50 protein-coding genes and 2 tRNA genes (2 of these 52 only partly in view) are annotated in these 56140 nt (G+C 69.2%); 34 read left to right on the top strand and 18 right to left on the bottom strand.

Going from position 1 to position 56140, the window contains the following annotated elements; translation table 11 throughout:
• The 3 genes in view from AC07VX_RS09660 to AC07VX_RS09650 are tightly spaced (each overlapping or abutting the next) and all read left to right on the top strand, a layout consistent with a single transcriptional unit that may run on beyond the window.
• Nucleotides 1-1573: the 3' end of a S41 family peptidase gene (locus AC07VX_RS09660; RefSeq protein ID WP_493164485.1), read on the top strand. The gene continues 1781 nt to the left of window position 1, outside the view; 1573 of the gene's 3354 nt are visible here — the last part of the coding sequence; its start codon lies beyond the left edge, outside the window; it ends in the stop codon at nt 1571-1573.
• Entirely contained in the window at nt 1573-2940 is a 1368-nt protein-coding gene (locus tag AC07VX_RS09655; RefSeq protein ID WP_493164484.1) for a cache domain-containing protein, read from the top strand. Before AC07VX_RS09660 ends, AC07VX_RS09655 begins: the two co-directional genes overlap by 1 nt.
• Complete coding sequence (locus AC07VX_RS09650; protein WP_493164483.1) at nt 2937-3560, top strand: response regulator transcription factor; 624 nt, start codon at nt 2937-2939, stop codon at nt 3558-3560. Before AC07VX_RS09655 ends, AC07VX_RS09650 begins: the two co-directional genes overlap by 4 nt.
• Before the next feature lie 16 nt (nt 3561-3576).
• On the opposite strand, the gene AC07VX_RS09645 is transcribed toward AC07VX_RS09650, so the two are convergent.
• The 3 genes from AC07VX_RS09645 to AC07VX_RS09635 form a co-directional block, all read right to left on the bottom strand.
• The gene (locus AC07VX_RS09645; protein WP_493164482.1) at nt 3577-3951 is read right to left on the bottom strand and encodes a hypothetical protein; all 375 of its coding nucleotides are present in this window, start codon (nt 3949-3951) and stop codon (nt 3577-3579) included.
• A gap of 160 nt (nt 3952-4111) precedes the next feature.
• Nucleotides 4112-5893 carry a S8 family serine peptidase gene (locus AC07VX_RS09640; RefSeq protein ID WP_493164481.1) on the bottom strand — a complete coding sequence of 594 codons (1782 nt, stop codon included), beginning with the start codon at nt 5891-5893 and terminating at the stop codon, nt 4112-4114.
• 109 nt (nt 5894-6002) lie between these two features.
• A complete protein-coding gene (locus AC07VX_RS09635) occupies nt 6003-6431 on the bottom strand; it encodes an Hsp20/alpha crystallin family protein (RefSeq protein WP_493164480.1) in 429 nt (142 codons plus the stop codon).
• 258 nt (nt 6432-6689) lie between these two features.
• Here AC07VX_RS09635 and AC07VX_RS09630 point away from each other — a divergent pair, with 258 nt between their 5' ends.
• Nucleotides 6690-8756, top strand: coding sequence for a carbon starvation CstA family protein (locus tag AC07VX_RS09630; protein WP_493164479.1), 2067 nt, complete (start codon nt 6690-6692; stop codon nt 8754-8756).
• Nucleotides 8749-8952 carry a YbdD/YjiX family protein gene (locus AC07VX_RS09625; protein WP_493164478.1) on the top strand — a complete coding sequence of 68 codons (204 nt, stop codon included), beginning with the start codon at nt 8749-8751 and terminating at the stop codon, nt 8950-8952. The genes AC07VX_RS09630 and AC07VX_RS09625 overlap by 8 nt, the downstream gene beginning before the upstream one ends.
• A 49-nt stretch (nt 8953-9001) precedes the next feature.
• On the opposite strand, the gene AC07VX_RS09620 is transcribed toward AC07VX_RS09625, so the two are convergent.
• The gene (locus tag AC07VX_RS09620; protein WP_493164477.1) at nt 9002-10402 is read right to left on the bottom strand and encodes an N-acetylmuramoyl-L-alanine amidase; all 1401 of its coding nucleotides are present in this window, start codon (nt 10400-10402) and stop codon (nt 9002-9004) included.
• Nucleotides 10399-10872 (bottom strand): tRNA (adenosine(37)-N6)-threonylcarbamoyltransferase complex ATPase subunit type 1 TsaE, encoded by a 474-nt coding sequence (gene tsaE, locus AC07VX_RS09615; protein WP_495119438.1) that lies wholly within the window; start codon nt 10870-10872, stop codon nt 10399-10401. The genes AC07VX_RS09620 and tsaE overlap by 4 nt, the downstream gene beginning before the upstream one ends.
• Here tsaE and queG point away from each other — a divergent pair.
• The 6 genes from queG to AC07VX_RS09585 all read left to right on the top strand — a co-directional run bounded on the left by queG (nt 10867) and on the right by AC07VX_RS09585 (nt 17662).
• Nucleotides 10867-12000: a tRNA epoxyqueuosine(34) reductase QueG gene (queG, locus tag AC07VX_RS09610; RefSeq protein ID WP_493164475.1), complete on the top strand. Its 1134-nt coding sequence runs from the start codon at nt 10867-10869 to the stop codon at nt 11998-12000. The two genes, tsaE and queG, sit on opposite strands and share 6 nt — an antisense overlap.
• Nucleotides 12001-12606, top strand: a complete 606-nt coding sequence (locus AC07VX_RS09605) for a chalcone isomerase family protein (RefSeq protein ID WP_493164474.1) — start codon at nt 12001-12003, stop codon at nt 12604-12606. It begins immediately after the preceding gene.
• A 31-nt stretch (nt 12607-12637) separates the two neighbouring features.
• Nucleotides 12638-13612 carry a tripartite tricarboxylate transporter substrate binding protein BugE gene (locus AC07VX_RS09600; protein ID WP_493164473.1) on the top strand — a complete coding sequence of 325 codons (975 nt, stop codon included), beginning with the start codon at nt 12638-12640 and terminating at the stop codon, nt 13610-13612.
• Entirely contained in the window at nt 13605-14480 is an 876-nt protein-coding gene (xerD, locus tag AC07VX_RS09595; RefSeq protein ID WP_493164472.1) for a site-specific tyrosine recombinase XerD, read from the top strand. The genes AC07VX_RS09600 and xerD overlap by 8 nt, the downstream gene beginning before the upstream one ends.
• A gap of 144 nt (nt 14481-14624) precedes the next feature.
• Nucleotides 14625-16982 (top strand): TonB-dependent receptor plug domain-containing protein, encoded by a 2358-nt coding sequence (locus AC07VX_RS09590; protein ID WP_493164471.1) that lies wholly within the window; start codon nt 14625-14627, stop codon nt 16980-16982.
• A 77-nt stretch (nt 16983-17059) separates the two neighbouring features.
• Entirely contained in the window at nt 17060-17662 is a 603-nt protein-coding gene (locus AC07VX_RS09585) for a MarC family protein (protein WP_493164470.1), read from the top strand.
• Nucleotides 17663-17686: 24 nt separating this feature from the next.
• Here AC07VX_RS09585 and AC07VX_RS09580 read toward each other — a convergent pair whose 3' ends face one another.
• The gene (locus AC07VX_RS09580; protein ID WP_492695190.1) at nt 17687-17836 is read right to left on the bottom strand and encodes a hypothetical protein; all 150 of its coding nucleotides are present in this window, start codon (nt 17834-17836) and stop codon (nt 17687-17689) included.
• Nucleotides 17837-17871: 35 nt separating this feature from the next.
• Nucleotides 17872-18423, bottom strand: coding sequence for a GNAT family N-acetyltransferase (locus AC07VX_RS09575; protein ID WP_493164469.1), 552 nt, complete (start codon nt 18421-18423; stop codon nt 17872-17874).
• A 272-nt stretch (nt 18424-18695) separates the two neighbouring features.
• Here AC07VX_RS09575 and aceA point away from each other — a divergent pair, with 272 nt between their 5' ends.
• Nucleotides 18696-19994, top strand: coding sequence for an isocitrate lyase (aceA, locus tag AC07VX_RS09570; RefSeq protein ID WP_493164468.1), 1299 nt, complete (start codon nt 18696-18698; stop codon nt 19992-19994).
• Nucleotides 19995-20106: 112 nt separating this feature from the next.
• Nucleotides 20107-20931: a UCP032817 domain-containing protein gene (locus AC07VX_RS09565; protein WP_493164467.1), complete on the top strand. Its 825-nt coding sequence runs from the start codon at nt 20107-20109 to the stop codon at nt 20929-20931.
• On the opposite strand, the gene AC07VX_RS09560 is transcribed toward AC07VX_RS09565, so the two are convergent.
• Both AC07VX_RS09560 and gbd read right to left on the bottom strand, forming a co-directional pair.
• Nucleotides 20928-22478 (bottom strand): methyl-accepting chemotaxis protein, encoded by a 1551-nt coding sequence (locus AC07VX_RS09560; RefSeq protein WP_493164466.1) that lies wholly within the window; start codon nt 22476-22478, stop codon nt 20928-20930. The genes AC07VX_RS09565 and AC07VX_RS09560 overlap by 4 nt on opposite strands.
• Nucleotides 22479-22622: 144 nt before the next feature.
• On the bottom strand, nt 22623-23762 hold the full coding sequence (gene gbd, locus AC07VX_RS09555; RefSeq protein ID WP_493164465.1) for a 4-hydroxybutyrate dehydrogenase: 1140 nt from the start codon (nt 23760-23762) through the stop codon (nt 22623-22625).
• A gap of 59 nt (nt 23763-23821) precedes the next feature.
• Here gbd and AC07VX_RS09550 point away from each other — a divergent pair, with 59 nt between their 5' ends.
• Genes AC07VX_RS09550 through AC07VX_RS09540 form a run of 3 tightly spaced genes read left to right on the top strand, consistent with a single transcriptional unit; the run spans nt 23822 to nt 27308 of the window.
• On the top strand, nt 23822-25528 hold the full coding sequence (locus AC07VX_RS09550; protein WP_493164464.1) for a S10 family peptidase: 1707 nt from the start codon (nt 23822-23824) through the stop codon (nt 25526-25528).
• A 29-nt stretch (nt 25529-25557) separates the two neighbouring features.
• Nucleotides 25558-26454, top strand: a complete 897-nt coding sequence (locus tag AC07VX_RS09545; protein ID WP_493164514.1) for an alpha/beta hydrolase — start codon at nt 25558-25560, stop codon at nt 26452-26454.
• A complete protein-coding gene (locus tag AC07VX_RS09540; protein WP_493164463.1) occupies nt 26451-27308 on the top strand; it encodes a YbgC/FadM family acyl-CoA thioesterase in 858 nt (285 codons plus the stop codon). Before AC07VX_RS09545 ends, AC07VX_RS09540 begins: the two co-directional genes overlap by 4 nt.
• Here AC07VX_RS09540 and AC07VX_RS09535 read toward each other — a convergent pair.
• Entirely contained in the window at nt 27305-27553 is a 249-nt protein-coding gene (locus AC07VX_RS09535; RefSeq protein ID WP_493164462.1) for a DUF4936 family protein, read from the bottom strand. The two genes, AC07VX_RS09540 and AC07VX_RS09535, sit on opposite strands and share 4 nt — an antisense overlap.
• Nucleotides 27553-28431, bottom strand: a complete 879-nt coding sequence (ygfZ, locus tag AC07VX_RS09530; protein WP_493164461.1) for a CAF17-like 4Fe-4S cluster assembly/insertion protein YgfZ — start codon at nt 28429-28431, stop codon at nt 27553-27555. The genes AC07VX_RS09535 and ygfZ overlap by 1 nt, the downstream gene beginning before the upstream one ends.
• A 57-nt stretch (nt 28432-28488) precedes the next feature.
• Between ygfZ and mltG the strand changes: the two genes are divergently transcribed.
• From mltG to AC07VX_RS09495, 7 genes are all read left to right on the top strand, one after another.
• A complete protein-coding gene (gene mltG, locus AC07VX_RS09525) occupies nt 28489-29484 on the top strand; it encodes an endolytic transglycosylase MltG (RefSeq protein WP_493164460.1) in 996 nt (331 codons plus the stop codon).
• On the top strand, nt 29481-30095 hold the full coding sequence (gene tmk, locus AC07VX_RS09520; RefSeq protein ID WP_493164459.1) for a dTMP kinase: 615 nt from the start codon (nt 29481-29483) through the stop codon (nt 30093-30095). The genes mltG and tmk overlap by 4 nt, the downstream gene beginning before the upstream one ends.
• Nucleotides 30092-31096: a DNA polymerase III delta subunit-related protein gene (locus AC07VX_RS09515; RefSeq protein WP_493164458.1), complete on the top strand. Its 1005-nt coding sequence runs from the start codon at nt 30092-30094 to the stop codon at nt 31094-31096. The genes tmk and AC07VX_RS09515 overlap by 4 nt, the downstream gene beginning before the upstream one ends.
• A gap of 67 nt (nt 31097-31163) precedes the next feature.
• Entirely contained in the window at nt 31164-31556 is a 393-nt protein-coding gene (locus tag AC07VX_RS09510) for a PilZ domain-containing protein (RefSeq protein ID WP_493164513.1), read from the top strand.
• A complete protein-coding gene (locus AC07VX_RS09505) occupies nt 31556-32344 on the top strand; it encodes a TatD family hydrolase (protein ID WP_493164457.1) in 789 nt (262 codons plus the stop codon). The genes AC07VX_RS09510 and AC07VX_RS09505 overlap by 1 nt, the downstream gene beginning before the upstream one ends.
• Nucleotides 32341-32994 carry an ankyrin repeat domain-containing protein gene (locus AC07VX_RS09500; RefSeq protein WP_493164456.1) on the top strand — a complete coding sequence of 218 codons (654 nt, stop codon included), beginning with the start codon at nt 32341-32343 and terminating at the stop codon, nt 32992-32994. The genes AC07VX_RS09505 and AC07VX_RS09500 overlap by 4 nt, the downstream gene beginning before the upstream one ends.
• 117 nt (nt 32995-33111) lie before the next feature.
• Nucleotides 33112-33333 carry a hypothetical protein gene (locus AC07VX_RS09495; RefSeq protein WP_493164455.1) on the top strand — a complete coding sequence of 74 codons (222 nt, stop codon included), beginning with the start codon at nt 33112-33114 and terminating at the stop codon, nt 33331-33333.
• Nucleotides 33334-33386: 53 nt separating this feature from the next.
• Here the strand turns inward: AC07VX_RS09495 and efp are convergent, their stop codons facing one another.
• Nucleotides 33387-33941 (bottom strand): elongation factor P, encoded by a 555-nt coding sequence (efp, locus tag AC07VX_RS09490; RefSeq protein ID WP_293501648.1) that lies wholly within the window; start codon nt 33939-33941, stop codon nt 33387-33389.
• 104 nt (nt 33942-34045) lie between these two features.
• Nucleotides 34046-35065, bottom strand: a complete 1020-nt coding sequence (earP, locus tag AC07VX_RS09485) for an elongation factor P maturation arginine rhamnosyltransferase EarP (protein ID WP_493164454.1) — start codon at nt 35063-35065, stop codon at nt 34046-34048.
• Between the two features lie 141 nt (nt 35066-35206).
• Between earP and uvrC the strand changes: the two genes are divergently transcribed.
• The 8 genes from uvrC to AC07VX_RS09445 all read left to right on the top strand — a co-directional run bounded on the left by uvrC (nt 35207) and on the right by AC07VX_RS09445 (nt 41544).
• Entirely contained in the window at nt 35207-37099 is a 1893-nt protein-coding gene (gene uvrC, locus AC07VX_RS09480) for an excinuclease ABC subunit UvrC (RefSeq protein WP_493164512.1), read from the top strand.
• A gap of 23 nt (nt 37100-37122) precedes the next feature.
• On the top strand, nt 37123-37629 hold the full coding sequence (locus AC07VX_RS09475) for a hypothetical protein (protein WP_493164453.1): 507 nt from the start codon (nt 37123-37125) through the stop codon (nt 37627-37629).
• Between the two features lie 66 nt (nt 37630-37695).
• Nucleotides 37696-38262 (top strand): CDP-diacylglycerol--glycerol-3-phosphate 3-phosphatidyltransferase, encoded by a 567-nt coding sequence (gene pgsA / locus AC07VX_RS09470; RefSeq protein ID WP_493164452.1) that lies wholly within the window; start codon nt 37696-37698, stop codon nt 38260-38262.
• A gap of 226 nt (nt 38263-38488) precedes the next feature.
• Nucleotides 38489-38761 (top strand): HU family DNA-binding protein, encoded by a 273-nt coding sequence (locus tag AC07VX_RS09465; protein WP_056201680.1) that lies wholly within the window; start codon nt 38489-38491, stop codon nt 38759-38761.
• 23 nt (nt 38762-38784) lie between these two features.
• Nucleotides 38785-38860: transfer RNA gene (locus tag AC07VX_RS09460), tRNA-Val, on the top strand.
• A 104-nt stretch (nt 38861-38964) separates the two neighbouring features.
• Complete coding sequence (locus tag AC07VX_RS09455) at nt 38965-40878, top strand: SurA N-terminal domain-containing protein (RefSeq protein WP_493164451.1); 1914 nt, start codon at nt 38965-38967, stop codon at nt 40876-40878.
• Nucleotides 40879-40906: 28 nt separating this feature from the next.
• Nucleotides 40907-40982: transfer RNA gene (locus AC07VX_RS09450), tRNA-His, on the top strand.
• 289 nt (nt 40983-41271) lie between these two features.
• Nucleotides 41272-41544 (top strand): hypothetical protein, encoded by a 273-nt coding sequence (locus AC07VX_RS09445; protein ID WP_493164450.1) that lies wholly within the window; start codon nt 41272-41274, stop codon nt 41542-41544.
• 342 nt (nt 41545-41886) lie between these two features.
• Here AC07VX_RS09445 and AC07VX_RS09440 read toward each other — a convergent pair whose 3' ends face one another.
• The 4 genes from AC07VX_RS09440 to AC07VX_RS09425 all read right to left on the bottom strand — a co-directional run bounded on the left by AC07VX_RS09440 (nt 41887) and on the right by AC07VX_RS09425 (nt 44188).
• Entirely contained in the window at nt 41887-42093 is a 207-nt protein-coding gene (locus AC07VX_RS09440) for a hypothetical protein (RefSeq protein WP_493164449.1), read from the bottom strand.
• Between the two features lie 134 nt (nt 42094-42227).
• Nucleotides 42228-43292, bottom strand: a complete 1065-nt coding sequence (locus AC07VX_RS09435) for a DUF5694 domain-containing protein (protein WP_493164448.1) — start codon at nt 43290-43292, stop codon at nt 42228-42230.
• Nucleotides 43293-43334: 42 nt separating this feature from the next.
• Complete coding sequence (locus AC07VX_RS09430; protein ID WP_493164447.1) at nt 43335-43586, bottom strand: hypothetical protein; 252 nt, start codon at nt 43584-43586, stop codon at nt 43335-43337.
• A gap of 140 nt (nt 43587-43726) precedes the next feature.
• Complete coding sequence (locus AC07VX_RS09425) at nt 43727-44188, bottom strand: Lrp/AsnC family transcriptional regulator (protein ID WP_493164511.1); 462 nt, start codon at nt 44186-44188, stop codon at nt 43727-43729.
• Nucleotides 44189-44319: 131 nt separating this feature from the next.
• Between AC07VX_RS09425 and AC07VX_RS09420 the strand changes: the two genes are divergently transcribed.
• Nucleotides 44320-46563 (top strand): aminotransferase class V-fold PLP-dependent enzyme, encoded by a 2244-nt coding sequence (locus AC07VX_RS09420; RefSeq protein ID WP_493164446.1) that lies wholly within the window; start codon nt 44320-44322, stop codon nt 46561-46563.
• Nucleotides 46564-46729: 166 nt separating this feature from the next.
• Entirely contained in the window at nt 46730-47434 is a 705-nt protein-coding gene (gene xopAW / locus AC07VX_RS09415) for a XopAW family type III secretion system calcium-binding effector (protein WP_493164445.1), read from the top strand.
• Between the two features lie 8 nt (nt 47435-47442).
• Here the strand turns inward: xopAW and AC07VX_RS09410 are convergent, their stop codons facing one another.
• Nucleotides 47443-48525, bottom strand: a complete 1083-nt coding sequence (locus AC07VX_RS09410) for an NAD(P)/FAD-dependent oxidoreductase (protein WP_493164444.1) — start codon at nt 48523-48525, stop codon at nt 47443-47445.
• Nucleotides 48526-48795: 270 nt separating this feature from the next.
• Between AC07VX_RS09410 and AC07VX_RS09405 the strand changes: the two genes are divergently transcribed.
• A protein-coding gene (locus AC07VX_RS09405) for an Ig-like domain-containing protein (protein ID WP_493164443.1) crosses the window boundary here: on the top strand, nt 48796-56140 show its 5' portion. Its footprint extends 33542 nt past the window's final position; 7345 of the gene's 40887 nt are visible here — the first part of the coding sequence; its start codon is at nt 48796-48798; its stop codon lies beyond the right edge, outside the window.

Raw genomic sequence — 56140 nt, 5'->3', positions numbered from 1 at the left:
GGTCAAGCCGGTCAAGATCGACTTCGACGGCCTGGCCGAGCGCCTCGTGGCGCTGCCAGTGGGCGAGCGCAACTACGACATGCTGGCCGTCGGCGCCGACGGCGGCCTCTTCTATCTGCAGCGGCCCCAGCCGGGCGCCAGCCACGACGGTCCGCAGGCCGAGCAGACCGCCACGGCCGAGCTCTGGCGCTTCGACTTCGAGGAGCGCAAGCCCAAGATGCTGAAGGCCGGCTTGGCCGACTACTCGCTCAGCGAGGACCGCAAGAAGCTGCTCGTCACGGTGGCCGGCGGCAAGCTGGAGCAGGGCGACGCCACCGACAAGTTCGAGGGCAAGCCGGTCGACCTCTCCGGCCTGCGCACCCGCGTGGACCTGCGGGCCGAGTGGAAGCAGATCTTCGACGAGGCCTGGTGGATGGAGAAGGAGTTCTTCTACGACCCCGCCCTGCATGGCCTGAACTGGCAGGCCGTCTACGACCGCTACCTGCCGCTGCTGGGCCATGTGCAGCGCCGCGAGGACCTGAACGACCTGTTGGTGCAGATGATCGGAGAGCTGCAGGTGGGTCACAACCGCACCGGCGCCGGCGATGTGCACCAGGAAGCCCGCGTGGCCGTTGGCCTGCTGGGGGCGGATTTCGCCATCGAGCAGGGCCGCTACCGCATCGCGCGGCTCTACGCGGGCGACCGCCTCAATCCCAACCTCGCCGCGCCCCTCGCCGCGGCCGGCCTGGGCGTGAAGGCCGGCGATTTCCTGCTCGCCATCGACGGCAAGGAACTGGACGCGAAGACCAACGTCTACGCGCTGCTGGAGAACACGGTGGGCAAGCAGGTGACGCTGGCCGTGGCCCAGGACGCCGCCGGCAAGGGGCGCCGCGAGATCACCGTGGAGCCCGTCGCCAGCGAGGCGCTGCTGCGCCGCTGGGCGTGGATCGAGGGCAACCGCCAAAAGGTGCAGGCCAGCAGCGGCGGCAAGATCGCCTACGTCTACATGCCCGACACGGCCGACCAGGGCTTCGAGCACTTCAACCGCATGTTCTTCGCCCAGGTGGACAAGCCGGGCCTGATCGTCGACGACCGCAAGAACGGCGGAGGCCAGGCGGCCAACTACGTGACCGAGCTGCTGGCCCGGCCCTACCTGGCCAGCTGGAAGGACCGCGACGGCCTCGTCTTCGACACCCCGGGCGGCGCCATCTACGGCCCCAAGGCCATGCTGATCGACCAGGACGCCGGCTCGGGCGGCGACTTCATGCCCTATGCCTTCAAGCGCGTGGGCCTGGGGCCGCTGATCGGCAAGCGCACCTGGGGCGGCCTGATCGGCATCTCCATCAACCCGCCGCTGATCGACGGCGGCTTCCTGACCGTGCCTTTCTTCCGCTTCTACACGCCCGAGGGTGAGTGGCGCGTGGAGAACGAGGGCGTGGCGCCGGACATCGACGTCGAACTCGACCCGGCCGCCGTCAACCGCGGCGAGGATACGCAGCTCGACGCGGCGATTGCGGATGTGCTCAAGCGGCTGGATACGTGGAAGCCGATCCAGCGCAAGACGCCGCCTGCACCGGCAGCCTTGGGCCGCTGATGAAGCCCTGGGCGTCCCTGTCCCTGCGGGGGCGCCTTTTCCTGCTGGCGCTGCTGCCGCTGCTGGCCTCGCTCGCCCTGATTGCGCTGGCCGTGCGCCAGCAGGAGAGCGAGCTGGCCGCGCGGGAGCATGCGCTGGTGCGCGCCAGCTACATGGACGCGCGGCGCACCGAGCTCAAGCACTACGTTGACCTGGCCGTCAGCACCGTCAAGCCACTGCTGGGCCAGCCCGGCGGGCAGGAGCGGGCGCTGGCCATCCTGTCGTCGCTGGACTACGGCCGCGACGGCTACTTCTTCGTCTACTCGCTGGACGGCCGCGTGCTGATGCACTCGCGCCAGCCCGAGCTGCTGGGCCAGAACCTGTGGGGCCTGCGTGATCCCCTGGGGCGGCCCACCATCCAGCAGCTCATCAATCAGGCCAAGGCGGGCGGCGGCTATGTGGAATACCTGTGGCGCAAGCCGTCCAGCAGCCAGCTGGCGCCCAAGCTGGGCTATGTCGTCGCGGTGCCGGAGTGGGGCTGGATGCTGGGCACGGGGCTGTACCTGGACGGCATCGAGGCGACCATGGCCGAGCTGGAGCGCGGCGCGCGACAGAACATCACGGCGACGATGCTGTGGGTGGGGGCCGTGGCCGTCTTCGGCGTGGCCCTGATCAGTGCCGGCGCGCTGGCGCTCAACCTCAGTGAGCACCGCAGCGCCGAGGCCAAGCTGCGCGCGCTGGCCCGGGAGGTGGTGCAGAGCCAGGAGGACGAGCGCGCGCGCCTGGCGCGGGAGCTGCATGACGGCGTCAGCCAGGCGTTGGTGGCCACCAAGCTGCTGATCGAGTCGGCCCAGTCCGAGCCGGCCTCGGCCGGGCGGCTGCAAGCCCTGGCGCTGACGCGGCTGAACAGCACGCTGTCCGAGGTGCGCCACCTGTCCCACGCGCTGCGCCCGGCGCTGCTGGACAACCTCGGCCTGCCGGCGGCGCTGCAGCATCTGGCCGGCGAATTCGACGCGGCCGGCGGTACGCATTTCCAGGCGACGGTGGAGGGCGAGGAAGTCGACTTGCCCGAGGCCGTCAAGACGGCGCTGTTCCGCATCGCCCAGGAGGCACTGAGCAACGCCGCCCGCCATGCCCAGGCGACGGCGGTGGAGGTGCTGTTGCGCTTCGAGCGCGACGGCGGCCTGACGCTCGACATCCACGACGATGGCCAGGGCTTCGACGCCGAGGAGGCCCAGGCCGTGGCCGACCAGGGCCTGGGCCTGCGCAGCATGCGGGAGCGTGCGGCCGCGCTGGGCGCACGGCTGAACCTGTTCACCGCGCCCGGCGAGGGCAGCCGGCTTGCGGTCAAATTGTCGGTTGCCGACTTGGCCCGCGCCGCTTCATGAACTCGCCCATCCGCATCCTGCTCGTCGACGACCACCCCATGGTGCGCGAGGGTCTGGCCGTGCGCCTGGCCTCGGTGCCTCGCTTCGAGGTCGTCGGCGAGGCTGGTGGGCGTGTCGAGGCGCTGGAGCAGCTGGCGCGTGTGGCGCCGGATGTCGTGCTGATGGACGTGGGGCTGAAGGACGGCAACGGCATCGCCCTCGCCGCCGAGATGCTGGCCGTGCGGCCGGCCATCAAGCTGCTGATGTTCAGCATGTACGACAACCCCGAGTACGTGCAGCGCGCGCTGACGGCCGGTGCGCGCGGCTATGTGCTGAAGGATGCGCCGGCGACGGAGATCGTGTCAGCCATCGACGCGGTGGCGGCGGGCGGCACCTTCCTGAGCGCGGCGGTGTCGGGCCGGCTGTTCCGCGGCCAGAGCCCGAAGCCCATGCTGACGCCTCGCGAGAGCGAGATCCTCGCCAAGCTGGGGCAAGGCGCATCCAGCAAGCAGATCGCGCGGGAGCTGGACCTGTCGGTGCGCACGGTCGAGGCGCACCGGCAGAGCATCAAGCGCAAGCTGGAGCTGGACGGCCAGGCGGAGCTGATCCGCTACGCCGTGGAGCACGCGCGCAGCCAGTGAGCGCGGCGCGGCAGGATCAGCGGCCGCGCCGCGGACCGTAACCGTCCTGGTCACGGTCCCAGTACTCGCGCCGGTCGTGCTCGCGGCGCCAGCGCCAGTCGTCGTGGCGCTCATCCCAGCGGCGCTCGCGGTAGGCCGTTTCGTAGACCACCCGCGGCGGCGGCGCGTAGTAGACCTCACGCTCCACATAGCGAGGTGCAGGCGCGTACACGACCGGCGGGGGCGCGTAGTAGACGGGCGCCGGCTCCACGTAGTAGCGCGGCGAATCGGCCACGACGACGGCGGGCAAAGGCAGGTTGATGCCGATGGACCAGTGCGTGCCGGCCTGGGCGGCTGCGGTACCCAACAGGGCGGCAGTGGCAACGGTGGCGGCAAGGATGGAACGAAGCATGGGGACCTCCAGCAAGACCGGGACGATGGGTCTGCGGTGTCTGGACAACGCTTCGCTGCGCAGGCCGTTGACGACCCGCGGCGTTCATTCGTAAGGGGGTGTGAATGCCGCCCGGCGCTGGGACGGCCCGGGGCCGCGGCGAGCACGGCCCCGGTGATGACTACGGCGCGACGGCCGTCGCCGCGTTGACCATGCCCGCGCCGTAGGCGTGCGGGAACGAGATCGGTGCATTGCGGTTGATGTGGCACCAGCCGGTGGTGCAGGGCACACCGGCGGCGGTCGGCGCCGTGTTGGCGGGGTCGTTCGGGCCCATGTAGTTCACCATGTCGGTCCGCGCGGTCGCCTTCAGCCGCGCCAGCAGGCCGTCTGGGTTGCCCTTAAGGGTGCTGCGTGCGGCCAGTGTCAGCGCGGCCACGCCGGTGGCATTGGGCGACGACATGGAGGTGCCCTGCAGCCAGCCGAAGCCGGCGCCCTGGACCTTGAAGCAGGCGAAGGTCAGCAGGGAGGCGGAGGCCGGGCTGGTGCAGATCTCTCCGGAGGCGTCAAGGGCGCCGAGCGTGCCCCAGCCGCCGTACAGGATGTCGGCGGCGCCCACGTCGTAGCGCGGAATGTTGAACTTGCGCGCCCCGCCGGGGGCCGTGATGTCGATGCGCGAGCCGTAGTTCGAGTAGTAGGTGAGCTGGTCGCGCTGGCCGAGCAGGGCGTCGGGCCAGACCAGGGCCTTGGCATAGGCATTGATCGCCGGGCTGCTCTGCGAGCCGCCGATGGCATTGCCGGTGGCCGACACCATGATGACGCCGGGCACGCCGGCCGGCGTCTCCAGCAGGCCGCCCAGGTAGTTGTTGGCCACGCTGTCGGGCGGGATGATGGACTGGATGCCATCGCTGCCCATGTCGACCTGGCCGACCCCGACCAGCGCCTGGCCGCCGACCGTCATGTCGACGCGGTTGATGCGCACGTGCTCGTTGCCGGCGGACGCAAGGATGGCCGTGCCCTTAGCGCGGCAGTAGTTCACCGCCTCGACCCACATCAGGTAGTCCTCGTCGTCGATGCCCGGGGCGTCGTAGCCGCCCAGAGACATGTTGATGAGGTCCACGTTGGCGTCGCAGGCGCGGATCATGCCGTCGACGATCCAGCTCGTCAGCCCGCCGCCGAGCGTGGTCGACAGCACCTTCATGCCGACGATCTGCACGTTGGGGGCGACGCCGTTGGAAGCAAAGCCGTTGGCCGCGCCAGCGATGCGGCTTGCGACCCAGGTGCCGTGGCCTTCGGTGTCCTCGCTGGAGCAGTCGCGCTGGCCCAGGCCGGGGCCGAACTGGCGCGTCAGCAGATTGCAGGGGATGGTGTTGGCCGAGGTCTGGTTGTCGTAGTTGGCCCGCAGTTCTTTGTGCGAGCCCTGCACGCCGGTGTCGAGGACGGCCACGCGCACGGCGCGGCTGCCGGTCGTGACGGCCCATGCCGCCGGCACGCCCATGCGCCGGTCGTCCCATTGCAGCACGCCCTCGGGGTTGGTCTCGCCGAGGAAGGAGGCGGCGTCATGCCAGGGGTCGGGCGGACCGTTCGGGCCCGGGTTGCCGAGCTGCGGGTCGGCGCCGACGGCGACGCCGGCGTCCTCGGCCGCCATGTCGGTCGACGGGCGGGAATAGACCTTGTCGGCCCAGGCCGCGGCGACCATGGGCTGGTTCCTGATCCGCGCGGCGAAGTCACCGGCCACGGGCACGGCCGTCATGCGGTTGAGGCGGCTCAGGTCGGAGACGACCTCGCCGCCGGACTGCGTGATCGCGGCCTTCATCTGCTCGCTGCCCAGGCCTTTCTGGAAGCGCACGACGATGACGCCCAGCGAGTTGCCGGCCTTGCCGGGCGCGGCAGCCGCTGGCGATGCAGTGCCGGCGATGCCGATCGCCAGGGCGGCCGACAGATAGGCCTTGAAGTTTGTTGGCATGGTCCTCTCCTATGGGTGGGTCAAAGAACCATAGGAAGAGGACGCAGTACCGCCTCAAGGGAAAACCCGCCTGGCCGGCTTCATCCCCTCGAATACGGGGCGGTCGGGCTCAATCGATACGCAGCTTGCGCGAGCCCTCCGGCGCTGCCCGGCGCGGCAGCGCCAACGTCAGCACGCCGTTATCGAACTTCGCGCTGGCGCGGGCCTCGTCGATGTCGGCCGGCAGGCGGACGCTGCGCGACACGGCGCCGTAATAGCGCTCGCTGTGCAGCACGCGTTCGTTGTCGCTCTTCTGGTCGTGCTGCCGGATTTCGGCGCTGAGCGAGACGACGGGGCCGTCGATGCTGACGTGGATGTCGTCCTTGGCGACGCCGGGGAGTTCCGCATGCAACTGGAAGCCGTCGGGGTTCTCCTTGACGTCGATCTTGATCTGCTGCGGCAGCGGGTCGCCGTGCAGCGGGCGCACGAGGTAGCCGGGCGCGAGATCGCGGAAGAAGTCGTCGAACAGGCTGCTGCGGATGGAGGGCAGTTGGCTCATCGGGATGCTCCTTTCAAGGCATGGATCGCGGTGGTCGAGGCCGGCGCGAGGGCGCTGCGGCCATCGCGGGCAGAGTCCATGTTGGGGCGACGCGGGCGCGACCGTTTTGCGCTCGGTCAAGAAATCTAGGGTTGACCCCTAAGTGGTCCCGCGAGCCTGACCCGCGTGGCTTGGACGATGCGCCTTGGTGCATGTTTTCCGAGACTTGCACCACGGTCGCGCCCCACGTCGAGGTGTGCACCGCAACGGAGACAAACCATGTCGAATCTGCGCCGCCACCTTGCCTGGGCAGGTGTCGCGATCCTGGGTGCCGCATCCCTCGCCACCGTGGCCTTAAGCCGCGGCGAGACGATCAGCGCGCTGTGGGTCGTGGCCGCCGCCCTGTGCACCTACCTCATCGCCTACCGTTACTACAGCCTGTTCATCGCCGACAAGGTGCTGGGGCTGGACGCCAAGCGCCAGACGCCGGCCTGGAAGTACAACGACGGCCTGGACTACGTGCCCACCAACAAGCACGTGCTGTACGGCCACCACTTCGCGGCGATCGCCGGCGCCGGCCCGCTGGTGGGTCCCGTGCTCGCGGCCCAGATGGGCTATCTGCCCGGCCTGCTGTGGATCCTGGCCGGCGTCGTCTTCGCCGGTGCGGTGCAGGACTTCATCGTGCTGTTCATCTCCACGCGCCGCGACGGCCGGTCCCTCGGTGACCTCGTCAAGCAGGAGATGGGCACGGTGCCCGGCCTGATCGCGCTGTTCGGCGCCTTCATGATCATGATCATCATCCTGGCGGTGCTGGCGCTGATCGTCGTGAAGGCGCTGGCGGATTCGCCCTGGGGCCTGTTCACGGTGGCCGCCACCATCCCGGTCGCCCTCTTCATGGGCGTCTACCTGCGCTTCATCCGCCCGGGCCGCATCGGCGAGGTGTCGGTGATCGGCTTCGTGTTGCTGATGGCGGCCATCTTCGGCGGCCAGGCGGTCAGCGAGAGCCCGACGCTGGCGCCGCTGTTCACGCTGGCGCCGACGACGCTCGTCGGCCTGCTGATCGGCTACGGCTTCATCGCCGCCTGCATCCCGGTGTGGCTGCTGCTGGCGCCGCGCGACTACCTCAGCACCTTCCTGAAGATCGGCACCATCGTCGCGCTGGCCATCGGCATCGTCATCGTCGCGCCGCCGCTGAAGATGCCCGCGCTGACGCAGTTCGCCGCCGGTGGCGGCCCGGTCTGGGCCGGCAACCTCTTCCCCTTCCTCTTCATCACCATCGCCTGCGGCGCGGTGTCGGGCTTCCATGCACTGATCTCATCGGGCACGTCCCCGAAGCTGCTGGAGAACGAGACTCACGCCCGCTACATCGGCTACGGCGGCATGCTGGCCGAGAGCTTCGTCGCCGTGATGGCGCTGGTCGCGGCCTCGTGCATCGAGCCGGGCGTCTACTTTGCGATGAACAGCCCGGCCGCCGTCGTCGGCAAGGATGCCGCAACGGTCGCGCAGACGCTATCGACCTGGGGCTTTGTCGTCACGCCCGAGATGCTGACCCAGGCCGCGGCCGACGTCGGCGAGAAGACCATCCTGGCCCGTGCCGGCGGCGCGCCGACGCTGGCCGTGGGCATGGCCGAGATCCTGCACCAGGTGGTGGGCGGGAAGGCGCTGATGGCCTTTTGGTACCACTTCGCCATCCTGTTCGAGGCGCTCTTCATCCTGACCGCCGTGGACGCGGGCACCCGCGCCGGCCGCTTCATGCTGCAGGACCTGCTGGGCAGCTTCGTGCCATCGCTCAAGCGCACCGAGAGCTGGGTGGCCAACCTCGTTGCTACGGGTCTGTGCGTGGCGGCCTGGGGCTACTTCCTCTACCAAGGCGTCGTCGATCCGCTGGGCGGCATCAACACGCTGTGGCCGCTGTTCGGCATCGCCAACCAGATGCTGGCCGCCGTGGCGCTGCTGCTGGGCACCGTCGTCATCTTCAAGATGAAGAAGGACCGCTACGCCTGGGTCACGGCCCTGCCGGCCGGCTGGCTGCTGATCTGCACCATGTCAGCCGGCTGGCTGAAGATCTTCTCGGCCGACCCCAAGCTGGGCTTCCTGGCCCATGCCGACAAATACGCCGCGGCCATTGCCGAGGGCAAGGTGCTGGCGCCGGCCAAGACGCTGGCGGCGATGGAGCGGGTCGTCTTCAACGACCGGCTGGACGCCGCGCTGTGCGCTCTCTTCATGGGCGTCGTCATCAGCGTGCTGATCTACAGCGTCAAGGCCATCCTGGCCGCCCGTGGCACGGCCAGGGCGACGGTGCAGGAAACGGCGTTCGTGCCGCTGCCGGCCGGCCAGCATGCTTGAGCTGCGCCGCGACCTCGCCCAGGCCGGTCGCTACCTCACGCAGAGCCTGCGCCTGATGGTGGGCGTGCCGGACTACGGCAGCTACCTGGCCCACCACCAGGCCACGCACCCGGATCGCGAGCCGATGAGCTACGAGGAGTTCTTCAGGGAGAGGCAGGCGGCGCGCTACAGCGCGCGTGTCGGCAAGTGCTGCTGATCCGGCAGCACCCGGCCGGCCCTGCCTGCCTTGAACGGCGTGCCGGCGCCTACAGCGTCGTGCTGCGCTTCCTCGCCATCGGCGGGTTCTTCGCGAAATAGCGCGCGATGCCGGACGCCACGGCGTCCACCAGCTGGTCCTGGTAGTCTGGGTCGCGCAGCTTCTTCTCCTCTTCGGGATTGGAGATGAAGGCCGTCTCGACCAGGATGCTGGGGATGTCCGGCGCCTTCAGGACCGCGAAGCCCGCCTGCTCGACCCGCGGCTTGTGCAGCTTGCCGACCTTGCCGATTTGCCCGAGTACCTCGCCACCGAGCTTGAGGCTGTCCTTGATCTGCGCCGTCGTGCTCATGTCCAGCAGCGCGCGCAGCACGTTGGCGTCCTGGGTGGCCGCACCGACGTTGACGCCGCCCACCATGTCCGCCGCGTTCTCCTTGTTGGCCATCCAGCGCGCGGCGGCGCTGGTGGCGGCGCCATCGCTGAGCACGAACACCGAGGCGCCACGCGCCTGCGGCGTGACGAAGGCGTCGGCGTGGATGGAGACGAACAGGTCGGCCTGCACGCGCCGCGCCTTGCGCACGCGCTCGTGCAGCGGCACGAAGAAGTCGGCGTCGCGCGTCATCAGCACGCGGATGTTGGGATTGGCCGTCAGGCGCTCGCGCAGCTTGTGGGCCACGGCCAGCACGACGTCTTTTTCTCGCAGGCCTGAGGGGCCGACGGCACCGGGGTCCTCCCCCCCATGGCCGGGGTCCAGCGCAATGATGATGAGGCGATCGATCCTGGGCTCGGCCGCTTGGGCAGGTGCGGGCGCCTGGGGCGGCGTTGGCCTGGAGGCCGCCGCAACCGGCGGGACTGGAGCGGGTGCCGAGGCGGGCGGGGCGGGCGGTCGCTCGATCTTCTGGATCAGCTCCCCCAGTGCATCGTTGACCGCGCTGGCCGCGGCCTCGGCGCGCTGAGCTGGAGAGGGCGTCGGCGTGGGCTGCGGCTTCCTGCCGGCTTCCTGCGCGAGCGCCACCAGCGGGTCGGCCTCCACCCGTGGGTGCAGGTCAAAGACAAGGCGGTGTCTGTAGGCCGCGACCGGGGCCAGCGTGAAGATCTGCGGCGCGACGGGCTGGCGCAGGTCCAGCACGATGCGCACGACGGTCGGCGTGTTCTGGCCGACGCGCACGCCGCTGATGTATGGGTCGTCGGCCTTGACCTTGCCGATGAGTTCCCGCAGTCCGGGGCTCAGCTCCAGCCCGTCGATGTCGATGACGAGGCGGTGGGGGGAGTCGACGAGGAAATGCCTGACCGCCAGCGGCTTGTCGGACTCGATGGTGACGCGGGTGTATTCCTGCGCCGGCCAGACGCGCACGGCGACGATGCTGGCCTGGCCGGGCGAGGTGGGGGCGGCCAACGAGTCGGGTGCCTTCAGCAGCAGGGCCAGCAGCCCCAGGGACACCCGGCGCTTCATGCCAGGGCCTCGACGAGCTTGGGCGTACCGACGGCTCGCACGCGGCGGCTGTCGTCCGGCATCAGTTCGATGAAGAGCTGCAGGTCCGGCGGCGGCAACTGGCCGGCGGCCTTTTCGGGCCATTCGCAGAGCTTCAGCCCCGGGGCGGCGAAGACGTCGCGAAAGCCGGCGTCCTCCCACTCGCGCGGGTCGCCGAAGCGGTAGAAGTCGAAGTGGCTGGCCGTGCCGGCCCCGGGCAGCTCATAGCTCTCCATCACGGCATAGCTGGGGCTCTTGATGCGGCCTTCGACGCCCAGCGCTCGCAGCAGCAGGCGCACGAAAGTCGTCTTGCCGGCGCCGAGCGGGCCGTGCAGTTCGATGAGGGCGTCGGGAGAGGGGAGCAGTGCCGCCGCGAGACGTTCGGCGGTGGCTTGGGCCGCAGCCTCGTCGGGCCACAGCGCTTCAGTTTCTAAAATCGCAGCCAAATGCAAGAGGTCCCGTCCACTGTCGATGCCGCCGCGCTGTTGAACCGTTTGCGCGGCTGGGCGCATGGGCTGGGATTCTCACAGATCGCGGTGGCCGATGTGGACCTCGGCAGCGCGGAGCCGGGCCTGCAGGCCTGGCTGGACGCCGGCCACCACGGCCGCATGCACTACATGGCCGCTCACGGCCTGAAGCGGGCCCGCCCGGCGGAGCTGGTGCCGGGCACGCTGCGCGTCGTCACGGCGCGCATGAACTATCTGCCCCAGGGCACCGAGGCGGGCTGGCAGGCCGTCGAGTGGGCCGGGCTGGCTCGGCCCGAGCAGGCGCAGATCTCCATCTACGCGCGCGGCCGGGACTATCACAAGGTGCTGCGCCAGCGCCTGCAGAAGCTGGCCGAGATGCTGGAGGCCGAGGTCGGCCCGCTGGGCTATCGCGTGTTCACGGACTCGGCGCCGGTGCTGGAGGTGGAACTGGCCGCGCGCTCGGGCCTGGGCTGGCGCGGCAAGCACACCTTGACGCTGCACCGCGACGCCGGCTCGATGTTCTTCCTCGGCGAGATCTTCATCGACCTGGCCCTGCCGCTGACCGACCCGGTCACGGCGCATTGCGGCGAGTGCCGGGCCTGCATCGACGTCTGCCCGACGGCGGCCATCACGGCGCCCTACCGCATCGACGCGCGGCGTTGCATCTCCTACCTGACCATCGAGCACGACGGCGCCATCCCCGAAGAGCTGCGCCCGCTGCTGGGCAACCGCGTCTACGGCTGCGACGACTGCCAGCTGGCCTGCCCGTGGAACAAGTTCGCCCAGCCGGCCATGCTGGCCGATTTCGACGTGCGGCCGGGCATGGCGGCAACGCCGATCGCCGCCCTGCTGGCCTGGGACGAGGCGGAGTTCCTGCGCCGCACCGAGGGCTCGGCCATCCGGCGCATCGGCTTTGTGCGCTGGCAGCGCAATCTGGCGGTGGCCGCCGGCAATGCGCTGCGCCAGCGCGACGACCCCGGACTGCGCGCGGCGCTGGAGCGGGCGGAGCAGGGCGCCGAGGCCATGGTGGCCGAGCACATCGCCTGGGCCTTGTCCGCGCCGCGGCCTGCCGGCGCGTTATCGTCCGGCCCGCCCGCCGCTGGAGCCTTCTGAATGATGCCGTCCCTTCGCCGCCGTACCGCCGTCCTCGCACTCGCAGCGGCCGCCTCCCTGCCTGCGCACGCCATGCGCTACGAGGGGCAGGACTTTCCCGACACCCTGCAGCTCGGCGGCGCCGCGCTGCAGCTCAACGGCGTCGGCGCCAAGGTGTTCGTCATGCGCTATTCGGCCTACCTGGCCGCGCTCTACCTGCCGCACAAGGCCGGCACGCCGGAGGCAATTTATGCGCAAGCCGGCCCCAAACGCATCGAGCTGCGCATCACCATCCCGCTCGTGAAGGATGTCTCGACGCAGGAGTTCGTCAAGGCCATCAACAAGGGTGTGAGCCGCAATTCCACCGAGGCCGAGAAGGCTGCCGTGGCCGAGCGAGTGAAGCAGTTCAACACGGCCATCGGCGAGGTCGGGCGCGTGAAGAAGGGCGACCTGCTGCGCATCGATTACCTGCCCGACCAGGGCGGCACCATCCTTTCGGTCAACGGCAAGGTCTGGGGCCAGCCCATCGAGGGGCAGGACTTCTACACGGCCTTCCTGAAGGTTTTCATCGGCGACCACAACAGCGACAACCGCCTGCGTGCAGGCCTGCTCGGCCAGCCGGGCTAGCATCGCCCCACCAACCAAGGAGACCGACCTCATGCAACGCCGTTCCGTCCTCCAAGCCGCCGCGCTCGCCGGCCTCAGCCCTCTCGGCCAACTGGCCTGGGCCGACACCTATCCCAGCAAGCCGGTGCGCCTCATCGTGCCGTTTGCGCCGGGCGGCACGACGGACATCATTGCCCGCATCGTCTCCGAGCGCATGAATGCCATCCTGGGCCAGACCATGGTGGTGGACAACAAGGCCGGTGGCGGCGGCACGGTGGGCGCCACCGAGATCTCGCGTCAGGCGCCGGACGGCTACAACCTGGGCGTGGCGACCGTCTCGACGACGGCGGCCAACCCGGCCATCAACCCCAAGATCGCCTACAACCCGCTGACGGACTTCACGCCCATCATCAACATGGCCGCGACGCCCAACGTCATCGCCGTGCACCCCAGCTTCCCGGCGCGCGACTACAAGAGCTTCGTGGCCGAGCTCAAGAAGAATCCCGCCAAGCACAGCTATGCCACCTCGGGCACGGGCGGCATCGGCCATCTGCAGATGGAGCTCTACAAGACCCTGGCGGGCGTCTTCGTGCTGCACATCCCCTACCGCGGCGCCGGCCCGGCGCTGAACGACACGGTGGCCGGCCAGGTGCCCATGATCTTCGACAACCTGCCCTCGGCATTGCCCTTCATCAGGGACGGCCGCCTGATCCCCATCGTCGTCGCGGCACCGCAGCGCGTGGCGGCCCTGCCGAACGTGCCGACCTTCAAGGAGATCGGCCTGGAGCCGGTCAACCGCATGGCCTACTACGGCATCCACGGCCCCAAGGGCCTGCCGCGCGACATCGTCGACAAGGTCAACGCGGCCGTACGCAAGGCGCTGGAGATCCCCGAGGTGAAGAAGCGCATCGAGGACACCGGCTCGCTGATCGTGGCCAACACGCCCGAGCAGTTCGCGGCCCAGATCGCGGCCGAGTTCGAGGTCTACAAGAAGGTCGTCGCCCAGCAGAAGCTGAAACTTGATTGATCCGGGCATCGAGTCCTTCATCGAGGCGCTCTGGCTGGAAGACGGCCTGAGCGCCAACACGCAGGCGGCCTATCGGCGTGACCTGGCCGCGCTGGCGGCCTGGCTGGCGCCCGCGGCGCTGGATGCCTGCAGCGAGCTCCAGCTGTTCGAGTACGCCGCCGCCAGGCCGGCCGGCAAGGCGACCAGCGCCAACCGGCGGCTGTCGGTCTTCAAGCGCTATTTCCGCTGGGCGCTGCGCGAGGGCCGCATCCAGGCCGACCCGACGCTGAAGCTGACGGCCGCCAGGCAGCCATTGCGAGTGCCCAAGCTGCTCAGCGAGGCCCAGGTATCGGCTTTGCTGGCGGCGCCCGACGTGAACACGCCGCTGGGTCTGCGCGACCGCGCCATGCTGGAGCTGATGTATGCCAGCGGCCTGCGGGTCAGCGAGCTGGTCACGCTGAAGAGCGCCCATGTCGCCTTCAAGGACGCGGTGCTGCACGTCACCGGCAAAGGGGCAAAGGCCCGTCTCGTGCCCTTCGGCGAGCATGCGCGCGACTGGATGGCGCGCTATCTGCGCGAAGCCCGCGCCGAGATCCTCGCCGGCCAGAGCAGCGACGACCTCTTCGTCACTGCCCGTGGCGCCGGCATGACGCGGCAGATGTTCTGGACCTTGATCAAGCGACACGCGCTGGTGGCCGGCATCACGGCGCCGCTGTCGCCGCACACGCTGCGCCATGCCTTCGCGACGCATCTGCTCAATCATGGTGCAGACCTGCGCGCTGTGCAGCTGCTTCTGGGGCATGCCGACCTGTCGACGACGCAGATCTACACCCATGTGGCGCGTGAACGCCTCAAGGCGTTGCACGCTCAGCACCATCCGCGCGGCTAGCGTTTTCCCGAGCTGGGGGTTGCAGCAGGGCTTCGTTCGTTTCGTTGGTTTCAAACCTGTCGGCAGGCCACAACACCGGCCCTCGCGAGGGCTGCGGCCAGGGGCAAACTCCGCCGCCATCACATATCCCACCCGGAGTCATCCATGCACGCCACCCGCCTGCTGCCGACCGCGCTCGCCGCGATCAGCCTCTTCTCCACCGCCGCGGCGCTCGCCCAGGAGGCCAGCAGCCTCGAACGCGTCACCGTCGTCGGCTCGCGCAAGAGCCTGCCCGCCGCGTCCAGCACCGACACGCTGGTGCCCGTGGACATCTACTCGATGAGCAAGGTGACCGAGGGTGGCGGCCAGTTCGATCTGGCCCAGTCGCTGCAATACCTGTCGCCGTCGTTCAACTCGACGCGCCAGACCGGCGCCGACGGCGCCGACCTGATCGATTCCGCCGCACTGCGCGGCCTGGGCTCCGACCAGACCCTGGTGCTGGTCAACGGCAAGCGCCGCCACACGGTGGCCCTGGTCAACCTGTTCGGCGCCCGCAACCGCGGCACGACGGGCACGGACATGAACTCCCTGCCGCTGCTGGCCATCGACAACGTGCAGGTGCTGCGCGATGGCGCCGCGGCGCAGTACGGCTCCGACGCCATCGCCGGCGTCATCAACGTGCAGCTGAAGAAGAAGGCCGGCTGCGAGGCAGTGGCCGGCTACGGCCAGTACTCGGCCGGCGACGGCAAGAACTACCTGGCCTCGGCCTACTGCGGCGTCAAGCTTGCCGGCGGCACGCTGGGCGTCACCGGCGAATGGCAGGACCGCGGCCGCTCCAACCGCGCCGACCCGGGCAACCCCCGCACCATCGGCGACACCAAGGTCGAGAACAAGACCGTCTACCTGAACGGCGAGTTTCCCGCCGGCGGCGACAACAAGCTCTACGTGACGGCCGGTGCGCAGAACCGCGACGCCTCCTCGGCGGCCTGGGCGCGCAATGGCGACGACGACATTCCCAGCCGCAACTCGGCCGCGATGTACCCCAACGGCTTCGTGCCCTACATCAACGGCAAGATCGAGGACCGCTACCTCATCGTCGGCTGGAAGTCGGCCTTCGCCGGCTGGGACACCGACCTGTCCCAGACCTACGGCAGCAACAAGCTGCGCTACAACATCAGCAACACGCTGAACGCTTCCATCGCCAACAAGGACCTGCTGGCGGGCGGCAAGGGCGTCAGCGCCAGCAGCTTCGACGCCGGCGGCTTCAGCTTCAGCCAGGCGACGACCAACTTCGACGTCAGCCGCTTCTTCCCCGATCTGCTGGGTGGCAGCAACATCGCTTTCGGTGCCGAGTACCGCAAGGAGAAGTACGACATCGTGGCTGGCGAGCCCGGCTCCTACATCGATGCCGACGGCGTGGGCTTCGGCGGCAATGCCGGCAGCCAGGGCTTCCCGGGCTTCCAGCCTTCGGACGCCACCAACAAGAGCCGCAACAGCCAGGCGCTCTACCTCGACTGGGAAGCCAGCCTGACGCCGTCGCTGACCCTGGACGCCGCCGTGCGTGCCGAGCACTACAGCGACTTCGGCTCGACGACGACGGCCAAGCTGTCCGGCAGCTACAAGCTCAGCAAGGATTTCCTGCTGCGCGGCGCGGCCAGCACGGGCTTCCGGGCACCCAGCCTGCAACAGCTCTACTTCTCGTCCACTTTCACCGACTTCATCAGCGGCAAGCCGCTGGACGTGGTGCTGGCCCCCAACGGCAGCAAGATCACCAACGCGGCCGGCGTGCCGGCGCTGAAGCAGGAAAAGTCCAAGAACTTCACCCTCGGCTTCACCGTCAAGCCCAGCACCGACACGGCTCTCACCGTCGACTTCTATCAGATCAACATCCGGGACCGCATCGTGCTGTCGGGGCGCTTCGACGAGGACAACTATCCGGCCCTGGGTGCCATCCTGCAGGGCTTGGGTGTCGGCCAGGCGCAGTTCTTCGTCAACTCGATCAACACGCGCACGCGCGGCCTGGACCTGACGGCGTCCAACCGCATGAAGCTCGGCGCCGGCCAGCTCAACACCTTCCTGGCGTTGAACGTCAGCAGCACGACGGTGACGGCCATCAACGCGCCAGCCGCGTTGAAGGGCTTCGAGGACGTGCTGCTGTCCGAGCGCGAACGCCTCTTCATCGAGCAGGGCGGACCGCGCTCAAAGGCGACGCTGGGCTTCGAGTACAGCCAGGGCGCCTGGACCAGCGAGGCCAAGCTCATCCACTTCGGCAGCCAGACGCAAGGCACCTTCTCCGGCCCGCCGGTGCCCAACCTTCACTATGCGCCCAAGACCTCGATGGACCTGGGCTTCAGCTGGCAGGCCACGCCGGCGCTGAAGCTCAGCGTGGGTGGCAACAACGTCTTCAACGTGAAGCCCTCTCGCCAGAACCCGGACGAAACCGACAACGGCTTCTACTACGACAGCGTGCAGTTCGGCCTGAACGGCGCGTCCTACTTCGCGCGCCTGCACTACAAGTTCTGATGAGCGTGCATGGTGCCCGCCGCGTCGCGCGCGGGCACGTCTGACGATCAGGGGGGCAGGACGGGGACAATGGCCCGATGGACCACAGCTTCCTCTCCGCCCTGATCCTGCTGCTGCTGGTGCTAGACCCGCTCGGCAGCCTGCCCATCTTCATTCCCATCATGCGTGCGGTGCCCAAGGAGCGCCGCACGCGCGTGGCCATGCGCGAGGTGGGCATCGCCTTCTGCGTGCTGTTCGCCTTCATGTTCCTGGGCGAAGGTTTTCTGCGGGTGATGCACCTGTCGGAGCGCTCGCTGGAGGTGGCCGGCGGCGTCATCCTGGTGATCATCGCCATCCGCATGATCTTCGGCAGCTCGGGCGAGTCGGCCTACGGGCTGGAGCCGGGCAAGGAGCCGCTGATCTTCCCGCTGGCCGTGCCGCTGCTGGCCGGGCCGTCGGCCATGGCGACGGTGCTGCTGCTGGCCTCGCGCCAGCCGGACCGCATCTACGAGTGGATCGGCGCGCTGAGCGCCGCGATGCTGGTGTCGGGCCTCGTGCTCGTGCTGGCCGACCGCATCCGCAAGCTGCTGGGCGATTCGGTCGTCTCGGCGATCGAGAAGCTGATGGGTCTGGTGCTGACGGCGATCGCCGTCGAGATGGTGCTGGCCGGCCTGAAGCGCTACTTCGTCGGCGGTTTGTGACCCGCCGGCCGGCCAGCGAAGGGCTTACTTGCCCTTCAGCTTGGCTTCCTTGCCCTTGGGCATGACGGCCGTCATCGGCGCCACCGGGCGATCCGAGCCCGCCGCCTTGCCGGGGCCGGCGTCCTTCTTCGGTTTCTTCGTCATCTTGTTGCCGCGTTGTTCGGTGTTGGCCATAGGTCCTCCGTGCAGAGTGATTGCGAGAAACCGAACTATGCCTCAGCGTCGTACTTCGCTTTTGCAGGGCTTTCGAGCCATTGCGCGGCCGTGACGTCGTAGCGCTTGCAATCCATGTCATACCAGCGGCCGGTGCCGGTGAACGTCATGCCCAGGCGCTCCATGACCGTGGAGGAGGGCGTGTTCTCCGGCCGGCAGACGGCGCAGATCAATTCGGGCTTGATCGTCCGGAAGGCCCAGCCCACCATATGTCGGGCCGCCTCGCTGGCATAGCCCTGGCCCCAGGCGTCCTGGCGTAGCCGCCAGCCGGTCTCCAGCGGCCCGGCCGGGTCGCGATTCAGGTGCTGGATGCAGCCGCTGCCGATCAGCAGGCCGTCCTCCTGGCGGATGAAGCCCCACCAGGAGTAGCCGAACTCGGCCCAGCGCGCCTTCACGCGGTCGATCATGGATTGGGTGTCGGCCGGCGTGTCCGGACGGCCGGTGATGTAGCGCATGACGACCGGGTCGCTGTTGAGCCGGTGCAGGCCGTCGAAATGGTGGTCGGCAAGGGGTTCGAGACGCAGTCGGGGTGTGATCAGCACGGTCATGGCTGGGGTGCGGGCAGGTAATGCAGCGATTCTGGCGGGGGCATTCTCACGATTCGAAAGTCACTTTTCAGATCGTGAAATGTCTTCATGTTGCACTGCCACATGATTTCTCATTATGAAGAATGTGGTTTTGTGATTTGAAATGAACTTTATAAGCTATTGATTTGTAATGACAAAGTTTTTTGTCTTGTATAAGACTTTTGCTTGCGTCGCCATTCAAGAGGCCCTAGTCTTGAGCCATCGGTTTTCGATGTTCAGCAAGGAGTTTTCACATGACCCGCCTCACCCGTGACCAGCAGATCGCCGCCCTCGAAAAAGACTGGGCCGAGAACCCCCGTTGGAAGGGCATCACCCGCGGCTACACCGCCGCCGACGTCGTGCGCCTGCGCGGCAGCATCGCCATCGAGCACACGCTGGCCAAGCGCGGCGCCGAGAAGCTCTGGGGCCTGGTGAACACCGAGCCCTTCGTCAACGCGCTGGGCGCGCTGACGGGCAACCAGGCCATGCAGCAGGTCAAGGCCGGCCTGAAGGCCATCTACCTGTCGGGATGGCAAGTGGCGGGTGACGCCAACAGCAACGGCGAGATGTATCCCGACCAGTCGCTGTACTCGGTGGACTCGGTGCCCAAGGTCGTCAAGAAGATCAACGCCACCTTCGCCCGCGCCGACCAGATCCAGTGGAGCGAAGGCAAGGACGACATCGACTTCTTCGCCCCCATCGTGGCCGACGCCGAAGCCGGCTTCGGCGGCGTGCTGAACGCCTTCGAGCTGATGAAGGCCATGATCGAAGCGGGCGCCGCCGGCGTGCACTTCGAAGATCAGCTGGCCAGCGCCAAGAAGTGCGGCCACATGGGCGGCAAGGTGCTGGTGCCCACCCGTGAAGCCGTCGCCAAGCTCGTCGCCGCCCGCCTGGCCGCCGACGTGATGGGCACGCCCACGCTGCTGGTCGCCCGCACCGACGCCGAAGCCGGCGACCTCGTCACCAGCGACATCGACGACAACGACAAGCCCTTCTGCACCGGCGAGCGCACCGTCGAGGGCTTCTACCGCACGAAGAACGGCCTCGACCAGGCCATCAGCCGCGGCCTGGCCTACGCGCCCTACGCTGACCTGATCTGGTGCGAGACCGGCAAGCCCGACCTGGCCTTCGCCAAGGCCTTCGCCGACGCCATCCACGCCAAGTTCCCGGGCAAGCTGCTGGCCTACAACTGCTCGCCGTCCTTCAACTGGAAGAAGAACCTGGACGACGCCACCATCGCCAAGTTCCAGCGCGAGCTGGGCGCCATGGGCTACAAGTTCCAGTTCATCACGCTGGCCGGCTTCCACAGCCTGAACTACTCGATGTTCAACCTGGCCTACGGCTATGCCCGCAACCAGATGAGCGCCTTTGTCGAGCTGCAGGAAGCCGAATTCGCCGCCGCCGAGAAGGGCTTCACCGCCGTCAAGCACCAGCGCGAGGTGGGCACCGGCTACTTCGACGCCGTCACGACGACCATCGAGGCTAATGCCTCCACGGCCGCGCTGAAGGGCTCGACGGAAGACGAGCAGTTCTTCGACGCCAAGCACGGCTGATCGCTGCTCGCACGGTTAATCACAGTCAGCGTCAACTCCTGACTTTCATGGCCCGCTTCGGCGGGCCTTTTTTCGTCATGCGCGCGCCATACTGGGGTCACAGACTGGCGCCATGAACAACACAACAACAACAAAGTTCAGCCTGGCCTGCCGGTTCGGTGCCTGGTGGGCCCGGCAGCGAGAGATCAACCAACGTGTCTCGCTGCGCAGGCGCTGCCCGCCAGCCACAGTGGCGGCCGAGCAGATTCCGGCCGCCGTGCGAGCCGCGTGGGCGCACCATGCTCCCGAGGAATTCCCCGGCCTGGCCGTCGACGACGGCGCCTGGCTGCGTTGTTCGCTCGGTCTCGCACAGTTCTTCGAGGCCTGCCGGTTGCAGCGCGAGCAAGGGCCTTGCGCGCTGCCGAGCAGGGCGGCGGATTCGGTCTGGCATGCCTGGCTCAAGCTCGACCCGGTCGGCCTCTCCAGCTGGCAGCAGCGCTATTTCGGCCGCGAGGTCGAGCACCGCGAGGCCGCGGCCCTCGGAGCACCGTTGGACGTGTGCCTGGCCCGCACCTGGACAAATGCCTGCCGCAGCGAGGGCCTGAGCCCGCTCGGGCCGCGGCTGCCGCTGTTGTTCGCGCTGGATGGCCTGCTGCGCTTGCCCACGGGTTGGGCCTACCGCCACCAGCGAGGCACGTTGGTGCACCGTCAGATCGACGGCTTTGGCAAGCCGAGCGGGGAGGTCGTCGCGCACGCCGCCATCGGTGGCGCCGGTCTGGTGGCCCTCGGCCTTGTCGGCGAGGCGGAGCTGACGGCGATGCGCCGGCGCCAGAGCACTGACGGCGGCGGCAGCTGCGGCGGCGACTGGAGTTCGGACGCAGGCAGTTGCGACGGCGGCTCGGATGGCGGCGGCAGCAGCTGTGGGTCCGGCTGCGGCGGGGGCGGGGGCGGCGACTAGCGGCGCGCGACCTGGAACGTGCCGACCGCGCCGTTCAGCGTCGTCGCCTGCTCGCGCAGGCTCTCGGCGGCTGCGGTCGACTCTTCCACCAGCGCGGCATTCTGCTGCGTGACCTGGTCGAGCTGGGCAATGGCGATGTTGACCTGGGCAATGCCGTCGGACTGCTCGGCCGTCGCCGTCGTGATCTCGCTCATGATGTCTTTGACGCGCTGCACGGCGCCGACAAGCTCTTCCATCGTCTTGCCTGCCTCGGCGACAAGCCGCGACCCGACTTCCACGCGCTCGACGCTGCTGCCGATCAGGCTCTTGATCTCCTTGGCCGCGTCCGCCGAGCGGCCGGCCAGCGAGCGCACCTCGCCCGCCACGACCGCGAAGCCGCGGCCCTGCTCGCCGGCGCGAGCAGCTTCCACGGCTGCGTTCAGCGCCAGGATGTTGGTCTGGAAGGCAATGCCGTCGATGACACCGATGATGTCGGCGATCTTGCGCGAGCTGATGTTGATCTCGTCCATGGTGTGCACGACCTGGGCGACCACCTCGCCGCCGCGCTGAGCCACGCTGGCGGCCGACACGGCGAGTGAATTCGCCTGGCCGGCCGATGCCGCCGAGTGCTGCACGGTGCCCGTCAGCTGCTCCATCGCGCTGGCCGTCTGCTCCAGGCTGGAGGCCGCCTTCTCGGTGCGGGCGCTCAGGTCCTGGTTGCCGCTGGCGATCTCGTTCGAGGCCGTGGCGATGGACTCGGCCGAGTCGCGGATGCCGCCGATCGTCTGGGCCAGCGTCTCGCGCATGCGGCGCAGTGTCGTCTGCAGCTGGCCGATCTCGTCGGCGCGCGCGGCCAGCCCTGAGCCGGAGCGCATGAGGTTGCCGTCGGCCACGCGCTCGGCCAGCTCGTTGGCTGCGGCCAGCGGCACGGTGATGCTGCGCGTGATCTGCCACGCCGCGGCCACGCCCAGGGCCAGCATGGCCACGCCGAAGCCCAGCAGCAGCAGTCGGCCGCTGCCGTTGGCTGCGTCGATGGCGGCGGCGGTCTGGTCCATCTCCGTGCGCTGGTGGTCCAGGAACTCCTGCATCCGCGCGAGATAGACCTTGGAACCCGGCACGAAGACCTCGGTCAGCAGCTTGTCGGCGGCCTCGGCCTGCCCCTCCTTCTTCAGCTTGACGATTTCGTCGCGGGAGGCGATGTAGACCTGCCTGGCCTTGCCCACCGCGTCGAACAGCGCCTGTTCCTCGGGCGAGCGGACCAGGCCTTTGAGCTTCTCCTGCATTTCGCCGGAGGACTTGGTGGACTGAGCCTGATCTTCGGCAAACAGCGCCACCAGCGAGGTGTCCGAGCTCTTGGCGATGGCGATCGTGCGTCGCACGCCGGCGTTGATGTTGCGGCTCCAGTCGGAGATCAGCCTTTCCTTGGCCAGGGGTTCGGCCATCATCTGCCGCGTGGCTGCGGCCGTGGCCGCCAGCCGCCACGAGGCCAGCGCGATCACGCAGCCTGCCAGCGCCAGTACCAACGCAAAGCCTGCTGCCAGTCGTTTGCCGATGGATAGCTTGATCATGATGTCTCCGGTCTACGCGTCAGTGCGCGGCGCAGGCGCGCCGGGCAACCGACGATGCTAGTGCCGTGCCAGCCCGCCTGTCGCGGGCAAACTGGGACTTCGATCACGCTGTCCGCGATGCAAACGATGGGCAGCCCTGGTGTTTCAACGCGACGCCGCCAGCAGCGCGCGGTACTCGTCCGGCGTGGCGATGCGCGGGTTGGTCTTGTGGCAATGATCCACCAGCGCGCGCTCGATGATGCGCTCATCCAGCTCCGGCCCCACCCCCATCGCCGCGAGGCCTGGCGGCAGGCCCAGCTGCGCGTTCATGGCGGTGATCGCGTCCGCCACCGCGTCGGCGTCGCTGCCGGCCAGATTCATGGCCTGCGCCAGTCGCTCGATGCGATGGTCGCGTCTCACGCTGTCGGCCTCGGCGTTGAAGCGGATGACGGCCGGAAGAAAGACCGCGTTCAGCGTGCCGTGGTGCAGGCGCGGGTTCAGCCCGCCCAGCGCGTGGCTGAGCGAGTGGACAGCGCCCAGGCCTTTCTGGAAGGCCATGGCCCCATGCACGCTGGCGCACATCATGTCCATCCGCGCGTCGCGGTCCTGGCCGTCGCGGGTGGCGCGCTCGATGCTCTGCCAGCCGCGGCGCAGTCCCTCCAGCGCGATGCCGTCGGCCGGCGGGTTGAAGGCCGGAGCGAGGAAGGTCTCGATGCAGTGGGCGATGGCGTCCATGCCGGTGGCGGCCGTCAGCGCCGGCGGCAGCTTCAGCGTCAGCGCCGGGTCGCAGATGGCGGCCTTGGGCAGCAGCTCCCAGTTGTGGAAGCCCAGCTTGCGACCGTCGTCCACGATGATGATGGCGCCGCGGGCGACCTCACTGCCGGTGCCCGCCGTCGTCGGCACGGCGATCAGCGGCAGCACGCGCGAGCTGATGTTGACGGCGCCGCCCTCGATGGTGGCCCAGCGCTTCAGAGGCCCTTCGTGCGTGGCGGCAATGGCAACGCCCTTGGCCAGGTCCATGCTGGAGCCGCCGCCGATGGCGATCAACCCGTCGCAGCCCTCGGCCTGGCACATCGCCACGGCCAGGCGCACGGCGGCCTCGGTGGGGTTGGCGGGCGTCTGATCGAAGACGGGCGGCTTGCGCGTGAAGGCGGCCAGCGCCTCGTTCAGCACGCCGGCTGCGCGCACGCCGGCATCGGTCACGACGAGCGGGCGGCGGATGCCGATGCGCTCGCACTCGGCCGGCAGCAGGCGGCTGGCGCCGAACTCGAGTTCGATCCGGGTCAGGTAGAGGATCTGGGCCATGGGCAAAGTCTCCGCGATGTCTTTGGGCATGGTAGTGCCGGGTGTCTAGACTCACCGTCATGCGTGCGACTCGCCCGGCCCTGCTGCTCAGCTTCGTGCTCGCTGCCTGTGGTGGCGGGGGAGGGGGCTCGTCGCCTGCCCCAACTGCGCCCGCCGACAGCCAGCCTGGGCTCACCGACACCACCGTCTACTCCTCGGCCGCCGACGCTGCGCTGCCCGGCGCCGTCGAGGCGGCCGCCGTCAGCACCCAGACGCTGACGGTCAACGGCCAGACGCTGGGCTACACCGCCACCGCCGGCCACCTGATCGCCCGCGATGCCACCGGCGCGGCCGAGGCCTCGGTCTTCTACGTCGCCTACACCCTGCCCGGCGCCGACGTGGCGACGCGGCCGGTCACCTTCTTCTACAACGGCGGCCCGGGCTCGGCCTCGGTCTGGCTGCAGCTGGGCAGCTTCGGGCCGAAACGCCTGGTGACCAACGCGCCCGATACGACGGCCGCGCGCCCCTTCCCCATGATCGACAACGCCGAGCATCTGCTGGGCCAGACCGACCTCGTCTTCATCAACGCCGTCGGCAGCGGCTACTCCCAGGCCATCGCCCCCTTCACCAACCGCAGCTTCTGGGGCGTGGACGTCGATGCGTCCCTGTTCCGGGACTTCATCCAGCGCTGGCTCGCCGTCAACAACCGCGGCGCCTCGCCCAAATACCTCTATGGCGAAAGCTATGGCGGCCCGCGCTCGGCGGTGCTCGCGCGCCGGCTGCAGGAGGCCGGCGTCATGCTCGACGGCCTGGTGCTGCAGTCCCCGGCCATGGACTACAACAGCAACTGCGGCATCACCTCGGCGCAAGGCTGCGGCGGCTACCTGCCCAGCTTCGCCACGGTCGGCGCATTCCACCGGCTGACCCAGCCCGTGCCCACCGACCTCGCCGCCTGGGCCACCCAGGCGCGCAACTATGCCGACCAGGTCTACGCGCCCGCCCTGCAGGCCTGGCTCGCCAGCCGCCAGCCCGCGCCGGCCATCTGGCAGCCGCTGGCCGACCTGACCGGTCTGTCGGCGGCGCAGTGGCAGGCCAGCCTCAACGTGCCGGCCGACAGCTTCCGCATCGGCCTGGTCCCGGGTCAGCAGCTGGGGCGCTACGACGGCCGCATGAAGGCCCCCGTCGGCAGCCCGCTCGCGGCCGAGGGCGACGTTTCCAGCACCTGGATCAGCGACAGCTTCGCCACCGGCATCGCCAGCCATCTGCGCGACCAGCTCGGCTACCGCAACAACTCCACCTACGTCGTGCTCAGCAACGCCGTCAACTTCTGGGACTTCCGCCACGACGGCCGTGCGCTGCCCGATACGCTGCCGGACCTGTCTGCCGCGCTTGCTCAGAACGCCCGCCTGCGGGTGCTGGCGGTCAGCGGCTACCACGACCTCGCCACACCCTTCCATCTGACAGAGGCCGACCTGGCCCGCGTCGATGTCAGCCGCGTGAAGATCCGCAACTACGCCGGTGGCCATATGAGCTATCTGGACGACGCGACGCGATCGGCCCAGCTGGCCGACCTCAAGGCCTTCTACGCCAGCACGCTCGCGCTGCGCGCCGCGGCCGACCTCGGGCCGGAGCGCCGCGCCCTGCAGGCCGGGCCCGTCATCGCCGTCGACCGTGCCGGCACGCCTCAGGCGCCAGGCAGCGTCCCACAAACGCAGGAACTCGCCCTGCAGGCGCCGCTGCGCGATCCGTGGGTGCCCCCGCCGTCCCAGAAAATGCGCGCCCCATGACCCCGCCCACCCGACTCCTGACCCCGCGCATGGCGGGCGTGCTGGAACGCATCCACCGCGCCAACCGCCCGCCCTTCCACAGCCTCACACCGCGGGAGGCCCGCATCGCCTACCGCATGGGCGCCGAGATCCTCGACCTGCCGCGCGCCCCGCTGCCGCGTGTTGAAGACCTCGAAGCCGCCGGCCGCCCGGCCCGCCTCTACGCCTCCAGCGACGGCCGCCTGCCCGTGCTGCTCTATCTGCACGGCGGCGGCTTCACCATCGGCGACCTCGAAACCCACGACAGCCTGTGCCGCCAGCTCAGCGCTCGCAGCGGCGCGGCCGTGCTGGCGTTGGACTACCGCCTCGCGCCCGAGCACCGCTTCCCCGCGGCCGTGGACGACGCCTGGGCCGGCCTCGAATGGCTGCACCGGCAGGCCGACAGCCTCGGCCTGGACGGCAGCCGCCTGGCCGTGGGCGGCGACAGTGCCGGCGGCACGCTGGCCGCCACCACCGCGTTCTTCGCCCGCGACCGCGGCCTGCCGCTGGCGCTGCAACTGCTCATCACGCCGGGCACCGCCAGCCAGCCCCACAGCGCCTCGCACCGCTTCTTCGCCAACGGCTTCCTGCTCGACGCGGCCAGCATCGCCTGGTTCTTCGATCACTACCTCGATGTCGGCCAGCGCCATGACTGGCGCTTCGCGCCGCTGGAAGCGGACGACCATGCCGGCCTTGCGCCCGCGTGCGTCGTGCTGGCCGAGTGCGACCCGCTGGTGGATGAGGGAATCGCCTACGCCGACACGCTGCGCGCCGCGGGCGTCAATGTGCAGCTGGAGCTCTACCGTGGCGTAACGCACGACTTCATCAAGATGGGCCGTCAGATTCCCGAGGCGTTGACGGCGCTCAACGCCTGCGCCGAGGCCCTCAGGGAGCATCTCAAACCATGAAACGCACCGACTTCCGCCACCTCGAACCCCTGCGCGTGCGCTGGGCTGAAATTGACGCCCAGGGCATCGTCTTCAACGGACATTACCTGACCTACCTGGACACCGCCATCAGCGGCTACTGGCGGGCGCTGGCCATTCCGTATGCTGACACCATGAAGAGCCTGGGCGGCGATCTCTTCGTGCGCCGCGCGACGCTGGACTACCGCGCCTCGGCCCGCTACGACGATCGCCTGGACATCGGCATCCGCTGCCGCGAGTTCGGCAACAGCTCGATGATGGTGGACGGCGCCATCTTCCACGGCGAGCAGATGCTGGTGCAGGCCGAGATGATCTACGTCTTCGCCGACCCCGGCACGCAGACGCCGGCACGCCTGCCCGACGCGCTGCGCCGCGTCATCCTCGACTTCGAGGCCGGCCAGCCCGTCGTCGACGTGGCGTTGGGCAAATGGCGCGAACTCGGCGAGGCGGCCACGGCCATCCGCCGCCAGGTCTTCATCGAGGAACAGCACATCCCGGCCGACATGGAATGGGACAGCGCCGACAGCAGCTGCCTGCACGCGCTGGCGCGCAACCGCTTCGGCGTGCCGCTGGCCACGGGCCGATTGCTGGAGCATGTGCCCGGCGTGGCCAAGATCGGCCGCATGGCCGTGCTGCGCCCGATGCGCGGCACGCAGATCGGCCGCCAGGTGCTGGACGCGCTGATGGGTGAAGCCAGGCAGCAGGGCTACCGCGAGGTGCTGCTGCATGCCCAGCTGTCGGCGGAGAACTTCTACCTGCGCGCCGGGTTCCAGCGGCGTGGCCAGCCTTTCGAGGAGGCCGGCATCGGGCATGTGGAGATGGTGCGGGGCCTCTAGCCGAGCATCTCGAAGCGCTCGACCTTGCGCTCGCTGGCCAGCCATTGCGCCATGGCCAGCGCCACCTGCGGCTCGCGGTGGGTCCAGCCTTCAGGGTAGATCTCCATCCACGTCCAGCGCCCGTCGGCATCCGGCTCGGGGCGCTGCAGCAGTTCGATGGGGGCTTCGACGCGGGCCTTGCGAAAGGCGATGAGCGCCGTCTCGACGTGTTCGTCGGCGACGCGGTAATAGACGTAGAGCTGCATCAGTCTTGAGGCGGGATCTCGTAGGGCAGGGGGCGCGCCAGCAGCGTCGCGCCGCCGGCGCTGCCCAGATGCAGGCTGCCGCCTTCCAATGCCGCGAGCTTGACCTCCGCAGCGATGGCCGTGCTGCCGTCCTTGGAGCCGCAGCCGGCGACGACGCCGGCCGGCTGATCAGGGTCCGCGCTGTGGAAGATCTCCTGGCCGACGGTGGCCGACGCGTCGGTCTCGAAGACCTGCAGCCGGCGCTTCAGCGTGCCGCGGTACTGGCTGCGGGCGACGATCTCCTGGCCGGGGTAGCAGCCCTTCTTGAAGCTCACGCCGCCCAGCACCTCGAAGTTGATCATCTGCGGCACGAAGGCCTCGACGGTGGCTCCGCGCACCCAGGCCATGCCGGCCTCGGCTTCGGCCCATGCCCAGTCGCCTGCGGACATCGTGGCACCCGCAGGCGTGGCCGCATCGGCAGGCTGGATGCGCAGCGCGCGGCCCGCGCCGGGCAGGGCAATCCGCACCGCGTCGCCATCGCGCTCCAGCGTCCAGGCCTCGCCGGCCGGTGCGCCCAGCAGCCCGTAGACCGCGAACTCGCTGCTGGCATCGGTGAGCTTGCACTTGGCACGCAGCACGAACATCGACAGGCGCTTCAGCGTGGCGGCCAGGGTCTCGGCCGGCAGGGCCAGCAGGATCTCCTCGTCGCCGGCGCGCCAGCCGACCATCGTGGCCAGCAGCCGGCCCTTGGCCGTGCAGAAGCCGGCCAGACGTGCGTGGTCGCGGTCGAGCAGGGCGAAGTCCTGGGTCAGCTGGCCGTGCAGGAAGCTGGCGGCTTCGGCGCCCTGGGCGCGGATGACGCCCCAGTCATTGAGGCGGAGTTGGGAGGTTGGAGACATGGGCGGAATTATCATCGGCGCCCTTTTGACCGGGCCATTCACAGGACATCACGGGGCATGAAGTGGTTGTTGCGAGCGTTGCTCGCGTTGTTGTTGATCGCCGGCCTGGCCGCGGGCGCCGTCTGGCATTGGTTGCGCAGCCCGCTGGCCCTCGCCGCGCCGTCGGTGGAGCTGTCCATCGAGCCCGGCACCAACCCTGCCGAGGTTGCCCGTGCCTGGGCGGCGGCGGGGGTGCAAACCGATGCCCGCTTCCTCTACCAATGGTTCAAGTGGTCGGGCCAGGCCAAGCAGATCCGCGCCGGCAGCTACGAGGTGCATGCCGGCATCACGCCGCGCGAACTGCTGGACAAGATGGTGCGCGGTGACCAGGTCATGGAGCAGCTGCGCCTCATCGAGGGTTGGAACTGGCGCCAGGTGAGGGCGGCCCTGGCCGCCGCGCCGGCGCTCAAGCCGAGGACGGCGCTAATGAGCGACGCCGACATCATGGCCGCGCTGGGCCAGCCTGGCGTCGCGCCCGAGGGCCGCTTCTTTCCCGACACCTACGCCTACAGCCGTGGCGTCAGTGACCTGACCGTGCTCAAGCGCGCCCACGCGGCGATGCAGGGGCGGCTCGCGGCGGCGTGGAGCAAGCGGGCGTCCAACCTGCCGCTGAAGTCGGCCGATGAGGCGCTGATCCTGGCCTCCATCGTGGAGAAGGAGACCGGTGCGGCCGCCGACCGCAGCAAGGTCGCCGCCGTGTTCGTGAACCGCCTGCGCGTGGGCATGCCGCTGCAGACCGACCCGACCGTCATCTACGGCCTGGGCGAAGCCTTCGACGGCAACCTGCGCAAACGCGACCTGCTGGCCGACACGCCGTTCAACACCTACACCCGCGGCGGCCTGCCGCCCACGCCCATCGCCATGCCGGGCGCGGCCTCGCTGCAGGCGGCGCTGAACCCGGCGTCCATCAAGGCGGTGTACTTTGTTGCGCGGGGTGACGGCAGCAGCGAATTCAGCGACGACCTCGCCGCGCACAATCGCGCGGTCAACAAATACCAGCGCGGCGGCAAGTGACCGGCAGATTCATCTCTTTCGAAGGCATCGACGGTGCCGGCAAGTCCACTCACATCCAGGCCGTGGCCGACTGGTTCCGCGCGCGCGGCGCTGATGTGCAGCTCAGCCGCGAGCCCGGCGGCACGCCGCTGGCCGAAACGCTGCGCGACATCGTGCTGAAGGAGCCCATGGGCTCGCTCACCGAGGTGCTGCTGATGTTCGCGGGCCGCCGCGACCATGTCGAGGCCGTCATCAAGCCCGCGCTCGCCGCCGGCAAGACCTTGCTCTGCGACCGCTTCACCGACGCCAGCTTCGCCTACCAGGGTGGCGGCCGTGGCCTGCCGTTATCCGTGCTGGAGCCGCTGGCCGACTGGGTGCAGGAAGGCACCGAGCCCGAGCTGACGCTGTGGTTCGACCTGCCCTCGGCACAGGCCGCGGCCCGCCGCGCCGGTGCCCGCGAGGCCGACCGCATCGAACAGCAGGACCTGGACTTCTTCGAGCGCGTGCGTGGCGGCTATGCGGATCGGGCTGCCGAGGCGCCGCAACGCATCGTGCGCATCGACGCCAGCGGCACGGTGGAGCAGGTCGGCGCGCAGGTGCTGGCCGTCCTCGCCGAACGGTACCCGGCATGAACGCCGATCTTCCCTGGCTGCAGGCACCGCTGTCAGACGCGCTGGCGCGGGCGCGCTCGCATGCGCTGCTGGTGCAGGGGCCGGCCGGTGTCGGTCAGCTGGAGCTGGCCGTCAAGCTCGCCCAGAGCTGGCTCTGCGAGGCGCGCACCGAAGGCCAGCCCGCCTGCGGCCAATGCGCCAGCTGCAAGCTCTTCGCCAGTGGCACGCACCCCGATTTCCAGCTGCTGCTTCCCGAGGCGCTGGACGCCGCGGCGCGCGAATCCCTGGGCCTGCCCTTCGAGGAGCCGGATACCCCCAAGGCCGGCAAGGCCAAGCCCAGCAAGGAGATCAAGGTCGAGGCGGTGCGCAGCCTGCTGGCCTTCGCTCAGGCGACGTCGGCACGCGGCCGGGCCAAGGTGGCAGTCATCTTCCCTGCGGAGGCGCTGAACGGCGTGGCGGCCAATGCGCTGCTGAAGACGCTGGAGGAGCCGGCCGGCCTGCTGCGCTTCGTGCTGGCCAGCCACGACAGCGCGGGCCTGCTGCCCACCATCCGCAGCCGCTGCCAGCCGCTGCCCCTGGCGCTGCCCGAGCGGGACGCGGCGCTGGCGTGGCTGTCGAGCAAGGGCGTGGCCGATGCCGCCGGGCTGCTGGATGCCACTGGCGGCCGGCCCCAGCAGGCGCTGGAATGGTTCAACGCCGGACTGACGGATGCAGCCTGGCAGGCCATGCCGAAACGCGTCGCGCGCGGCGAGGTTGCGGCGCTCTCCGACTGGCCGCCGGCTCGGGTCATCGATGCGCTGCAGCGCCTGTGCCACGACCTCGTGCGCCGCGCCCACGGCCAGCCCGGCAAGTTCTTCGCCGCTGCTTCCCTGCCTGCGCCCCGGCGTGCCGGCCCCCTGCTGAGCTGGGATGCCGAATTGCGCCGCGCCGCCCGCCATGCCGAGCATCCGCTGAATGCGGGACTGTGGATCGAGGCGCTGGTGGCGCAGGCCCGGACTGCCATGGCAGCGGCCGCCCGCTGAATACACTCCGGCCATGAGCGACGCCAATCCCAAGCCCGGCCAGACCCCGCAATTCCAGCCCAGCCAGATGGGCGGCTCGCTGCCCTTGCCCACCGTGGGTGGCCAGGGCGCCAGTTCGGGCGCAAGGCCCAGTGTCATCCAGCTCGTGTTCCGCGAGAAGTCGGCCCTGTACGCGGCCTACATCCCGGCCTTCACGGAAGGCGGCCTGTTCGTGCCGACGACGCGCGACTACAAGCTGGGGGAGGACATCTATCTGCTGCTGGCCCTGCCGGAGGACAACCAGCGCTACCCGGTTGCCGGCAAGGTAGCCTGGCTGACGCCGGCCAATGCCTCGGGCGGCCGCACCCAGGGCGTGGGCGTGCGCTTCCCCGGCGACGAGAAGACGCGGTTGATCCGCGTGCGGATCGAGGAAATCCTCGGCACTGCAATTTCCTCCAGCAAGCCGACCCAGACGCTCTGATGTTCATTGATTCGCATTGCCACCTCAGCTTCCCGGAGCTGAAGGCGAAGTTGCCCGATGTGCTGTCGGACATGAAGTCGGCCGAGGTCGATGAGGCCATCTGCATCTGCACGCAGATGGAGGAGTTCGACACCGTTCACGCGCTGGCCCTCGGCCACCCGCAGCTGTGGGCGACGGTAGGCGTGCACCCCGACACCGAGGACATGCGCGAGCCCGACGTGGCAGAGCTCGTGCGGCTGGCGGCCCTGCCGCGCGTCGTGGCCATCGGCGAGACGGGGCTGGACTACTACCGCCTGAACGGCCGCAGCATCGACGACATGGAATGGCAGCGCGAGCGTTTCCGCACCCACATCCGGGCGGCCAGGGCGGCGGCCAAGCCGCTCGTCATCCACACCCGCTCCAGCGCGGCCGACACGCTGCGTGTGCTGGACGAGGAGGGCGGCGAGGTGGCAGGCGGCGTCTTCCACTGCTTCACCGAAACGGCCGAGGTGGCGCTGGCGGCCGTGGAGCGCGGCTACTACATCTCCTTCTCGGGCATCGTCAGTTTCAAGAACGCCCAGGACCTGCGCGACCTGCTGAAGCTGCTGCCGCTGGACCGCGTGCTCATCGAGACCGACAGCCCCTACCTGGCGCCGGTGCCCTACCGGGGCAAGACCAACACGCCGGCCTTTGTGCCTCATGTGGCCAAGGCCGTGGCGGAGGCCGTCGGACTGCCGGTGCCGGAGCTTGCCGCGCTCACGACGGCCAACACGAGGCGGTTGTTCGGCTTGCCGGAGATGGTGGCATGAGGGCTTGGATCCTGGCGCTGGCGCTGTCCGCCACGCCCCTGGCGCGGGCGGCGCCCATCGACGATCTGGTCATCGCGGCCGAATTGAACGATGGCCGCACCGTGCTGAGCCTGCTGCTCAAGGGCGTGGACCCCAATTTGCCGGACTCGCGCGGCCGCAAGGCCATCTTCATCGCCGCGAGGGAGGAATCGCTGCGCGCGCTGGACAGCCTGCTTGCGTCGCCGCAGACGAAGGTGGACGAGGTCAACACCCAGGGTGAGACGCCACTGATGATCGCCGCCATCCGCGGCTCGCTGCCGGCGGCGCAGGCGCTGGTCAAGCGCGGTGCCGCCATCAACCGTGCCGGCTGGACGCCTCTGCACTACGCCTGCAGCGGGCCGGACAACGGCGTGGCGGCCTTCCTCATCGCCCAAGGAGCTGAGCTCAACGCGCGCTCGGAGAACGGCACGACGCCGCTGATGATGGCCGCGCGCTACGGCAGCGGTGACCTCGTGCCCCTGCTGCTGAAAGCCGGTGCCGAGCCGCGCGCTGCCAACGAGCAGGAACTGACGGCGGCCGATTTCGCCGAGCGCGGCGGCCGCGACGTGATGGCCAAGGAACTGCGCCGCGTCATGCAGGAGCGCCAGCGCGCGGCTGACGCTGCCAAATAGTTCTCGCGAAGACGGGCGTGTAGGGAAAAGTCTTACAACCGCCAGCGCGCTGTGCCGACTGTTGCGGCTTGAGGCGACTGCCTACAGTGAGGCCATCGACTCACCCCGAGGCTCACCATGCTGACCACCACCCCGAATCTGGCCGACCCGTTCGCGATGCTGATCGCCCCTGAGCAGGTGATGAGCGCCATCGAACGCTCCGACCGCCTGACCCGCCTGCAGCGCCGTGTCTACCGCCCGCTGGACCGGCCCTGGATCCCGGTCAAGGCGAGCGCCGATTTCGACCGTGAGATCGACGCCGAGCTGGAAGTGCCCGACCTCTCGGACGAGGCGCTCTGAAAGACAAAACGCCCGCTGATGCGGGCGTTTTGCTTGACGAGGCCGACGGGCGATCAGACGCGCTTGCGGTACTCGTGGGTACGGGTGTCGATTTCGATCTTGTCGCCGTTCTCGACGAACAGCGGCACGGCGATCTCGAAGCCGGTGCCCTTCAGGCGGGCGGGTTTCATGACCTTGCCCGAGGTGTCGCCCTTGACGGCCGGCTCGGTCTCGATCTCGCGCACGACGCTGGTGGGCAGCTCGATAGAGATGGCCTTGCCGTCGTAGAAGGTCACTTCCGCGGCCATGCTGTCTTCCAGGTAGGACAGGGCGTCGCCCATGTTCTCGGCTTCCACTTCGTACTGGTTGTACTCGGTGTCCATGAAGACGTACATCGGGTCGGCGAAGTAGGTGTAGGTGCACTCCTTCTTGTCGAGGATGATCTGCTCCATCTTGTCGTCGGCCTTGAAGACCAGCTCGGCGCCAGCGCCGTTCAGCAAGTTCTTCATCTTGATGCGCACGGTGGCGGCGCCGCGGCCGCCACGGCTGTATTCGGTCTTCAGGACGACCATCGGGTCCTTGCCCTGCATGATCACGTTGCCGGCGCGGATTTCTTGAGCGAGTTTCATGGTGGGATATCTCGAAGTGAGGCCCGGGCCTTCATGAATTGAGGCCAGGACAGATAGCGCACCAGACTCCAGAACTCCGGCTTGGCGCGGCAAAGCCCAACATTCTAGCTGGAAACCCCTAAGAAGCACTGCAGTTGCGCCAGCAGATCGGGTTGCGCCGCCAATTGCGCACGCCACCGCGGCGCATGGGCTGCCGCGTCGTCCAGCCCGGTAAGCGTGGGTGGCAGGGCTGCCATGCCGTTCCAGCCGCGCCAGACGGCGCGCCAGGGCTCGGGCAGCGCTGCGCGTTGCATGAAAGCTTCCAGCTTGGCGTGGTGGGCGTCGTCGTGTTGGGGGTAGATGTGCCAGACGAAGGGCCGGCCTGCCCATTGGCCGCGCACGAAGGAATCCTCGCCGCGCACGAAATTCAGATCGCAGGCCCAGAGCAGGCGGTCGTAGTCGTCCTGGGAAAGGTAGGGCAGGGCGATGCTGCGCAGGCCGGGCTGAGCAGTCAGCTGAGCCTGCAGCGGGCCCGGGCAGGCGAGCAGCAGCGTGGGCCGGCCGGCCAGTGCGTGCAGCAGGGCAGGCAGGGCCAGGTTGGCATAGGCGAACAGGCTGACGACCTGCTCGCCCGGCCGCGGCGCCCAGCCGCGCGCGGCCAGCCAGGCCGCTCCGTCGAATTCGGCAACGCGATCCAGTAGACCCGGTTCCCGCAGCAGCCCACCGGTGCGTGACGTGAAGCCGGGGTAGAAGAAATGCTTGGTCAGTCCCTTGCCGGGGCCACTGAATTGCGGCGACGCCAGGCCGTGGCTGCGCTCGACGTAGTCCTCGGCGCTGAGGTACTCCAGGTTGATCCAGCGTGGCGCTGGTGTCCGGGCGGCCATGCGGGCGACGAAGGCGGCCGGCAACTCGCAGCCGAAGGCTTCGATGATGACGTCGCCGGGCGCTTCGTTGGTGTCGGCCTCGGGCCAGGCGCGCAGTTGCACGCCGCCCGGCCGCTGCGGGGCCATCCAGGCCAGTGCCGAGGCATCGTCGACCCACAGCCGGGCGATCTGGCCGCGCGCCGCCAGGTCGCGAGCCAGCCGCCAGCAGACGCCGAGGTCGCCGTGGTTGTCGATGACGCGGCAGAAGATGTCCCAGAGCATGAGGGGGATTGTCCCAGGCCAAAATCTGGCGCCATGTCGAACCCGACCCCGTCCAATTCCGAACTCGGTGAGCAGCAGCAGGCCGAGTGGTCTGCCGAGCGCGCCGCCGTCGAGGCCGCCGAGAAGAAGCGCGCCGCCGAAATGGAGGCCGCCGCGCGCGAGGTGCGCGAGAAGCTGGTGGCCGAAGTCAATGCGCTGCCAGCCTTGCCGGGCGTCTACCGTTATTTCGACGCCAGGGACGAAGTGCTCTATGTCGGCAAGGCCAAGGATCTGAAGCGCCGCGTCAGCAGCTATTTCCAGAAGAACCATGGCGGCACGCGCATCGGCATGATGGTGGCGCGGATCGCGCGGCTGGAGACGACCGTCGTTCGCACCGAGGCCGAGGCCTTGCTGCTGGAAAACAACCTGATCAAGACGTTGAACCCACGCTTCAACATCCTGTTCCGCGACGACAAGAGCTATCCCTATCTGAAGATCACCGCGCACGCCTACCCGCGCATGGCCTATTACCGAGGCGCCGTGGACAAGCGCCATCAGTACTTCGGACCCTTTCCGAGCGCCTGGGCGGTGAAGGAATCCATCCAGCTGATGCAGAAGGTGTTCAAGCTGCGCACCTGCGAGGACAGCGTCTTCAACAACCGCAGCCGGCCCTGCCTGCTGCACCAGATCAAGCGCTGCTCCGGCCCCTGCGTGCCGGCCGGGCAGGGGGGGGACTACGCACGCAACGTGGCGAGCGCCGAGCGCTTCCTGCGCGGCGAGACCGACGAGGTCATGGTCTCGCTGCAATCGCAGATGATGGCCTTTGCCGAGGCTCAGCACTACGAGCTGGCCGCCGAGGTGCGCAACCAGATCCAGGCGCTGTCCAAGGTGCTGCAGCAGCAGGTCGTCGAAGAGAGCAGCGCCACCGGCCGTGACCGCGACGTGGACATCCTGGCCGTCAAGGTGCAGGGCGGGCGCGCCTGCGTGAACCTGGCGATGGTGCGCGGCGGCCGCCATCTGGGGGACCGGGCCTTCTTCCCCAGGCATGTCGACGATGCGACAGCCATCCGGCTGGAAGACGAAGAGGCGTTGTCGCCCGAGCGACAGGTGCTGGAGGCCTTCATGGCCCAGCACTATCTGGCGTCGCCGGTGCCAGGCCTCATCGTCGTCAGCGAAGGCGTCGACCCTGGTCTGGCCGATGTGCTGGGCAGCCAGGCCGGCAGCCGCGTCACCGTGCAGGCCCAACCGCGTGGCCAGCGGCGGATCTGGCAAGAGATGTGCATCAAGGGTGCAGAGCTCGCGCTGGCGCGGCTGCTGGCCGAGGAAGGCTCACAGCAGGCGCGTACCCGGGCGCTCGTCGACGCGCTGGACCTGACGCCGCCAGAGATCGAAAAATTCCGTGTCGAATGTTTCGACATCAGCCATACCGCCGGTGAGGCGACGATGGCAAGCTGCGTGGTGTTCGAGGGACATCAAATGCAGAGCAGCCAGTACCGGCGCTACACGATCGAGGGCATCACCGGCGGCGACGACTACGCCGCCATGCGTCAGGTGCTGACGCGCCGCTACAGCAAGATGGCCGAGGCGGCCCAGCTGGGTACCGGCCGGCTGCCCGATCTCGTTCTCGTCGACGGCGGCCGCGGCCAGGTTGCGATGGCCCGCGAGGTCTTCGAGGAACTGGGGCTGGACCTGGGCCTGATTGCCGGTGTCGAGAAGGGCGAGGGGCGCAAGGTCGGGCTGGAAGAGCTGGTGTTCGCGGACGGGCGGGAGAAGGTCTACCTGGGCCGCGATTCGGCCGCGTTGATGCTGATTGCCCAGATCCGCGACGAGGCCCACCGCTTCGCGATCACCGGCATGCGCGCCAAGCGCGCCGCGACGCGCACGGGAGGCTCGCGGCTGGAAGACGTGCCCGGTATCGGCCCCAAGAAGCGCGCCCAGTTGCTGCAGCGCTTCGGCGGCGTGCGGGGCGTGGCGGAGGCCAGCGTCGACGAGCTGGCCGGCGTCAAGGGCGTCTCGCGCGAGCTCGCCGAAGAAATCTACCGTGCGCTGCACTGAGCGCCAAAGCAAAGGAAAACGACGTGCCTGTCTTCAACCGCCTCAAGCGTGCCGCCCGCTGGCTGATCGGACCGGTGCTGGCCGGCTGCGCCGCAGCGCCGCCCGTACCCGCGCCGCCGCCGCCGCCCGCAGCCATGCCGGCCCCGTTGCCGTCGCCGGCCGTCATCGCGGCGCCCAGGCCCGCCGGCCTGCCGACGCCGCGCGCCGTGCGCACGCAGGATGAACTGCGGCGCCAGGCGGCGGAGCGCCTCGTCATGGCCAACCCCCAGGGCACCTACATGACGCCCGCCCCGACGCATCTGCTGACCCTGGTCGTGCTCGAGGTCGAGGTCAAATCCGATGGCAGCGTGCGTCGTGTCAACGTGGTCCGCAAGCCGCGGTTCGCGCCCGAGACCCTGCAGATGGCCATTGACGCCATCCATCGCGCCGCACCCTTCGGCGACGTGCGGCGCATGCCAGAGCCCTGGAAATTCACGGAGACCTTTCTTTTCGAAGAGGATCGGCGCTTCAAGCCGCTCACCCTCAACTGACACCTTCTCGCCACAGTCCTTGCGCGCCCGCCGAGCAGGTCCGCCAGCTTGGGCACAATGCCCGGCATGTTCCTGACGCTGCCGACTCTGCTGACCTGGGCCCGCATCGTGGCCATCCCGCTCATCGTCGGGGTGTTCTACCTGGACCTGACGCCCGCCCATCAGAACCTGTTTGCGACAGGGCTCTTCATCGTCGTCGCGCTGACCGACTGGCTGGACGGCTATCTGGCGCGCAAGCTCAACCAGACCTCATCCTTCGGTGCCTTCCTCGACCCGGTGGCCGACAAATTCCTCGTCTGCTCGGCCTTGCTCGTCCTGCTGGAATTGGGTCGCGTCAACGCCTTCGTGGCACTGGTCATCGTCGGCCGGGAGATCGCCATCTCCGCCCTGCGCGAATGGATGGCGCAGATCGGCGCCTCGCGCAGCGTTGCCGTGCACATGGTCGGCAAGCTCAAGACGACGGTGCAGATGGTGGCCATCCCCTTCCTGCTCTACGACGGCCGGCTCTTCGGCCTCATCCCCACCCGGGTGTGGGGCACCTGGCTGATCTATGCCGCCGTGGTGCTGACCATCTGGTCCATGGTCTATTACCTGCAGAAGGCCGTGCCCGAGATCCGCGCCAAGGCGCGTTGAGGTGCGGCCCCGCGCCAAGCCGGACATCGAGTTGTATCGGGACTTTTCCCGCCCCGCCTGCAGCCGGTCGCGCGTCTAGAATCCGCTTCCCCGCGAGCGCCTTGGCCGCTTCAGTCGGCCTGTCACAGGCTGCGCAGTGCGCGGGATCGACATCTCATCGCAGTCCTGCAAGCCGTCTGAGGATGCAGGGCTCAACAGTCCGCTGAATCGTCATGAGGGGGCACGAGTGAACAAGTCCGAATTGATCGAGCACATTGCCAAGCAGGCCGACATCTCCAAGGCCGCAGCCGGCCGTGCGCTCGAAGCGGTGATCGGCGGCGTCAAGACGACGCTGAAGAAGAACGGCACCGTTTCGCTGGTGGGCTTCGGCACCTTCAGCATCACCAAGCGCGCCGCGCGCGCCGGCCGCAATCCGCGCACCGGCGACACCATCAAGATCAAGTCGGCCAAGGTGCCCAAGTTCAAACCCGGCAAGGCGCTCAAGGACGCCGTGAACTGATCCCTGCCGGTCCCGGAAATTCCGGGCGCTTAGCTCAGTTGGTAGAGCACCTCCCTTACACGGAGATTGTCGGCGGTTCGAGCCCGTCAGCGCCCACCACCCGCACCCAGGCGGCCCCGGCCGCCTCGCACTTAGAATGCGGCTCCCCTCGAAGGCGAACCTCGGTTCGCCTTTGTCGCGTTTGATCCTCAAGGCTTCCTGAGATGTTTGAATTCGTCCGCCAGCACAACCGCCTGTTCCAGATCCTGTTGACGCTGCTGATCCTGCCCTCCTTCGCCTTCGTCGGCATGCAGGGCTATACGAGCATGATGGACGGCGCCAACGCCGGCGTGGCCAGCGTCAACGGCCGCAAGATCAGCCAGGCCGAATGGGACGCTGCCCAGCGCGAGCAAGCTGACCGCATCCGCCGCCAGAACCCGACCGTCGACGCCAAGATGCTGGACACCCCCGAGGTCAAGCGGCAGGCCCTCGAGGGTCTGGTCGCGGAGCGCACGCTCAAGGCCGCAGCCGAGCAGCAGCACTTCACGCCCAGCGCCGAGTCCGTCAACGCCCGCTTCTGGAACGACCCTCAGTTCGCCTTCCTGCGCAATCCTGACGGTACGGTCAACAAGGCCCTGCTTGCCGCCCAGGGCATGACGCCGTCCATCTTCATGGAGCGACTGCGCCAGGACTACGCGCTGCGCCAGGTGACGTCGCCCGTCGAGACCTCGGTGGCCGTCGGCGCCGCGGCACCCAAGCTGGCCTTCGACTCGCTGCTGCAGCAGCGCGAGGTGCAGCTGCAGCGTTTCGACATCAAGGACTTCGCGGCCAAGCTCAACCCGAGCGATGCCGACATCGAGGCTTTCTACAAGGAGCCGGCCAACGCCGCCAAGTTCCAGCTGCCCGAGTCGGCGCAGATCCAGTATGTCGTGCTCGACCTGGAGGCGCTGAAGAAGGACGTCAAGTTCAGCGACGAAGACCTGCAGAACTACTACAAGGAAAACGCCTCCCGCTACGGTGCGCCCGAGGAGCGTCGCGCCAGCCACATCCTGATCAAGGTCGATCGCAGCGCGCCCGCCGCGGAGCGCGCCAAGGCCAAGGCCAAGGCTGAGGAGATCCTTGCTCAGGCCCGCAAGAACCCGGCTGAATTTGCCGCCCTGGCCAAGAAGAATTCGCAGGACGAGGGTTCCGCGGCCAATGGCGGAGACCTCGATTTCTTCAGCCGCGGTGCCATGGTCAAGGAGTTCGACGCCGCGGTCTACGCGATGAAGCAGGGCGAGATCAGCAACCTCGTCGAGACGGACTTCGGCTACCACATCATCCAGCTGACCGGCACCCGTGGCGGTGACAAGAAACCCTTCGAAGCGGTGCGGGCCGAGGTCGAAAACGAGGTGCGCAAGCAGCTCGCCCAGCGGCGTTACTCCGAAGCCGCCGAGCAGTTCGGCAATCTCGTCTATGAACAGTCCGACAGCCTGCAGCCCGCTGCCGACAAGCTCAAGCTGCAGGTTCAGACGGCCACCGTGCAGCGCCAGCCGCTGCCCGGTGCGGCCGGCCCGCTGGCCTCGGCCAAGTTGCTCGACGCAGTCTTCGGCGCCGACGCGCTGCGCAACAAGCGCAATACCGAGGCCGTCGAGACCGGGCCCAGCCAGCTGGTGTCGGCTCGCGTCGCCCAGCACAACCCAGCCCGCGTGCCACCCCTGGCGGACGTGAAGGAAAAGGTGCGTGAGCAACTCGTCAAGAAGCTCGCCGCCGAGCAGGCGAAGAAGGCGGGCGAGGCGCGACTGGCCACGTTGAAGGCCAGTCCCGCGGACGCTACCGGCCTGGAGGCGGCCGTGACCGTGTCCCGCGCCAAGCCCCAGGGCCTGTCGCGCGTCCAGCTTGAAGCCGTTCTCGCCGCCGATGCTGCCAAGTTGCCGACTGCCGTCGGCGTTGCGTCCGAAGATGGTGGTTATGTCGTCGTGCGCATCAACCAGCTGCAGCCGCGTGACGTGGCCGTCATCGACGACAAGCGCGCTGCCCAGCAATACGCCAGTGCCTGGGCGCGCGCCGAGGGCCAGGCCTATCTGGCGGCGCTGAAGTCCCAGTACAAGGCTGTCATCAAGGTCGCCGCTCCGGCGTCGGCCGCCAGCGCACCCTGATTTTTCGGTTATACTTTTTGGCTCTGCGGTGGCTGTAGCTCAGTTGGTAGAGTCCAGGATTGTGATTCCTGTCGTCGTGGGTTCGAGTCCCATCAGCCACCCCAAATAAAATCTAGGACTTAGAAGCGAAAGCCTCTAAGTCCTTTTTCTTTGTGACGTCCCATGTAATGCCTGAGTAAGACGGTTTGCCGACGTTGGCGGGAGTGCCCCGTCCTAGTTCGGCCGCCGGACTTGCTTCGTAGCTCGGACGCACGGATGGATGCCCGGCGGCGTGCGACGTGCGCGCTGTCAAGCCGCTCGCGCGGATTGGGGCGAGCGCATTTCCAGTCCACCGGCACCGGCCTCAGAGTAGCAGGCTCATCCAGCGAGCCAGCTTGCCAGGAGGATGGCTGCATGCAAGCACCTGACCACATTACCCCGCTGCCATCTACGCTCGTCGACAACGGCATCCTTGGCCGCGTCCCCGGCCAGTACGTCGGTGAGGCCCAATGCTCATTGCCTGACGCCGTCTTGGTGCCCGACGACGAGATCAGCGTCGAGGTGAACGCCGGTTGGCTCGGCCGTGTGCGGCTGACCTTCAGGAAATACCGCTACACGCGGCCCAAGGGCAAGTTCTCGGCCGTGGCGTGGACGTGCCGCCACGCGGAGCAGGTCAGCGAGCGTTGAACCAGCGGTGAAACCTCGCCAGCTATTCGCCGCCACCTGCTGACAGCCGTGCGCGCCTGAACCGGCAGTACTGCCGCTCCCATCGGTCCTTCTCCTTGGCCTCGCTCGTCGTCTGCCATTGCAAGTTTTCAACGACGTCAGCGCCGTCCGCGCACAGCGGCTGAATGTGATCCACGACGTGCCCCGGGCACGGTCCCCTGGTCGCGCCGTTTGCCGGGCATGGGCTCACCTTCATGAACGCTCGAACGACCGAGCTTGAACGGTTTGGGCCGGCCTCGGCCGGATCGCTGACGGTCAGAAACACGGCACCGGCCAGCGCAGCGACCAACGCAAAGGCCGCTCTCACTTGGCGCCCCCGAAGGTCGCGACGGTGTCCTGCCACTCTTGCCAACCGCTGTCCTTGATCTCGACGCCGCACAGGAACTCCAACTCGAATCGCTTGGCCTGAGCCTCCCGGCGACGCTGGGCGCGCTCTTCGGTCTTCCGGGCGTGCTCGACGAACCAGCGGGGCATGCGGCTCATCAGTTCGGCGGTGCGGCTGGTCGTCATGGCTGTCTCCTGTTGATGCGAGGCAGTCTCGGAGTTTGCCGGCCTGGCGGGAATCGCCCCAAAGTGGGAACGATGGGGGGGGGTGGGGGTGTATCCCCCGGCGACTCCCTCTTTCGGGGGATAGAGGCAGGGCGCTACTTCAGCAATTGCGCTGCGTCGACGATGTCGACGCCCTGCATCTGCCCCAGCCAGGCGTCGAACCAGGGCTTGTGCGACGCACCCACGATGGACAGCACGCGGGCCGTCGGCGTCTCGCGGAAGGCCTCGCGGATGTTGGCAACCATGCGCAGGTTGCGCGTCTCCCAGCCGGCCACCCAGATTTGCGGATAGCCCTCGGGAGACTTGGCGCTCATCGCTGCCTTGATGTTGACATCAACCAGCGTCTGCAGATAGCCCGGCTCGTTCACATACCGGTACAGCGGCAGCAGATCGGCCTCGGCCGACAGCGCCTGCACGCGCTTCTCGCGCGCGTCGAGTTCGGATCGACCGGCTGCCCAGGCCGCCTTGATGGCCTTGCCGAAAGCCTCCTCGTCGGCGAACTTGATGTCGTCGCCGGTGTGGTTGTCGATGGCGTAGACGCGCGGCAAGCCGAGGCGAGCAGCCAGCTTGGCGGCCAGCAGGTAGTTCTCGTTGCGCCGCGTGGCGATCTGCCACAGCAGGCCCACGAGGGCCGCATCCAGCCCGTCGCCTGGCTTGCGCTCGGCTTCGGGCAGCTGCAGCCAATGCGCGTAGGCAGAAGCCCGGTCGTTGGCTGCGAGCAGCAGTGCGGCCAGGTGTCGGCGCTGCGAGGGTGCGGGCCTGGCCGGCCATGCCTTGAGCATCTTGGCAACTTGGGCCATGGCCGCCGGCACGTCCAGTCCGGTCGCCTGCCTGGCCGCCTCGGCGGAGGGGCAGAAGTCCAGCCCGTACTTCGTCGGGTGGCGTGCGGCGAGGTCGCATTCCTCGCCCGACACTGCCTCGATCGTGATGATGTCCGGCTTGAACTCGGCCAGCCGATCCAGCACCCCCTGCAACGCCGCCGGATCGAAGTTCTCCGGCAGGCCACTCAGATGCACCGTGCCCAGCACCAGCACCTGGGCGCGAGGGTCTGCTGCGTCGCGGTCCGATCGCTTCAGCGTGACCTGGGCCTGTGCGAGAAGAGCCAGCAGGAGCGGCAGCAGTACCGCGCCTCGCAGGATCCACGTCGTCAGTCTGCGCATGCAGCAAGCCCCCCTGTGTCTTCGCGGCGTGCGGGGAACACTTCAGAGCGCCCTGACGGGCTGGATTTGAGCCAACGTCAGGTCCGCCGGTTCGGCGCGACGCTGCTCGATCACCACCCGCGGCAGCCTGCTCACCACGGCCACTTGTGCCGTCTGCCCGGCGACGGCCACCCGTTCAAGCTTCGCGACCTGTGCTGCGGGCTCGGCGGTGCCGTTGGCCAGGCCGATGCCGATGGTGGCAGCCGCGGCCACGGAGGCGAAGGCGATGGCGAAGGTCTGCGTAACGGCGTTCATGGTGGGCTCCGGTCAGCGGGGGGGCTGCGTCAGTGACGGCAATGTCGTTCGCGCCGGCCGGCGCCGCGAGCCCTCGGCGACGGACAGCCGCCGCGGCCGGACGAGCTGCAGTTTTGCGAGATGAACCGGAGCGCCGCGCCTCAGGCGATGTAGCTCAGCGGCAATGCCGTCGTCAGCTTGAGCTCTTCCATGGCAAAACTTGAGCTGACGTCGTGCAACTGAGTGCCGGAGATCAGGCGCTTGTAGACCCGGTCGTAGGCGGCGATGTCGGGCACCACCACCCTCAGCAGGTAGTCCACGTCACCGCTCATGCGGTAGAACTCGACGACCTCGGGAATGGCCTGGACCGTCGCCTTGAAGGCGTCGAACCATTCCTGGCTGTGCGTGCTCGTGCGCACCGAGACGAACACGGTCACGCCGACATTGACCTTCTGCGGGTCCAGCAACGCGACCTGGCGCGTGATGACGCCGGCCTCCTTGAGCCGCTGGATACGCCGCCAGCAAGGCGTTGTCGACAGTCCGACACGCTCGGCCACTTCGGCAACCTGGAGTGTGGCATCCTGCTGCAGGATTTCCAGAATACGCACGTCGATGGAATCCAATTTCATGAATTGGATGATATTAGGTATCGAATGCTCAAATCGGGGGTGACCGTCGTGACTTGAGCAAACCATTTGTTTAGGTGACTGACAACAATGCCTGCCAGCATCTTCCACCTCTGCCCGGGCACGCCATGGAAATCTATCTCGACGCCAACGCCACCACGCCGGTCCTGCCGCTGGCTCGCGAAGCCGCGATGGCCGCGATGGCGGAGGACTTCGGCAATCCCAGCAGCGTCCACAGCACCGGCCTGAAGGCGAGGGCGTTGATGGATGGCGTGCGAGCCCGTGCGCGGCGGGTGCTGGGCGCGGGCAGCGGCAGGCTGCTGTTCCTCAGCGGTGCCACAGAGGGCATCCAGACGGCCGTGCTGTCGGCCCTGGGCGCCTTGCGCGATGCGCCTGCCCGTCCCGAACTGCTGCTCTATGGGGCGACCGAGCACAAGGCTGTGCCTGAGGCCATCAGGCACTGGAATGCGTTGCTGGGCCTGAACCTGGAGCTGCGCGCCATTCCCGTCGGGCGAGACGGGCGCCACGACCTGGCCTGGCTGCGCGAACACGCGCCTCGGGCCGGCCTCGTCTGCACCATGGCGGCGAACAACGAGACCGGCGTCATCAGCGACCTCGACGGCATCGCCGCCGCGCTGGCCGGCAGTCCCGCGCTTTGGATGGTCGACGGCGTGCAGGCCCTGGGCAAGCTGCCGCTGCGTCTGGCCGAGCGCCGCATCGACTACGCCCCGTTCTCCGGCCACAAGCTCTACGCCCCCAAAGGCATCGGCCTGCTCTATGTACGAGAGAGCGCACCGTTCACGCCGCTGCTGGCCGGCGGCGGCCAGGAGGGAGCCCTGCGCTCGGGCACGGAAAACATGTCGGGCATCGCGGCTCTTGGCGCCGTGCTGGCGGCACTGGAAGAGGGTGGCACCTTCGGCGACCACGCGACGCTGGCGGCCCACCGGGATCGCCTCGCCAGCGCGCTGCAGCTGGCCTTCCCCGGTCTGCTCTTCAACGCGCCGCCCGAACACTGCCTGCCGACGACGCTGAACTTCGCCGTGCCCGGCATCAGCTCCAAGCTTCTGCTCGATCTGTTCGACGCCGCCGAGCTTCGCGTCAGCGGCGGCTCCGCCTGCAGCGCCGCCAAGGCCCAGCCCAGCTACGTGCTCGAAGCCATGGGCCTGCCCGTCTGGCAGACGGCGTCCAGCGTGCGCATGTCCTTCGGCCCCGTGGTCGACCGCGCCTTCATCGACGAGGCCTGCGCGAGCATCCGTGTCTGCGGCGAGTCGCTGCGCGAGAGCTGCCTGGACCCGAGCGCCCCTGGCCAGGCCTTGCCGGCCGACGGCCTGACGCGCTTCGTCGTCGACGGCGCATGCTGCTATCTGCTGGCCGACGCGGCCAGCCACCGTGCCGTCGTCATCGATCCCCTGCCGGAGCTGACCGAGCGCCTGGCCCAGTGGCTGCGCTGCCAGGGCTACGAACTGGCCGCCGTGCTGGACACGCACAGCCATGGCGATCACGCCTCGTCGGCGCCCGAACTGCTCGCCGCCGTGCAGCAGCCGCGAGGCGAAGTGGACGGCCTGGGCTGGCCGCGCGGCACTGAGGCCATCGAGCTCGGCGCATCGCGGCTGACCCGCCTGGCCATCCCTGGCCACACCGAGGACTCGACCGCCTACCTGCTGCACGACACAGCCACCCTGCGCCTGGCCTTCGTCGGCGATACCGTCATGCCCGGCGCGCTGGGCCGCAGCGACTTCGAGCAGAGCGCGCCGCTGGCCTACGGTGCCTCGCTGGCCCGCCTCGAGCAGGCCGTCGGCCCGCACGCGCTGCTGCTGCCCGGCCACGACTACGACGACCGTTTCGCCAGCACGCTGGCGGTGGAGTGCGCCGCCCAGCCGCTGCTGGCCGACGTGCTTGGCGGGCGCAAAGACGCCGCCGCCTTTGCCGCCGCCAAGGCACAGCTGGAGCAGGGGCTGGCGCTGACCGAGTACCAGACCGTCGCCTGCGGCGCGCGTGTTGACAGCGCCTGCGCGCTGGCATCCAGCGAGCTCGACCTTTCCGAACTGCAGCAGCAACTGGAGCGCCACTCCGACCTGCTCCTCGTCGATGTGCGCGAACCCTATGAGCAGCGTCTCGGCCAGGCGCCGGAGCTCGGTGCCGCCGTGCGCCGCGAGGCCGTGCCGCTGTCCGGCCTGCCGGAAGCACTGACGCGCTGGCTGGCCCTGCCGCCGGATACGCCGGTCGTCTTCTACTGTCGCAGCGGCAACCGTAGCGCCCAGGCCGCACGTGCGCTGCGCCGGCTGGGCCACGCACAGACCTGGAGCCTGCGCGGCGGCCTGGCCCTGTGGCCGCGGGCCATGGCCGGCGCCGACGCTGCGCTGGCCATCTGATCGCCCGAACAGCGCGCCCATCCGCGTCCAGTTCGCGGCATCCGAACCGGCTTTGTGTCCACCTCGATACACAGCAGCTACAGATGGCTTACTCGCCCTCTTAAGAATGATTTCACCCGCAGCCAGCCCGGCGGCGGGGTGTATGCAATCTCTTGAAGGAGTAGCCATGAGCACGATCAGCGGCCTGGGCGGTGCCAACCGGTCCTGGGATGTCGGCCAGAGCGGACAGAACCGAAAGGCCGAGCACGATGCCCGCATGTTCGCCAAGGTGGACAGCGACGGCAGCGGCAGCGTCGATGCCACCGAGCTGGCCTCGATGCTGGCTCACACGGGCCAGTCCGGCGACAGCGCCGAGCTGCTGAAGAAGATGGACGGCAACGGCGACGGCAGCCTGTCCAGCGACGAACTCAGCCAGGGCATGCGCGACCTCATGCCGCCACCTGCCTCGACGCTGGACTTCGCGCAGCTGCGCGGCACGGCCAACGACGACGGTGACAGCGATGCCTTCACCAAGCTCGACGCCGATGGCGACGGTCAGCTGTCGCGCAGCGAATTCGAGGCCGGCCGGCCGCAGCGGCCCGCGGGAGGCATGCCGCCTCCGGCGGCGGCCACCGGCAGCAGCGGCACCAGCACCGGGACGAGTGCCACGTCGACCGACTACGACCCGCTGGATGTCAACCAGGACGGCACCGTCTCGCAGATCGAGCGCCTGGCCGGTGAGCTCAAGGAGCTGGCCAAGACGGGCGCCGGCGACAGCGCCCAGGGTGCCAACTCCGAGATCGCCGCGCTGGCGCAGAAGCTCTACGACCAGATCAGCAAGAACTGGTTGCAGCCGGCGTCGCAAACCCAGGGCGTCAGCACGACGGCCTGAGCGCGCGATCAGAGCAACTCGGCGACCTGCTCGGCCAGGGCCAGGGACGCCGTCAGTCCGGGTGACTCGATGCCGAACAGGTTGACGAGGCCCGGTGCGGGTTGGTCGATGCGGAAGTCGGCCGCTGCTTCGCCCGGGCCGCCCAGCTTGGGGCGGATGCCGCTGTAGGCCGGCTGCAGCGCGCCGCCCGGCAGGCCGGGCCAGTAGCCGCGCACCTCGGCCTCGAAAGCCGGCGCCAGCGCCGCGTCGACGGCATAGTTCAGCGCGGCCGGGTCGGCGTCGTGCAGCCATTGCACGTCCGGCCCGAAGCGCGCCTGGCCGCCCAGGTCCAGCGTCAGGTGCACGCCCAGGCCGCCGTCCACCGGCAGCGGATAGATCAGGCGGGCGAACGGCGCCCGCCCGGCCAGCGAGAAATAGTGGCCGCGCGCAAAGCGCAGTCGCGGCGCCGGCGTGCCCAGGCGCTCGGCCACTTGGGCAGCGAACAGCCCGGCCGCATTGACAACACGGCGGGCACCCACCTCGAAATCCGCGCCCACGCGCAGGCGCCAGCCCTGGCCATCGCGTGCACCGCCGGTGACCGGGCTGGCCAGCGCCAGCGTCGCGCCATGGGCCTCAGCGTCGGCCAGCAGGGCCGTCATCAGCCCATGGCTGTCGACGATGCCGCTGGACGGCGACAGAAGCGCGCCCGCGGCGTTCAGCGCCGGCTCCAGCGCCAGCGTCTCGGCCTGGCCCAGCAGGCGCAGGTCGTCGACGCCATTGGCCGCGCCGCTGATGGCCAGTTGCTGCAGCCGGGGCATGTCTGCGGCCCGCGTCGCCACGACCAGCTTGCCGCAGCGCCGATGCGCGATGCCGCGCGCCGAGCAGTAGTCGTACAGCAGCGCCTTGCCGCGCACGCACAGCCGTGCCTTCAGGCTGCCCGCGGGGTAGTAAAGCCCGGCATGGATGACCTCGCTGTTGCGCGAGGAGATGCCCGTGCCGATGGCGCTTGCCGCCTCGATGACGACCACCTCGTGCCCGCGCTGCGCCAGTTCGCGCGCAATCGCCAGCCCGATGACACCCGCGCCGATGACGGCCACTTCCACCTGATCCATGACCCGCAGCCTAGGGCATGGCGAGTCGGTAGTTCGCTTTTGGGCGTTTGAACCTAGGGTTTGCCAAGGGGGCGTCATCTCTTCCAGGAACCGGACATTTCCCCGCCCCCCAGCTGAGGGGGGCGACTGTCGCCGCTAAGGGTGACGGTTCCTGTTCGTGCATTTCTCACGCGCGGAGCAAGATCTGAGGCTGGCACCCGCCAGGTTGTGGCGTGGGTGTGCTTTCGCGCACCCAGGCCCGGTGGATGTCCGGCGTCAGCGGAGACGGCTATGGCCAAGCGCAAGAATTGGTGGCAGAAGCTTCAGCAGGGCCTGCGCGGCAATGCAGACGCCAAGGCTTTGGCGCCGGCGTTGTCCAAGCCAGCGGCCGTCCGCGAGAAGCTCGTCTTCGAGCACCTCGAACCGCGCCTGCTGCTGTCGGACACGCCCATCCCGCTGCCGACCTTCGCACCCGCCGGCACGCTGACGATCAGCGCCCACTCCGGCGACCTGAAGGTCGAGACGGTCTACAGCGGCGGCACGCCGCAGATCCGCGTCTGGGACAACACCCTCGGCACCTCGCTGGGCCAGGTGGCGCTGACGCAGAACGTCAAGGTGAGCATCCAGGGGCTGCCCGGTGTCAGCGACAAGGTCCAGGTCGACCTGGGCTACGACGACGGCGCCGCCGGCACCAACGCCACCTCGCCCTTCGCCATCATGGTGGAGATGGACGGCGGCACCGACGTGCCCCTCGTCAGCGACGACACGATGACGGTGCTCAGCACCGGCCCGGACTTCTACAACCCGACCGCGCTGTTCCTGAAGAGCACGGACGACATCGTCTTCGCCAGCGGCTTCAGCTCCACCGGCACCCTCAACGTCGACTCTCAGGAAGCCATCACGGCCGGCGGCGTGGCACTGCAGGCCAGCGACATGTACCTGGGCGTCACCAAGGCCGTCACCGATGGCGTGACGCTGCTCAATGGCTTCAACTTGCTGGGCAACGCCAGCGGCGCCATCGCGCTGGCCGGCTCCACGCTGACGGCGGGCGATATCGGCCTGGTCGTCAACACCAGCGTCAACGTCAACACGCAGGACGCCAGCTACGCCAGCAACATCATCAAGGTCGCCTTCGTCCAGACCAGCTCCAGCGCCCAGATCACGCTCACCGGCGCCACCAACCTGACCGCCACGGCCGGCAAGATCACGCTGGCCGCCACTTCCACCGTCACCGCCCACGCGACGACCCAGCCCGACGCCAACAGCACGGCCAGTGACAAGGACGCCTCCGTCGCCTCGGTCATCGCCAGCAGCGCGGCCGGCGTCAGCGTCGGCGGCACGTCCAGCCTGAGTGCAAGCGGCGCGCTGCTCCTGAAGTCCACCAACACGCTGGATGTCGCGGCCATCGCCGACGGCACGGCCGGGGCCAGTGCCAGCGGTGCCAAGGGCGGCACCGTCGCGGTCAGCCAGATGAGCGGCAACACCGTCGTCGACGTGACCGACAGCGCCAGCCTGACCGGTGCCAGCGTCGGCCTGACGGCGACGACCCAGCGCACCGTCCACACCTCGGCCAAGGCGACAGCCGGCGGCGCCACGCAACCCAGCGGCACGCCCACCCAGGGTCAGCAGCAGCTCGCCAGCAACAACGCCCAGACCGGCGACGGCGCGCTGAACTTCGGTGCCGCCGTGGCCGTGACCCATGTGGGTGGCGACACGACGGCCCGCCTGGCCGGCGGCGGCGTGACCAGTGCCGCCGCCGTCAACGTCGCCGCCGCGGCCACGACGAACACGGCCGCAGGTGCTGCCGCCACGACCGAAGCCGACGGCAGCGCCGCCACCGGCAGCCCCGGCGTGGGCGTGGCCGCCGCATTGAGCTTTGTCGACGGCACGACGCGTGCTTCGCTGGGCGATGGCGTCGCCATCACTGCGCCCGGCGCCAGCTTCACGGCCAGCACGACCACCGATGCCAAGTTCGGCGCCGTCGCCACGTCCGGCGCGGGCTCCACCAGCGGCGTGGCCGTGGCAGGCTCGCTGGCCCTGCATGTCGCCGTGCTGAAGACCGAGGCCGTTCAAGAAGCCGGCAGCACGGCCACGGCCACCGGCGCCGTCAGCTTCAGCGCCACCGGCAGCACCCATAACCAGGCCCGCGCGCTGCCCAAGGTCAACGGCGCCACGGGTGAGAGCCTCGGCATCGGTGCGTCCGTCGCCATCAACGTCGTCGACGAGACGACGCGTGCCCAGATCGATGCCGGCGCCAAGTTCACCGGCAGCAGCCTCGCCCAGACCGCCAGCGCCACCGGCGACGTCGACACCGAGGCCCAGGGCGGCGCCACCGGCGGCACGGCCGTCTCGCCCGTCGTCGCGGTCACGGTCGTCAACACCGGTGCCAAGGTCGGCGCCCTGGGCGGCAGCGACGTCACGCTGCTCAACGGCATGACGTCCAGCGCCCAGAGCGCACTGGACGTGCTGGCCAAGGGCCACGGCGACGCGGAAGGCAGCAGCAACGCGGCCGTCGGCGCTTCCGTCGTCGTCACGCATGCGGCGCCCATCGTCGAGGCGGTGCTGGACGGCAAGCTGCAGGCCGGTGCTGCCGTGCTGCTGTCGAGCAAGAACACCGGCATGACGCGCAGCGAGGCCAAGGCCGCGGCGCGCGGTGCCACGGACAACGGCAAGAACGCCAACCAGCAGGGCGCCAGTGCGCAGGGCGCCGGCAACAGCGCCGCCAGCAACAACGGCGCGCGTGGTGCGTCGGGCAGCACGCCGTCGGCCGGCAGCAGCGACGGCCCCGTCACCGTGGCCGCGGCCGTCGCCATCCATCACCTCGGCGCCCAGAGCACGGCCCGCGTCGGCGACGGTGCCGTCATCTCGACGGGCGGCGCACTGTCGCTGAAAAACGAGAGCGACCTCGACGCCCAGGCCGACGCCAGCGGCGTGGCGAGCAAGGGCAGCACCAACGTCGGCGCCGCCGTGGCCATCAACGTGGCCGAAGTGGGCAGCAGCGCCCGCGTCGGCGCCGCCAGCGTCGACAGCAACGGACTGGCCCTCGGGGCCGGCACCGTCAGCGGCCAGCGCAACGACGCGACGACGGCGGCCACCTCCGGCGCTGCGGGCGGCAACACCGGCGTGGCCGGCTCGCTGGCCATCGGCGTGGGCATCAGCAGGTTCGAGGCCTCGCTGGCACCTACGGCCGCCGTCAACGCCCACGCGGGCGCCGTCACGCTGGACGCGGACTCGACGACCGGCGACAGCGTCAAGGCGCTGCCCGACGGCGGCGGCGCGGTGGCCGAGAACACCGGTGTCGGTGCGTCGGTCGCCATCAACGTGGCCGACCACCTCAGCCGCGCCGAGATCGAGAACGGTGCCGGGCTCACGCCGGCCGGCTCGGTGACGCTGAACGCCCGGACCGACTCCGCCATCACCACCGCGGCCGAGGGCGGCGCCAAGGGCGGCACGGCCGTTGCGCCGGTCGTGGCCGTCACGGTCGCCAACCAGGATGCCAACGCCCGCATCGGCAGCGGCGCGCTGATCGACGCGAGCGGCGCCATCGGCGTCAACGCGACGCTGGCCAGCACCAACACCACCAGCGCCGAGGGCAAGGCCGAGGGCAGCAAGGACGCCGCCGTCGGCGCGGCCATCGCCGTCAGCGTCGAGAACGACAAGAGCGTGGCGAGCACGTCGCGCAGCCTCAAGAGCACGGGCGCCATCGGTATTTCGGCCACCAGCAGCGCGGCCAGTGCGGCCGCGGCGAAGGCCAGCGCCGTGGGCGGCAAGGAAGACGACAGCAGCTCCGCCAGCGACGACCACGCCGTCGACGACCAGAACGCCGCCGCGCGCAACAGCGGCAACTCGGCCGCCGGCGCGGCCGGTGCGCGCAACTCGTCCACCTCCCAGGCCACGCCCAGTGCCCAGGGCACGGGCGGCGGCACGGTCAGCGTGGCCGCAGCGGTGGCCGTCAACGTCGCCCAGGCCACCAGCCGCGCCACGGCCGGCGGCGGCACGCTGACGGCCGGCGGTGCCGTCAGCCTGGACAGCAAGACCGACACCGACGCCAAGGCCACCGCCGACGGCAGCACCCGTGCCAAGGACCCCAACAACGCCAACGACACCGGCGTGGGCGTCGGCGTGGCGGTCAACGTCGGCATCAACACCAACGAAGCGAAGCTGCTGGGCGATGCCGTCGTCGCCAGCCAGGGCGTCAACGTGCGCGCCGGCATGACGAACAACGGCACGCACACCAACAGCGCCGAAGCCAAGAGCGGCGCGGGCGGTGCAAAGACCGGCATTGCCGGGGCGCTGGCCGTCAACGTGGCGGTGGACCGCACGACGGCCGAGGTCGTCACGGGAGCCAGCGTCAACGCCGGCAGCGCTGCGAGCACGGTCAGCGCGGCCAGCAAGCACGACGATAGCGCCAGCGCCACGCCCACCGACTCCGGCGTGCAGGCCGATGCGCAGAATACCGGCGTCGGCGCTTCCGTCGCCGTCAACGTGTCCGACGTCATCGCCCGCGCCGAGGTGGACGACGGCGCCACGCTGTCCAGCAGCGGCGCTCTGAGCGTCAGCGGCAGCTTGGAGAACAACATCGCGACGACGGCCGAAGGCGGCGCCAAGGGTGGCACGGCCATCGCGCCCGTCGTCGCTGTCACGGTGGCCAGCCAGGACGCCATCGCCCGCATCGGCACCAGCGCGACGGCCCTGAACGCGACCGGCGGCGTCACCGTCGCCAGCAACCTCAAGTCCAGCAACACGACCCAGGCCAAGGGCAAGGCCGAGGGCAGCAAGGACGCCGCCGTCGGCGCGTCCGTGGCCGTCAACGTCGAGCTCGACCGCGCGAACGCCGAGCTGGCCCGTTCCGTCACCAGCAGCGGCTCCGTCAGCGTGGCCGGTACCAGCCAGGTCGGCACGACGGCCAAGGCCGAGGCCAGCGCGGTCGGCGGCGAGCAGGACGACAAGAACAGCAGCGCCGACGATGACGGCGTCAACAAGAAGACCGATGCCGGCCGCAGCCTCGGCAACTCGGCCGCCAATTCTGGCGGCGCGCGCAACTCCAGCAGCAGCGCCGCCACGCCGTCGGCGGGCGTGGCCAGCACGGACTCCACCAGCGGCGACAGCGGCAAGAGCGAGACCGTCAGTGTCGCGGCCGCCGTGGGCGTCAACATCACCGACGTGACCAGCCGCGCGCGCATCAGCGCCGGCACCATCTCCACGCCGGCCAGCAACGTCTCGGTGCAGTCCAGCGCCAACACCGACGTGCAGGCGATTGCCGACGGCAGCGCGACGACCAACGATGGTGGCGACGCCGTCGGCGCGGCCGTGGCCGTGAACTACGCGGCGACCACCAACGAAGCCCTTGTGGACGCGGGTGTCGGCATCACTGCCGACGGCCTGCAGCTCGGCGCGACGATGACCAACGTCGCCGGCGACACCACCCACACCACGCTGGCCAGCGCCAAGAGCGGCGCCGGTGGCGGCGAGATCGGCGTGGCCGGCTCGGTGGCGATCAATATCGTCAACGAGGACACGCAGGCCAGGATGAGCGGTAACGCGACGCTGGCCGGTTCCGATTCCGGCGGATCGCTGCAGGCCATCACGCAGTCCACCGCCAGCGACACGGCCAAGGCCATCCCCGAGAACGAGGGCGCCCAGGCCGGCGGCAGCGACGTGGGCGTCGGTGCGTCCGTGGCCGTCAACTTCGTCGACCGCAACCTCGATGCGACGCTGGCCGACGGTGCCCAGATCGGCGGCAACGTCTCGGCCATGACGATTACGTCCACCGCCCAGGACACCCTCACAACCGAGACCGAGAACGGCGCCAAGGGCAAGACCGGCGTCGGCGTGGCCGCAGCCGTCACCATCGACGTGAGCAACACCCACGCCTACGCCGGCACGGCCGGCGGCACGCTGGACGTCGGCGGCGACATGGCGGTGCGCGCCTTCCGGCTCGACCAGGTCAATGGCAGCGCCAAGGCCGACGCGGCCGGCTCCGACACGGCGGTGGGTGCCTCGGTCGTCGTCACCGTCGTCGACGGCGACGTCAGCGCGCGCCTGGCCCGCAACGTGACAGCCGGCGGCGCGGCCGACGTGTCCTCGGGGTCCACCATCCTCGCCACCGGCACCGCCAAGGCCAGCGCCTCGGGCAACAGCTCCGGTGGCCGCAGCTCCGACAAGGAGGCCAACAACCAGGTCAACAACAACCCGAACAAGGACAAGGACCGCACGCTGCCCAAGAGCAACGACCAGGTCGATTCCGCCAACACTAAGACCAGCGGCGAGAGCGGCGGCAGCAAGAGCGAGGGCACCGGCGTGGCCGCGGCCATCGTCGTGCAGGTACTCGTCACCGACAACACGGCCAGCGTGGCCGACGGCGTGAAGCTCACGGCCGGCGGTGCGATGACCATCGACGCCCAGGCCGACTACAACGCCATCAATTCCGCCTCGGGCGACGCCATCGACCTGAGCAAGAAGACCAACGTCGGTGCCGCCGTGGCGCTAGGTGTCGTCGACGCCAGCAACACGGCCAGCGTCGGCAACAACGCCGACCTGCGCGGCGCCTCGGTGCTGATCCGTGCCGACCGCCCGGGCGACAGCGGCGACCATGAATTCCGCAGCCTCGGCGTGGCCGCCGCGGGCGGCAAGGACACCTCGGTGGCCGGCAGCGTCGCCATCAACATCGTCACGCTGGACACGGCCGCCACGGTCGGCAGTGGTGCGCAGATCCGCGCCAGTGCCGGCAAGCTCGATGTCGTCGCCGACCAGAGTACCGCCATCCAGGCCGTCGCCGGCGCCGCGGCGCTGAGCACCGGCGGCACCGGCGTCGGTGCGTCCGTCGGCCTGAACATCGTCGTCGAACACACCACCGCGGGCGTCGGCGCCAGCACCCAGCTGGCCGCGCGCGACGCGATCACCGTCACGGCCAACGGCGCCGTCGTGCCGGCGACGCTGGACCTGCCCAGCCCGCTGCCCGACCTGACGGTCAGCAACATCGCCATCGCCGGAGGCATCTCCACCGATGGCGGCGCCGGTGCAGGCTCGGCGGCCGTCAACATCTACACGCTGGACACCGTCGCCCGCCTGGACGGCGACGTCAAGGTCAACGAAAGCATCATGGGCGTCACCGCCGGCGCGGCCCAGGACGTGACGGTCGGCGCGACCAGCCGCACCAAGATCGACGGCGGCGCCGGCGCGGGCGGCATCTCCATCGGCAATGCCGGCGTCGGCATCGGCCTGGACGTGACCGTCCTCATCGAGAACACCAAGGCCACGCTAGGTGCCGGCGTGGCGGTCAACGCCGCCCGCGACATCAGCGTGCGCGCCAGCTCTGACCAGGACATCACCAGCGTTGCCGCCACGGCCGGCGTCGCCACCGACGGCACTGGCGTCGGCGGCAGCGTGTCGGTTTACATCGTCACCAACGACACCGAGGCCACGACGGGTGGCGGCGGCGGCTCGGGCCTTCAGGCCGGCGGCGCGCTGGCCGTGACGGCCGACGCGCCGTTCGACATCACCCAGATCGCCGGTGCGCTGGCCTATGGCAGCTCGGCCGGCGTCGGTATCTCAAGCACGGTGCTGGTTCACAACGATACCGTGCAGGCCCTGGTAGGCCCCAACACGGCCATCGCGGCCGGGACCATCGGCGGCG

Source organism: Roseateles sp. GW821-FHT03B02, from assembly GCF_059421025.1.
Note: the sequence above shows the minus strand (reverse complement) of the source record. Positions and strands in the feature narration are given on the sequence as shown.

What these genes read in the sequence shown, in the direction of transcription:
- AC07VX_RS09655 (WP_493164484.1), top strand. Translation starts at nt 1,573, where the DNA reads ATGAAGCCCTGGGCGTCCCTGTCCCTGCGGGGGCGCCTTTTCCTGCTG.
- AC07VX_RS09650 (WP_493164483.1), top strand. Translation starts at nt 2,937, where the DNA reads ATGAACTCGCCCATCCGCATCCTGCTCGTCGACGACCACCCCATGGTG.
- AC07VX_RS09645 (WP_493164482.1), bottom strand. Translation starts at nt 3,951, where the DNA reads ATGCTTCGTTCCATCCTTGCCGCCACCGTTGCCACTGCCGCCCTGTTG.
- AC07VX_RS09640 (WP_493164481.1), bottom strand. Translation starts at nt 5,893, where the DNA reads ATGCCAACAAACTTCAAGGCCTATCTGTCGGCCGCCCTGGCGATCGGC.
- AC07VX_RS09635 (WP_493164480.1), bottom strand. Translation starts at nt 6,431, where the DNA reads ATGAGCCAACTGCCCTCCATCCGCAGCAGCCTGTTCGACGACTTCTTC.
- AC07VX_RS09630 (WP_493164479.1), top strand. Translation starts at nt 6,690, where the DNA reads ATGTCGAATCTGCGCCGCCACCTTGCCTGGGCAGGTGTCGCGATCCTG.
- AC07VX_RS09625 (WP_493164478.1), top strand. Translation starts at nt 8,749, where the DNA reads ATGCTTGAGCTGCGCCGCGACCTCGCCCAGGCCGGTCGCTACCTCACG.
- AC07VX_RS09620 (WP_493164477.1), bottom strand. Translation starts at nt 10,402, where the DNA reads ATGAAGCGCCGGGTGTCCCTGGGGCTGCTGGCCCTGCTGCTGAAGGCA.
- queG (WP_493164475.1), top strand. Translation starts at nt 10,867, where the DNA reads ATGCAAGAGGTCCCGTCCACTGTCGATGCCGCCGCGCTGTTGAACCGT.
- AC07VX_RS09605 (WP_493164474.1), top strand. Translation starts at nt 12,001, where the DNA reads ATGATGCCGTCCCTTCGCCGCCGTACCGCCGTCCTCGCACTCGCAGCG.
- AC07VX_RS09600 (WP_493164473.1), top strand. Translation starts at nt 12,638, where the DNA reads ATGCAACGCCGTTCCGTCCTCCAAGCCGCCGCGCTCGCCGGCCTCAGC.
- AC07VX_RS09590 (WP_493164471.1), top strand. Translation starts at nt 14,625, where the DNA reads ATGCACGCCACCCGCCTGCTGCCGACCGCGCTCGCCGCGATCAGCCTC.
- AC07VX_RS09585 (WP_493164470.1), top strand. Translation starts at nt 17,060, where the DNA reads ATGGACCACAGCTTCCTCTCCGCCCTGATCCTGCTGCTGCTGGTGCTA.
- AC07VX_RS09580 (WP_492695190.1), bottom strand. Translation starts at nt 17,836, where the DNA reads ATGGCCAACACCGAACAACGCGGCAACAAGATGACGAAGAAACCGAAG.
- AC07VX_RS09575 (WP_493164469.1), bottom strand. Translation starts at nt 18,423, where the DNA reads ATGACCGTGCTGATCACACCCCGACTGCGTCTCGAACCCCTTGCCGAC.
- aceA (WP_493164468.1), top strand. Translation starts at nt 18,696, where the DNA reads ATGACCCGCCTCACCCGTGACCAGCAGATCGCCGCCCTCGAAAAAGAC.
- AC07VX_RS09565 (WP_493164467.1), top strand. Translation starts at nt 20,107, where the DNA reads ATGAACAACACAACAACAACAAAGTTCAGCCTGGCCTGCCGGTTCGGT.
- AC07VX_RS09560 (WP_493164466.1), bottom strand. Translation starts at nt 22,478, where the DNA reads ATGATCAAGCTATCCATCGGCAAACGACTGGCAGCAGGCTTTGCGTTG.
- gbd (WP_493164465.1), bottom strand. Translation starts at nt 23,762, where the DNA reads ATGGCCCAGATCCTCTACCTGACCCGGATCGAACTCGAGTTCGGCGCC.
- AC07VX_RS09550 (WP_493164464.1), top strand. Translation starts at nt 23,822, where the DNA reads ATGCGTGCGACTCGCCCGGCCCTGCTGCTCAGCTTCGTGCTCGCTGCC.
- AC07VX_RS09545 (WP_493164514.1), top strand. Translation starts at nt 25,558, where the DNA reads ATGGCGGGCGTGCTGGAACGCATCCACCGCGCCAACCGCCCGCCCTTC.
- AC07VX_RS09540 (WP_493164463.1), top strand. Translation starts at nt 26,451, where the DNA reads ATGAAACGCACCGACTTCCGCCACCTCGAACCCCTGCGCGTGCGCTGG.
- AC07VX_RS09535 (WP_493164462.1), bottom strand. Translation starts at nt 27,553, where the DNA reads ATGCAGCTCTACGTCTATTACCGCGTCGCCGACGAACACGTCGAGACG.
- ygfZ (WP_493164461.1), bottom strand. Translation starts at nt 28,431, where the DNA reads ATGTCTCCAACCTCCCAACTCCGCCTCAATGACTGGGGCGTCATCCGC.
- mltG (WP_493164460.1), top strand. Translation starts at nt 28,489, where the DNA reads ATGAAGTGGTTGTTGCGAGCGTTGCTCGCGTTGTTGTTGATCGCCGGC.
- AC07VX_RS09515 (WP_493164458.1), top strand. Translation starts at nt 30,092, where the DNA reads ATGAACGCCGATCTTCCCTGGCTGCAGGCACCGCTGTCAGACGCGCTG.
- AC07VX_RS09510 (WP_493164513.1), top strand. Translation starts at nt 31,164, where the DNA reads ATGGGCGGCTCGCTGCCCTTGCCCACCGTGGGTGGCCAGGGCGCCAGT.
- AC07VX_RS09505 (WP_493164457.1), top strand. Translation starts at nt 31,556, where the DNA reads ATGTTCATTGATTCGCATTGCCACCTCAGCTTCCCGGAGCTGAAGGCG.
- AC07VX_RS09500 (WP_493164456.1), top strand. Translation starts at nt 32,341, where the DNA reads ATGAGGGCTTGGATCCTGGCGCTGGCGCTGTCCGCCACGCCCCTGGCG.
- AC07VX_RS09495 (WP_493164455.1), top strand. Translation starts at nt 33,112, where the DNA reads ATGCTGACCACCACCCCGAATCTGGCCGACCCGTTCGCGATGCTGATC.
- efp (WP_293501648.1), bottom strand. Translation starts at nt 33,941, where the DNA reads ATGAAACTCGCTCAAGAAATCCGCGCCGGCAACGTGATCATGCAGGGC.
- earP (WP_493164454.1), bottom strand. Translation starts at nt 35,065, where the DNA reads ATGCTCTGGGACATCTTCTGCCGCGTCATCGACAACCACGGCGACCTC.
- uvrC (WP_493164512.1), top strand. Translation starts at nt 35,207, where the DNA reads ATGGAGGCCGCCGCGCGCGAGGTGCGCGAGAAGCTGGTGGCCGAAGTC.
- pgsA (WP_493164452.1), top strand. Translation starts at nt 37,696, where the DNA reads ATGTTCCTGACGCTGCCGACTCTGCTGACCTGGGCCCGCATCGTGGCC.
- AC07VX_RS09455 (WP_493164451.1), top strand. Translation starts at nt 38,965, where the DNA reads ATGTTTGAATTCGTCCGCCAGCACAACCGCCTGTTCCAGATCCTGTTG.
- AC07VX_RS09445 (WP_493164450.1), top strand. Translation starts at nt 41,272, where the DNA reads ATGCAAGCACCTGACCACATTACCCCGCTGCCATCTACGCTCGTCGAC.
- AC07VX_RS09440 (WP_493164449.1), bottom strand. Translation starts at nt 42,093, where the DNA reads ATGACGACCAGCCGCACCGCCGAACTGATGAGCCGCATGCCCCGCTGG.
- AC07VX_RS09435 (WP_493164448.1), bottom strand. Translation starts at nt 43,292, where the DNA reads ATGCGCAGACTGACGACGTGGATCCTGCGAGGCGCGGTACTGCTGCCG.
- AC07VX_RS09430 (WP_493164447.1), bottom strand. Translation starts at nt 43,586, where the DNA reads ATGAACGCCGTTACGCAGACCTTCGCCATCGCCTTCGCCTCCGTGGCC.
- AC07VX_RS09420 (WP_493164446.1), top strand. Translation starts at nt 44,320, where the DNA reads ATGGAAATCTATCTCGACGCCAACGCCACCACGCCGGTCCTGCCGCTG.
- xopAW (WP_493164445.1), top strand. Translation starts at nt 46,730, where the DNA reads ATGAGCACGATCAGCGGCCTGGGCGGTGCCAACCGGTCCTGGGATGTC.
- AC07VX_RS09410 (WP_493164444.1), bottom strand. Translation starts at nt 48,525, where the DNA reads ATGGATCAGGTGGAAGTGGCCGTCATCGGCGCGGGTGTCATCGGGCTG.